This window comes from Pseudoalteromonas sp. 20-MNA-CIBAN-0454, assembly GCF_040308685.1.
Taxonomy (GTDB): Bacteria; Pseudomonadota; Gammaproteobacteria; order Enterobacterales; family Alteromonadaceae; genus Pseudoalteromonas; species Pseudoalteromonas nigrifaciens.
The window spans coordinates 1-47,915 of sequence record NZ_JBEOOB010000031.1; the positions used below are offsets into that span (position 1 = coordinate 1).

44 protein-coding genes are annotated in these 47,915 nt (G+C 39.8%); 18 read left to right on the forward strand and 26 right to left on the reverse strand.

Annotated elements, in window-relative coordinates; genetic code table 11:
- Window positions 1-149 precede the first annotated feature (149 nt).
- Window positions 150-2,096, forward strand: coding sequence for a hypothetical protein (locus tag AAEZ22_RS14150; RefSeq protein ID WP_179807755.1), 1,947 nt, complete (start codon window positions 150-152; stop codon window positions 2,094-2,096).
- A 123-nt stretch (window positions 2,097-2,219) separates the two neighbouring features.
- Entirely contained in the window at window positions 2,220-2,681 is a 462-nt protein-coding gene (locus AAEZ22_RS14155; protein WP_179807756.1) for a TlpA family protein disulfide reductase, read from the forward strand.
- 55 nt (window positions 2,682-2,736) lie between these two features.
- Here AAEZ22_RS14155 and AAEZ22_RS14160 read toward each other — a convergent pair whose 3' ends face one another.
- Window positions 2,737-4,464 carry a DUF885 domain-containing protein gene (locus tag AAEZ22_RS14160; RefSeq protein ID WP_352297722.1) on the reverse strand — a complete coding sequence of 576 codons (1,728 nt, stop codon included), beginning with the start codon at window positions 4,462-4,464 and terminating at the stop codon, window positions 2,737-2,739.
- A 184-nt stretch (window positions 4,465-4,648) separates the two neighbouring features.
- Between AAEZ22_RS14160 and AAEZ22_RS14165 the strand changes: the two genes are divergently transcribed.
- Window positions 4,649-5,236 carry a DUF4202 domain-containing protein gene (locus tag AAEZ22_RS14165; protein WP_339686144.1) on the forward strand — a complete coding sequence of 196 codons (588 nt, stop codon included), beginning with the start codon at window positions 4,649-4,651 and terminating at the stop codon, window positions 5,234-5,236.
- Between the two features lie 124 nt (window positions 5,237-5,360).
- On the opposite strand, the gene der is transcribed toward AAEZ22_RS14165, so the two are convergent.
- The 10 genes from der to AAEZ22_RS14215 all read right to left on the reverse strand — a co-directional run bounded on the left by der (window position 5,361) and on the right by AAEZ22_RS14215 (window position 17,590).
- Window positions 5,361-6,824, reverse strand: a complete 1,464-nt coding sequence (gene der, locus AAEZ22_RS14170) for a ribosome biogenesis GTPase Der (RefSeq protein WP_011329772.1) — start codon at window positions 6,822-6,824, stop codon at window positions 5,361-5,363.
- Window positions 6,825-6,917: 93 nt separating this feature from the next.
- Window positions 6,918-8,096 carry an outer membrane protein assembly factor BamB gene (gene bamB, locus AAEZ22_RS14175; protein WP_011329773.1) on the reverse strand — a complete coding sequence of 393 codons (1,179 nt, stop codon included), beginning with the start codon at window positions 8,094-8,096 and terminating at the stop codon, window positions 6,918-6,920.
- Window positions 8,097-8,106: 10 nt separating this feature from the next.
- Window positions 8,107-8,727 (reverse strand): YfgM family protein, encoded by a 621-nt coding sequence (locus tag AAEZ22_RS14180; protein ID WP_011329774.1) that lies wholly within the window; start codon window positions 8,725-8,727, stop codon window positions 8,107-8,109.
- Between the two features lie 47 nt (window positions 8,728-8,774).
- Window positions 8,775-10,055 carry a histidine--tRNA ligase gene (gene hisS / locus AAEZ22_RS14185; protein ID WP_011329775.1) on the reverse strand — a complete coding sequence of 427 codons (1,281 nt, stop codon included), beginning with the start codon at window positions 10,053-10,055 and terminating at the stop codon, window positions 8,775-8,777.
- A gap of 179 nt (window positions 10,056-10,234) precedes the next feature.
- Window positions 10,235-11,353: a flavodoxin-dependent (E)-4-hydroxy-3-methylbut-2-enyl-diphosphate synthase gene (ispG, locus tag AAEZ22_RS14190; protein ID WP_086998188.1), complete on the reverse strand. Its 1,119-nt coding sequence runs from the start codon at window positions 11,351-11,353 to the stop codon at window positions 10,235-10,237.
- 5 nt (window positions 11,354-11,358) lie between these two features.
- Window positions 11,359-12,222 (reverse strand): RodZ domain-containing protein, encoded by an 864-nt coding sequence (locus tag AAEZ22_RS14195; RefSeq protein ID WP_011329777.1) that lies wholly within the window; start codon window positions 12,220-12,222, stop codon window positions 11,359-11,361.
- Complete coding sequence (gene pilW / locus AAEZ22_RS14200) at window positions 12,219-13,952, reverse strand: type IV pilus biogenesis/stability protein PilW (protein ID WP_182678487.1); 1,734 nt, start codon at window positions 13,950-13,952, stop codon at window positions 12,219-12,221. The genes AAEZ22_RS14195 and pilW overlap by 4 nt, the downstream gene beginning before the upstream one ends.
- A 146-nt stretch (window positions 13,953-14,098) precedes the next feature.
- Complete coding sequence (gene rlmN / locus AAEZ22_RS14205) at window positions 14,099-15,229, reverse strand: dual-specificity RNA methyltransferase RlmN (RefSeq protein ID WP_011329779.1); 1,131 nt, start codon at window positions 15,227-15,229, stop codon at window positions 14,099-14,101.
- 169 nt (window positions 15,230-15,398) lie between these two features.
- Window positions 15,399-15,830 (reverse strand): nucleoside-diphosphate kinase, encoded by a 432-nt coding sequence (gene ndk / locus AAEZ22_RS14210; protein ID WP_011329780.1) that lies wholly within the window; start codon window positions 15,828-15,830, stop codon window positions 15,399-15,401.
- 143 nt (window positions 15,831-15,973) lie between these two features.
- Window positions 15,974-17,590, reverse strand: a complete 1,617-nt coding sequence (locus AAEZ22_RS14215) for an esterase/lipase family protein (RefSeq protein ID WP_231613386.1) — start codon at window positions 17,588-17,590, stop codon at window positions 15,974-15,976.
- Between the two features lie 309 nt (window positions 17,591-17,899).
- Here AAEZ22_RS14215 and AAEZ22_RS14220 point away from each other — a divergent pair, with 309 nt between their 5' ends.
- Together AAEZ22_RS14220 and trhP are read left to right on the forward strand one after the other, a co-directional pair.
- A complete protein-coding gene (locus AAEZ22_RS14220) occupies window positions 17,900-18,400 on the forward strand; it encodes an acyloxyacyl hydrolase (RefSeq protein ID WP_307724741.1) in 501 nt (166 codons plus the stop codon).
- Between the two features lie 258 nt (window positions 18,401-18,658).
- On the forward strand, window positions 18,659-20,065 hold the full coding sequence (gene trhP, locus AAEZ22_RS14225) for a prephenate-dependent tRNA uridine(34) hydroxylase TrhP (protein WP_011329783.1): 1,407 nt from the start codon (window positions 18,659-18,661) through the stop codon (window positions 20,063-20,065).
- A gap of 79 nt (window positions 20,066-20,144) precedes the next feature.
- On the opposite strand, the gene AAEZ22_RS14230 is transcribed toward trhP, so the two are convergent.
- Window positions 20,145-21,029, reverse strand: a complete 885-nt coding sequence (locus tag AAEZ22_RS14230; RefSeq protein ID WP_011329784.1) for a LysR family transcriptional regulator — start codon at window positions 21,027-21,029, stop codon at window positions 20,145-20,147.
- Window positions 21,030-21,306: 277 nt separating this feature from the next.
- Here AAEZ22_RS14230 and AAEZ22_RS14235 point away from each other — a divergent pair, with 277 nt between their 5' ends.
- The 3 genes from AAEZ22_RS14235 (at window position 21,307) to AAEZ22_RS14245 (ending at window position 23,363) form a co-directional block, all read left to right on the forward strand.
- Window positions 21,307-21,573, forward strand: a complete 267-nt coding sequence (locus AAEZ22_RS14235; protein WP_197182339.1) for a hypothetical protein — start codon at window positions 21,307-21,309, stop codon at window positions 21,571-21,573.
- 24 nt (window positions 21,574-21,597) lie between these two features.
- Window positions 21,598-21,900 carry a hypothetical protein gene (locus tag AAEZ22_RS14240; protein ID WP_089369098.1) on the forward strand — a complete coding sequence of 101 codons (303 nt, stop codon included), beginning with the start codon at window positions 21,598-21,600 and terminating at the stop codon, window positions 21,898-21,900.
- Between the two features lie 341 nt (window positions 21,901-22,241).
- Window positions 22,242-23,363, forward strand: a complete 1,122-nt coding sequence (locus AAEZ22_RS14245) for a PD-(D/E)XK nuclease family protein (RefSeq protein WP_179807905.1) — start codon at window positions 22,242-22,244, stop codon at window positions 23,361-23,363.
- 247 nt (window positions 23,364-23,610) lie between these two features.
- Here the strand turns inward: AAEZ22_RS14245 and AAEZ22_RS14250 are convergent, their stop codons facing one another.
- From AAEZ22_RS14250 to AAEZ22_RS14300, 11 genes are all read right to left on the reverse strand, one after another.
- Entirely contained in the window at window positions 23,611-24,327 is a 717-nt protein-coding gene (locus AAEZ22_RS14250; protein WP_089369100.1) for a hypothetical protein, read from the reverse strand.
- Window positions 24,324-25,064: an iron transporter gene (locus AAEZ22_RS14255; protein ID WP_089369101.1), complete on the reverse strand. Its 741-nt coding sequence runs from the start codon at window positions 25,062-25,064 to the stop codon at window positions 24,324-24,326. Before AAEZ22_RS14255 ends, AAEZ22_RS14250 begins: the two co-directional genes overlap by 4 nt.
- Window positions 25,051-25,404: a cupredoxin domain-containing protein gene (locus AAEZ22_RS14260; protein ID WP_089369102.1), complete on the reverse strand. Its 354-nt coding sequence runs from the start codon at window positions 25,402-25,404 to the stop codon at window positions 25,051-25,053. The genes AAEZ22_RS14255 and AAEZ22_RS14260 overlap by 14 nt, the downstream gene beginning before the upstream one ends.
- Complete coding sequence (locus tag AAEZ22_RS14265) at window positions 25,397-26,710, reverse strand: ATP-binding protein (protein WP_179807906.1); 1,314 nt, start codon at window positions 26,708-26,710, stop codon at window positions 25,397-25,399. Before AAEZ22_RS14265 ends, AAEZ22_RS14260 begins: the two co-directional genes overlap by 8 nt.
- 26 nt (window positions 26,711-26,736) lie before the next feature.
- On the reverse strand, window positions 26,737-27,396 hold the full coding sequence (locus AAEZ22_RS14270) for a response regulator (protein ID WP_089369104.1): 660 nt from the start codon (window positions 27,394-27,396) through the stop codon (window positions 26,737-26,739).
- 7 nt (window positions 27,397-27,403) lie between these two features.
- A complete protein-coding gene (locus tag AAEZ22_RS14275; RefSeq protein ID WP_089369105.1) occupies window positions 27,404-28,051 on the reverse strand; it encodes a tetratricopeptide repeat protein in 648 nt (215 codons plus the stop codon).
- Between the two features lie 23 nt (window positions 28,052-28,074).
- Entirely contained in the window at window positions 28,075-28,845 is a 771-nt protein-coding gene (locus AAEZ22_RS14280; protein ID WP_089369106.1) for an SDR family oxidoreductase, read from the reverse strand.
- Entirely contained in the window at window positions 28,842-29,531 is a 690-nt protein-coding gene (locus AAEZ22_RS14285; protein ID WP_089369107.1) for an iron-containing redox enzyme family protein, read from the reverse strand. Before AAEZ22_RS14285 ends, AAEZ22_RS14280 begins: the two co-directional genes overlap by 4 nt.
- A complete protein-coding gene (locus AAEZ22_RS14290) occupies window positions 29,524-30,993 on the reverse strand; it encodes an AMP-binding protein (RefSeq protein WP_089369108.1) in 1,470 nt (489 codons plus the stop codon). Before AAEZ22_RS14290 ends, AAEZ22_RS14285 begins: the two co-directional genes overlap by 8 nt.
- On the reverse strand, window positions 30,990-31,643 hold the full coding sequence (locus AAEZ22_RS14295; protein WP_089369324.1) for a thermostable hemolysin: 654 nt from the start codon (window positions 31,641-31,643) through the stop codon (window positions 30,990-30,992). Before AAEZ22_RS14295 ends, AAEZ22_RS14290 begins: the two co-directional genes overlap by 4 nt.
- Window positions 31,644-31,864: 221 nt before the next feature.
- Complete coding sequence (locus tag AAEZ22_RS14300; RefSeq protein WP_089369109.1) at window positions 31,865-32,392, reverse strand: helix-turn-helix transcriptional regulator; 528 nt, start codon at window positions 32,390-32,392, stop codon at window positions 31,865-31,867.
- 158 nt (window positions 32,393-32,550) lie between these two features.
- Between AAEZ22_RS14300 and AAEZ22_RS14305 the strand changes: the two genes are divergently transcribed.
- Genes AAEZ22_RS14305 through AAEZ22_RS14315 form a run of 3 tightly spaced genes read left to right on the forward strand, consistent with a single transcriptional unit; the run spans window position 32,551 to window position 37,000 of the window.
- On the forward strand, window positions 32,551-33,627 hold the full coding sequence (locus AAEZ22_RS14305) for an efflux RND transporter periplasmic adaptor subunit (protein WP_089369110.1): 1,077 nt from the start codon (window positions 32,551-32,553) through the stop codon (window positions 33,625-33,627).
- Entirely contained in the window at window positions 33,628-36,702 is a 3,075-nt protein-coding gene (locus AAEZ22_RS14310) for an efflux RND transporter permease subunit (protein WP_182678489.1), read from the forward strand.
- On the forward strand, window positions 36,695-37,000 hold the full coding sequence (locus AAEZ22_RS14315) for a DUF3240 family protein (protein ID WP_089369112.1): 306 nt from the start codon (window positions 36,695-36,697) through the stop codon (window positions 36,998-37,000). The genes AAEZ22_RS14310 and AAEZ22_RS14315 overlap by 8 nt, the downstream gene beginning before the upstream one ends.
- A gap of 169 nt (window positions 37,001-37,169) precedes the next feature.
- Here the strand turns inward: AAEZ22_RS14315 and AAEZ22_RS14320 are convergent, their stop codons facing one another.
- On the reverse strand, window positions 37,170-37,622 hold the full coding sequence (locus AAEZ22_RS14320) for a hypothetical protein (protein ID WP_225741023.1): 453 nt from the start codon (window positions 37,620-37,622) through the stop codon (window positions 37,170-37,172).
- Between the two features lie 259 nt (window positions 37,623-37,881).
- Between AAEZ22_RS14320 and AAEZ22_RS14325 the strand changes: the two genes are divergently transcribed.
- A complete protein-coding gene (locus AAEZ22_RS14325) occupies window positions 37,882-38,133 on the forward strand; it encodes a YfhL family 4Fe-4S dicluster ferredoxin (protein ID WP_089369113.1) in 252 nt (83 codons plus the stop codon).
- 16 nt (window positions 38,134-38,149) lie between these two features.
- Here AAEZ22_RS14325 and AAEZ22_RS14330 read toward each other — a convergent pair whose 3' ends face one another.
- Complete coding sequence (locus AAEZ22_RS14330) at window positions 38,150-39,472, reverse strand: histidine kinase dimerization/phospho-acceptor domain-containing protein (protein ID WP_352297730.1); 1,323 nt, start codon at window positions 39,470-39,472, stop codon at window positions 38,150-38,152.
- Entirely contained in the window at window positions 39,472-40,143 is a 672-nt protein-coding gene (locus tag AAEZ22_RS14335) for a response regulator transcription factor (protein WP_089369115.1), read from the reverse strand. The genes AAEZ22_RS14330 and AAEZ22_RS14335 overlap by 1 nt, the downstream gene beginning before the upstream one ends.
- 160 nt (window positions 40,144-40,303) lie before the next feature.
- On the opposite strand from AAEZ22_RS14335, the gene AAEZ22_RS14340 reads away from it, so the two are divergent.
- The 6 genes from AAEZ22_RS14340 (at window position 40,304) to AAEZ22_RS14365 (ending at window position 47,749) form a co-directional block, all read left to right on the forward strand.
- A complete protein-coding gene (locus AAEZ22_RS14340) occupies window positions 40,304-41,125 on the forward strand; it encodes a TlpA disulfide reductase family protein (protein ID WP_089369116.1) in 822 nt (273 codons plus the stop codon).
- 9 nt (window positions 41,126-41,134) lie between these two features.
- A complete protein-coding gene (dsbG, locus tag AAEZ22_RS14345; RefSeq protein ID WP_089369117.1) occupies window positions 41,135-41,908 on the forward strand; it encodes a thiol:disulfide interchange protein DsbG in 774 nt (257 codons plus the stop codon).
- A 260-nt stretch (window positions 41,909-42,168) separates the two neighbouring features.
- A complete protein-coding gene (locus AAEZ22_RS14350) occupies window positions 42,169-45,096 on the forward strand; it encodes a TonB-dependent receptor (RefSeq protein ID WP_089369118.1) in 2,928 nt (975 codons plus the stop codon).
- 143 nt (window positions 45,097-45,239) lie between these two features.
- Window positions 45,240-45,875: a methyltransferase family protein gene (locus AAEZ22_RS14355; RefSeq protein ID WP_089369325.1), complete on the forward strand. Its 636-nt coding sequence runs from the start codon at window positions 45,240-45,242 to the stop codon at window positions 45,873-45,875.
- Between the two features lie 182 nt (window positions 45,876-46,057).
- The gene (locus AAEZ22_RS14360; RefSeq protein ID WP_089369119.1) at window positions 46,058-46,933 is read left to right on the forward strand and encodes a sensor domain-containing diguanylate cyclase; all 876 of its coding nucleotides are present in this window, start codon (window positions 46,058-46,060) and stop codon (window positions 46,931-46,933) included.
- Window positions 46,934-47,032: 99 nt separating this feature from the next.
- Entirely contained in the window at window positions 47,033-47,749 is a 717-nt protein-coding gene (locus AAEZ22_RS14365) for an SIR2 family NAD-dependent protein deacylase (RefSeq protein ID WP_089369326.1), read from the forward strand.
- Window positions 47,750-47,915 lie beyond the last annotated feature (166 nt).

The following is a 47,915-nucleotide window of genomic DNA, read 5'->3' on the forward strand; positions in this document are numbered from 1 at the left end:
CGTGATCAACAGAAGCATATTCCATGTATTAATGAGATAGGTAAATACATTAATTAATGGAACGGAGTAACTATAAGGTTATAAATCGCTCAAGTTTTTAGTTGGCCGACCGATATATACTTAATAGCAGTTTGCGATTAAGGATGATCATGATTAACAATGGGTTAAATAACCACTCTAGTTTAGCGACAAAGCAAGTACTGCCAGTTGATAATGCAAACCATACCCTTAGCAGCAAACTGCAACATAGCCCACTCGAAATAGCGCCAAAATTAATACCAGAGTTAGCAACAGAGCTATCACCCAAAATAACGTCCGATTTTCTCAGTCAGTTTAGCGACGAAAAAGTTGCCCAATTACTGCAACAGCAACTTTCGGTGCTGATCACTCCTGCAAAAAAAGCAAATATATCGAGCTACCACTACAGCGCTGAAGAGTTAGCTATACGTACTGTAATAACGAGTCAGCAAGAAGGGCTACTTAAAAATGAGCATAGCGATAAGCTCATACAACGCTTAAATAAATCGGTAACAGATATTCAGGGTGCTTACGCCAACACCAGTGATATTTTATTTAATCTGGGGCAATTAGGGCATCAACAAACATCATTTTTAGCCTCTAGTCAGCAGCGTGTTGAGCGTGCGCTTAACCCTTATATGGAGAGTATTAATCGCAGCAAGCAGGAGGATGACGATAACTACCGCTTTCAATTATCAGTAAAAACCAAAGAAGGCGATATTATTAATATTACCTTTAACTCATCGCAAGGTTATGATGAAAGTGCTGGTAAAACGGCTGATAATTTTAGCCTTAGCTATGAAGTAGAAGGGGATTTGTCAGAGGCTGAGCATCAGGCGCTAACTGAAGTACTTGCAGGTGTAGGTGAAATGGCTGATGAGTTTTTTAAAGTCAGTCAATATGCTAACAGCCGTTATGTGCCGGTAAACCAAGGCGATATGAACTTAGACTTTTTAGCAGATTTTAATCATCAGCAGTTATCTGGTTTTGATGTGTCTTTTTCAACGACCGAAGGTGAGAGCGTTTTATCTACTGAAAACAATCTTGATTTTAGCTACAGCATAGATGAAAGTATGCAGCAGCAAGCGCTGGTATTTAAATCGGATCGCGGCGCTAATAAAATCGACTTTACTTTAGATATGGCAACGGTAGGCGCTAAAGATAACCAGCAAATGCAGCAGTATCTTGCCTCATTAGATAAAAACCTTGAAGATAGCCGCCACAATAGTAGCGACGAGAAAGCGTCTGCATTTGGTAAAAAAGGCGATGCAAATATGCAGCAAGGCTTTGCTTTATTTAAAGGCGCATTTACGAGCATGTCCTCAGCAGCGCAGCGTTATAGCAAGTTAGAGTCACTAGCAACGCAGCAATTTAATGACGGGCGCGCTATGGTTGCCGATTTAGTCGATAACATGATCACGAACGATCCTCGCTATCAAGGGCTTGGCAACAGTACGCAAAATTCTTTAGGGGCGGGTATTTCTAAGTTAGCTGATTTTGATGCAAAATTTGAGTTTGCCATGGACAGAGGCGACTATCAGCCTAAAAGTAACGTTGCGCTAAGCCAAGCCACCGAGCAACAAAAGTCAGGTGAGCTAAAAGGGGTTACGCAAAGTAAAAACGTAAGTAGCCATTTTGACTACCAGAATACCCGGCCCGATTATTACGACAGCGAAGAAAGTTACAATATTAATACCGCCGTTAAAAATAACGAGTTAGTTGGGCTTGACCAATACCAGCAAATAGATATTGATAAAAAAACCTATCAATACAACCAAGATAAATCGCAGTATGAGCTAAAAATGGCACTTACTGAAAAAACCACTAACGAAAGTAACATTCGCCTTATTAACGATATTTGGCTTGAAAACAACGAAAACAGCCACAAAATGGATAAAAAAGAACGTATAAACGAGATTGGTGAGCCAGATGATTTTAAAAATACCAACCATTATTCACATAATAAGTTAGTTACATTAATTGGTGATTTAGACAAATTAGCGCAAGATAAAGATGCAAGACGAGAGTATTTAACGCAGTTATCGCAAGTAAACTTTTTTATGGATAACAATAAATAATGGCTTGATTATAGTAATGCTATTGACTTTCTTTGGTTGTAAAATAGCCATATATCAACTTAACTTATACTCTTAAATCGAGTAAATAAAACACTCACAGTATTAATACAAAAAGGCGCCTTAATGTTTAAAAAATTAGTTTTATTCTTTTTTCTGTGTTTGCCACTGTCCACTTTTGGGGCTACAGCGCCTTATACTGGGGGTATTAGCGCGGCAGATTTACTTGCAGAATATGATAACTTTGCTCAGCAATATAAAAACTTTACCCCTAGCAAACAAGATATTACGCTAATACAAAAATTAAAGGGGAAGGAGTTAACCGTATTATTTGGTACTTGGTGCCATGATAGCGCGCGCGAAGTTCCGCGTTTAATTAAACTGCTTGAACAGTCGAAAGTACAATTAGAGAGTATTAAATTTGTAGCCGTAGGGTACAACAAGCAAGATGCTAGCGGCGTAGCACAGGCTCATAATTTACAATACACACCTACTATTATAGTTAGCCAAAATGGCAAAGAACTAACACGTATGGTTGAAAAACCAGCGGGCACACTTGCGCAAGATCTTACAAAAAACCTACCTTAATAATCGAGTGGGCTTGCAGGTTAAAGGCGCTGAGTAATGTTCAGCGCCACAGACATCAAATAACGGACTTTTGCTGTGCAATCCATTCATTTATTACCGCTTCTAACACCGCCATTGGCAGTGAACCTTGGCCGATAACAGTGTCGTGAAACTGGCGTATATCAAACTTAGCACCTAGCTCTTTTTCGGCTTTTGCGCGCAGTTCACGTATTTTTAGCTCGCCCATTTTGTAAGACAGTGCTTGGCCTGGCCAAGAAATATAACGATCTATTTGATCCTCAACCGCACTTTGCGGCAAGGCTGTGTGATCTGCCAAGTAGTCAATAGCCTTTTGGCGGCTCCAGCCAAAGGCATGAATACCGGTATCAACCACTAAACGCACTGCGCGCCACATTTCGTAGCCCAAACGGCCAAAGTCGCTGTAAGGGTTTTGATAAAATCCGGCTTCTTTGCCTAAACGTTCGCTGTACAAGCCCCAACCTTCGCCAAATGCAGAGTGGCTAAGTGTTCGTCTAAACTGGGGTACATTTAACTCCATGGCAACGGCATTTTGTAAATGATGCCCAGGAATTGCTTCGTGTAAACTCAGTGCCTCTAGGTTATATAAAGGCTGTATTTTAGGTGTTGAAGCTAAAAAATAAGTACCTGGTGAGCGGTTATCAGGTGGTGGCATATAAAACGCGCCGCGACTTGCTGAGCCTTTAATGGTAAAGGTGTTGCGCGGTAAATGGCCAAAATAGGTGGGTAACTTGCCATACATTTTTTGGGTAATAAAAGCGATTTTTTCGAGCAAGTCTTGCGCGTCTGTTGCGTAAAATTGCTTGTCGTTCGCTAAAAACTCTAAAAACTCAGCGTAAGTGCCATCAAAGCCCACTTTATCAATGATGTTTTGCATTTGCGTTTTTATACGTGCGACTTCCTTTAAGCCAAGTTCGTGTATTTGTTTTGGCGTGGCATTGGTGGTGGTGTAATAATTTACCGTATATTTGTAGTAATCAAGGCCATCTTTAACACTTGAAATACCAGGCTCGGCTCTGCAATTAGGCATGTAATCGTTTTCAAAAAAGTCGTAAAAATGCTGATAAGCGGGTACTACTTTTGAGCTAATTAAAGCTTTTGCTTTGTTTTGATATGTGGCTTTTTGCTCTGCACTAAACGTACTCGGAATACGGGTAAAGGGCTCGTATAAGGCGCTGTTCTCAGGTTTTTTAACGATATGAGCGCTAATGCTACTGCTGTAATTTTCAAAGGTTTTACAGTAGTGCGTATAACCATTTTTAATCCCAGCTTTCATCAAGTTAATGTTTTCTTGATTAAAACGAGGGTAGTCGGCAAGGCTGACTAAAAAGTGTTCATAATCATTAGCAGTTAAAAATGCCATATTAGCCGGTGCTTCAGCAAAGTAGGTATGCCAGCCGCTTAAAAAGTTTACTGGAAAATACTTATCCTGAAATAGATAGCTTTGTTGCTCGGTTTCTCGTTCATATTTAAATAATCGGTAATTCATTAACTGCGCGTCGCTGAGCTTGCTAGGATCAATGTTTTTTAAATTGTCGAGCACGGCATCATTGTACTGTTGACGCTGAGCAATAGCGTGCTCGGTCCAATTAGCTAACTTGCCATTGGGTTTCCAGCCGTCGCGATCGGTACGAAAAAATATTTTTTCGTCTTGGGCGTGTTGCCAATGTTTATCAATTATATTTTTTAAATCGGCATTGTTATCAGCCATACTTGGCAGCGAAACTAGGGTTAAGCAAATAGCTAAAATACTTTTTTTGAACATGTTTATCTCGTTTTAGCGAGTTAATTTTTATCGTTCAAGGTTAACACGTGCTGTTTATAGATAACACTTTGTTAGTGCGGTTAACGTTCAGTACTCGCTTATTCGTTTTGAGCGGCTTAGAATGGTGTAAAGTAAACTCAAGTTAAATATAAGTACCATGCTAAATAGCGCACCTAATAAAACAATGCTTAACCAAGTAATAACCTTAATTGATCAAGCAAATAGCCAAGACCCTAATACTGAAATATATAATGCTCAGAGCCTGCCAAAAGAAAGTTTATACGCAACTCGTATGAGCGAAATGTTAGCGCGTTTTAACCCTAATGCTGATGAGCTTATGCAAATAGCAGTACGCGGCCAGCATATTGAACGCTGGCAGTCGCCGCGCAGTAACTTTGCTATGAATAAGCAGGGGTATCATCAGTGGCGTAGTGCACTTTATATATTTCATGCCTCAAGGGTAATTAAGTTGATGCAACAAGTTGGCTTTAATGAAGCGCAGCAACAGCGGGTTTATGCCGCGGTAGCTAAGCAAGATATTAAACGCAACCCAGACAGTCAGTTAGTGGAGGATATTGCAAGTTTGGTGTTTATTGAACATTATATGTTGGCCTTTACCAGTACCAAACCAGATTATGATGAACAAAAATGGCTTGGCATTATTCGTCGCACGTGGCAAAAAATGTCAGTAGAGGCACGCGATTTTGTGCTCGCTGGTAATGTAACATTACCCGAACCGTTAGTTGGGCTTATTCATAAAGCGGTTGCGTAATACTTTATTTTAAACAAAAAAATGGCGTACATTTAATGTACGCCATTTAATATTTTAGTACCTAGTACCTAGTACCTAGTACCTAGTACCTAGTACCTAGTACCTAGTACCTAGTACCTAGTACCTATTTGTTACGGTTTTCTTTACTAAACGCACGAATTTTACGTTTTTGCGATAGTGTTATTTTATTAACACGTCCGGCAAATGGGTTATCACCTTCTCTAAATTCGATTTTGATAGGTGTGCCCATAATTTTCAGTGCTTTACGGTAGTAGTTCATTAGGTAGCGTTTATAGCTATCAGGTAAATCATGAACTTGGTTACCATGAATAACGATACGTGGTGGGTTATAACCACCGGCATGCGCATATTTAAGCTTAACACGGCGACCACGAACAAGTGGCGGCTGATGATCTGCTTGTGCCATGTCCATAATACGACGTAACATTGCGGTGCTTATACGCTTAGTAGCTGATTCGTACGCTTCATCTACCGACTCAAATAAATGACCTACGCCAGTACCGTGTAATGCCGATATAAAGTGTAAACGGGCAAAGTCGATAAAGCCTAAGCGACGATCTAGTTCTGATTTAATACGATCTTTAACATAATCGTCTAAGCCATCCCATTTGTTCACCGCAATAACCAGTGAACGGCCAGAGTTAAGTGCAAAACCTAATAAGCTTAAATCTTGATCAGAAATACCCGCACGAGCATCAACGACTAATAACACTACGTTACAGTCTTCAATTGCTTGTAGGGTTTTAATCACTGAGAACTTTTCAACCACGTCGCTTACTTTTTTACGCTTACGCACACCAGCTGTGTCGATTAAAATATATTCTTTGTCGTTACGGGTCATCGGAATATAAATAGAATCGCGGGTTGTGCCTGGCATATCGTAAACAATTACACGTTCTTCACCGAGTATACGGTTGGTAAGTGTTGACTTGCCTACGTTAGGACGACCAATAATGGCTAGCTTTACAGGTTTGTCTGCAAATGCTTGATGAGAGTCATCTTCACTGTCTTCTTGGTATAAATCGATAAGCTCTTCATCATCGTTACTTACATCTTCATCAAGCGCCGCTAATTCAGCAATTAAAGGCTGTAGCGTTTGCTCAAGTAATAACGTAATACCGCGGCCATGTGATGCAGCAATATGATGAATTTCGCCCAGCGATAATTGATAGAACTCAGCGCAGTTTGAATCGGCGTCAATACCGTCGGTTTTGTTAGCAACCACAAAGCATTTTTTCTCTTGCTTGCGCAAGTGATTAGCAATGGCTTGGTCAGCTACTGTCATACCTACACGGGCATCAACTAAAAACAGTACTATATCGGCTTCTTCAATGGCGAGCAGAGACTGATCAGCCATTTCGATTTCAATGCCTTCTTCAGAACCATCAATACCGCCCGTGTCTACCACGATAAATTCATAGCCATCGTAATTTGCTTGGCCATATTTTCTATCACGAGTTAAACCTGGAAAATCGGCTACGAGCGCGTCACGAGTACGTGTTAAACGGTTAAATAATGTGGATTTGCCCACATTGGGTCGCCCAACTAGAGCGATCACGGGAAGCATAAACTACCTCTTTAAAAAACAACAAAAGGCTTCGCGTTGCGAAGCCTTACAAAAAATAATTAACTATTAGTGGGTTATACTAATAATCATAAGTTAGTTTGGTATTTGTACCGCACTAACTTCCCCATCTCGGGTATATAAAATCAGTTTATCGTTGGCAACAACAGGCTCAACAAAAAAGCCTGAACTGTCAAAGTCTTCACGAGATACTAGCTCGCCAGTGACTTTATTTAGCCAATGTAGGTTACCTTCTTGATCACCTAACGCTAAATATTCACCTGCAACTGCAGGGCCTGTTAAATACCAACCACGTAGAGCGGGTTGGCTCCAACGTTCAATACCTGAATCTTTATCCAATGCGTAAATAACACCGTTGCTATCTACTACATAAATACTTTGTGCATCCATGGCAATATCGCGGTAACTGCTGTATTCACGTTTCCATACAATATTACCAGAACGAATATCAACTGCCGCTAGGTTACCATTATAAGCAATAGCATAAGCGTATGGGCCGCTAATAAGTGGTTGTGTGTCTACATCAACTAGACGCTCAAACTCTGAAGCACCTTTAGCAACTGCAATTTCGGCACTCCATGCAGAGTAACCACTGTCTGAAATTAATACGCTTAATTTGCCGGTTTCTAGGCCAACTAATACACCACCATTTGCAACAGTAGGCGCGCTTTGTCCACGTAAGGTTAGCGCAGGTACTTCTTGCTCAAAGCGCCAGCGTTCTTCACCCGTATCAGGATGAAGGGCTAATAACTTACCCGAAGCTAAATTTACAAATACCAAACCGTCACCGGCAGCTGGTTTTGAAAGTGCTTCACCGGGTACGTTTTTACGCCAAACTTCTTCACCAGTTTCACGATCTAGAGCAATAACATAGCCATGCTCCGAACCTAAATATATTTTACCATAAGCTTGTAATATTCCGCCCGATAATTTTGCACTATCGTTATCGGCCCATGGCCAAAACGATACATCTTGGCGCACATCGCTTTTCCATAGCGTATCGCCATTTTCTAGCTTAAGTGCTTTTACTTGGCCTTCGCGGTTAGCAACGTATACGGTATCTTTATATACAGCAGGTGATAAGCGTGAAAAATAATGCTCTACACCATTACCAATTGATTCTTGCCATACAATATTAGTTTCGAACTGGTTGGCTATTTCAGGCAGAACCAGTTCTTCTTCGTCATCACTTGACGAGCAACCCATTAAAGTTGCCATGCAAAGTGCAAGCGTTGCGATTGTTATTTTTTTCATAGCTAAAACCTTATGCCGCTGGGCTTGTTACTGCTAGGTCATCTAACTTAATTTGTAATAGTGGATTACTGGTTAGTCCACCGGCATCAACCGCTGCTTGATATGCTGCGCGAGCTTGTTTTTTGTCGCCTTGCTTAGTGTAAATATCACCCTTAAGCTCTGCAACATTGGCAGAAAATGCGTCAGGTAATGATGCATTTAACGACGTTAGCGCTTCATCATACTGCTGCTGGGCAATTTGAACGCGAGCTAGGCGTGTAATAGCAATGGCTTTTAATTCATCGTTTTTTACGTTAGACACTATCCAGCTTAGCTTTTCGCTTGCGGCGTCTAGGTCATTTGCTTCTACAGCATCTTTAGCCGCTACAAATGCAGCTAACGTTGCGTAGTTGGTATCTTTATTTTCGCTAATAAAAGTATCAGCTGACGATAATACACTTTCGCCTGAAACCAATGTTGTGTAAGCGTCTGATGCTTGCTCAGCTGTGGTAATTTGGTTTTGGTTATACGCTTTCCAGCCATATAAACCACCTAAACCTACAATTACACCTAGTGCAAGAGAAAGGCCGTTTTCACGGAAAAAGCGCTTTATGGCTTCGGCTTGTTGTTCTTCTGTTGAATAAATATCCATTTTTACCTCTGTGATAGCTTTGGCATTAATATGCTTTTATTAAAATATTAGCTATTAATAAGCTCTGCTAATAGCGCTTTAGCTTGTTCTAATTCTAATGTGACTTGTTCTTTACGCTCGCGTAAATACTTAATGGTCACAACGCCTTGTTCTAATTCATCTTCACCGATAATAACGGCAACGAGTGCATCGCTTTTATCAGCACGTTTTAATTGTTTTTTAAAGTTGCCGCCGCCAGCATGCACCATAACGCGTAAGTTTGGCACATCGCGTCGAAGCGTCGCTGCAATAATAGGTGCTTGAATACTGGCTTTGTCGCCCATTGATGCTAAATATACATCAGCATTACGACGAATATCACCTACACACTCAAGTGCTTGTAGCAGTAGCACTAAGCGCTCAAGGCCCATTGCAAAACCTACTGCAGGGGTCGCTTTTCCACCAAGTTGCTCAACTAAGCCATCGTAACGGCCACCGGCACACACAGTACCTTGCGCGCCTAAGCTGTCGGTGATCCATTCAAACACAGTGCGGTTGTAATAATCTAAACCACGTACCAGTTTTTCGTTAATCGTGTATTTGACGCCGGCTGCGTCTAAACGTTCACATAAATTTGCAAAATGTTCTTTTGATTCAGTGTCTAAATGCTCAGATAGCTTAGGTGCATTAATTAAAATTGCTTGCACGTCAGGGTTTTTGCTATCAAGTACACGTAGCGGGTTTGAATACATGCGACGTTTTGAATCTTCGTCTAGTACATCAAGGTGTTGCTCAAGATAGGCAACCAGTGCATCACGGTAATTGGCACGTGCTTCGTTTGAACCTAACGAGTTAAGCTCTAAACGTACATGTTCGCTAATCCCAAACGATTCCCATAATTGCGCTGTAAGTAAAATAACTTCTGCATCTATGTCGGCACTCGCAATACCAAAGGTTTCTAAACCAAATTGGTGAAACTGGCGATAGCGGCCTTTTTGCGGACGTTCATGGCGAAACATTGGGCCCATATACCAAAGGCGTTGCTCTTGGTTATACAGTAAGCCATTTTCGTTTCCTGCGCGTACACACACAGCGGTGCCTTCTGGGCGAAGCGTAAGTAAGTCGCCATTACGATCGGCAAAGGTGTACATTTCTTTTTCTACTATATCGGTTACTTCACCAATAGAGCGTTTAAATAGGTCGGTTGATTCTACAATTGGAAAACGAATTTCTTGATAACCGAACGACGCAACGGTTTCGCGTAAAATATTTTCTACTTTTTGCCAAACTTGAGTATCGCCTGGTAGGCAATCGTTCATACCGCGAACTGCTTGAATTTGTTTTGCCACTGCTAAATCCTAAAAACTGTTGTTGTACAATGCTTGACTGCGACAACATAAAACTAAAAAAATTGACCCGATATTATAACCCTAATTTACACGTAAATGCGAGCTTAGAGGCGCGCTATTGCTAAGTTACCCAGCGATAGCACAATTTAAATAAAGGCCAAACTAACTAATTAAAGGTGTTACTCAACGATTTTAATATCGATAGGTGTTTGGTTTTGTTTTTTTGCAATAAAATCGCGCACGTAGCCTTCAAGTTGTTCAACAATATTATTGTTATCTATGCGGGCTTTTTGGCGTTCGCCATTAATATATAATCCTGAGCGACGACTAGCGCCGGCTAAACCAATATCACTTACCAATGCTTCGCCAGGGCCGTTTACTACACAGCCAATCACTGAGACCGAAACCGGTTCAATAATATCCTCTAAGCGCTCTTCTAATTGGTTCATGGTGCTAACTACATCAAACTCTTGGCGAGAGCAGCTAGGGCAAGCAATAAAGTTAATACCGCGAGAACGAATACGCAGTGATTTTAAAATATCAAAACCAACTTTAATTTCTTGCACCGGATCGGCTGCCAACGAAACACGTAGCGTATCGCCAATTCCTTCGGCAAGTAACATGCCTAAACCGACTGCAGATTTAACTGAGCCTGAGCGCATGCCACCGGCTTCGGTGATACCTAAATGCAGAGGTTGGTCTATTTCTTTTGCTAGCAAGCGATAAGCACCTACAGCTAAAAACACGTCAGACGCTTTTACTGATATTTTAAATTGATCAAAGTCTAAACGGCGCAATATATTTACATGGCGCATTGCCGACTCTAATAATGCCTCGGGCGAAGGCTCGCCGTATTTTTCTTGTAAATCGCGCTCTAATGAGCCGCCATTTACACCAATACGAATAGGAATGTTGTGCTCGCGAGCCGCATCTACCACAGCCCTAATTCGCTCTTCGCTGCCAATATTACCTGGGTTAATACGCAGACAATCTACGCCATATTTTGCCACTTTTAAGGCAATTCGGTAATCAAAGTGAATATCGGCTACTAACGGTATAGTTACCTGCTCTTTAATGCTTTTGAATGCTTCGGCGGCGTCCATAGTTGGTACAGATACGCGCACAATATCGGCGCCGGCATCTTGTATTGCCTGAATCTGTGCTACGGTTGCATCCACATCCATAGTGTCGGTGTTAGTCATTGACTGCACGGCAATGGGTGCGCCATCACCTATAGGTACATTACCAACATTAATACGGGTTGATTTTCTGCGTTTAATTGGGGATTCTGAAAACATAGCGGCTACTCTGCTAGTGGTAATTTAAATTTAGCTAAACGATTTTTTGGAAAAGCTGATAGATCAACAGTTTCACCGTTTAGAGTAATATTAACTGCATCATGCTTACCCAGCACAACCGAAAAAGGAGCTATGCCTGTTAAGGTCATTTCATAGCCTGCTTTTTTTACTCCAAACGCAATTTTTTCACCTTCGGCATCATAAATTTCTACCCAGCTCTCATCATTAAAAAGCATAACGATAGTACTACTATTGTTTGCTTCATTAGGGGCTGTAGTAGTGGTGTTAATTGTACTATTACCGCTAGGTAGCGCACTTAATTGCTCACTTTGCGGTAATGCTACATTATTTATTTCCTGAACTTGCTGCTGTGATGCGCCAATATTACTTTGCGCAGCCTGTTCTTGTTGCTCACTCATTATCGAGTTTTCAACATTAATATTACTTGTTTGTTCTTCAATTGGCATAGAATTTTGCCACCACCATAAGGCAGAGGAGCCAATTACAATGGCTAAAATAATATAGCTGGCAATCATTAAACGACTGTCGTTAGCTTCTTTTTCAGTACGACGCGAAAAACTCTGCATATCAACGGGTTTTTCAGGCGTTGTAGGTGCAGGTAGCATAGCCAAAATAGGTGTATGATCAATTTTTAGCTCTCGGCAATAATTTTTTATATACCCTTTTACAAAGGTTGTAGGGCCAAGTAACTGATATTCATCATTTTCCATGCGTTGTACTTGTAACACAGTCAGTTTTAAATGTGTTGCCATAGTAGCAAGGCTAATGTCAGCGTTTTCTCTGTGTGTTTTTAATATTTGCCCAAGAGAAGGTTGTTCGCTTTGGGGCTGAGTAATTTCTTCATTCATAATAGGTATGAGTCTGGATCCACTAGTAAAAGATTGTGCCCTGGTGTTAGTGCTATATCAGGACTTAATTTATTCCATCGCATTAATTCATCAATTAATACCTGCCGCTGGGTAGCTATTTCAAAAAGGGTATCACCAGCTTTAATTTCATAATAAATATTAGGATCGTTAAGGTAAATTTTACTGCCATTCATTACCCGATCTGACTCTTTTAATCCATTCCAGAGTAGGAGCTTTTGTAGTTTAACATTGTATCGTACCGAAATGCTAAATAGGTTTTCACCAAACTCTATAATATGAAACGGTACTGTAAGTGGCGCAACCTTAGGATTGAGCATAGGTAGCTTATTGTCGTTACTTGTTGGCGCATTTCTCAGCTCTATGGTGTCAAGTTCGTTGCTGTTATTGCTAGTAAATACATCTGCATTTTTAGTGGCCTTATAAAAAACCACCTGACCATTATTACTAGGTTGAGCACTCGTTTGGCTGAAAGTAGTGTTAGTTGTATTTGCTTTATTAGCGCTGTTATTAGCAGATTGAGGAGCGCCAAAAGAAATTATTTTAACGTTATTATTAGCTGCTACCTGTGCTGCAGGCAAGGTGCTTGGTGGTGTCTCAGGCTGCGTACTTAAAGGGCTAACAATAGCTTGCTTGCTGCTTTGGTTTGTTATTAGTTTTGCGTTTATCGCAGCGTTCACCTGGCTTGTTGGCGCGACAGTTTTGCTTGACGGCTGAGCTGGTTTAACTTCGGCTATTACTGCAGCTGGGGCTGTTACTGTTGCAACGGGCGTTTTATTAGCACTAATTAAGCTTGTTGAGTCATTTTGTGATGGACGCTTTTTACGAATTATTTTTATTTTAGGCTGTGAACTTAATTGCGCTTCGCTACCATCTTGTTTTAATTCATTGAGCTGCGCTTGACGATATTTTTCGCGCAAGACTTCAAATTCGGTTTGTTTTATTTGGCTATCTCTAATCGCAAAAGCCTGATCACTACTTGGGTAAGTTTGTAGGATAGTTGCAGCAATTTTCTCTGCTTCTTCAATTTTACCCATGCGCTGTTTAATTAAATAACTAAGTAATAAAGCACGCGCTGATATTTGCGCGGTATCGTCGTAACGCTTTAACAGTGCACTTGCTTTGTATAAATCGCTTTTAGCGTAATATAAAGCCGCTAAACTAATTAGCGTTGAAGCGCGCTGAGAACTGTGATTTATTGCTTGCTGAAAATAAGTTTCGGCGTTATCAAAGTCGTCAAATTCTATAGCGCACAACGCTAAGTTTTCGTAGCTTTGGGCAACACGGATATAGCTGGGTATTGCGATTGCTTTTAAAAACTGATCAGTAGCACGGTCGTATTCATCTATACCACATAAAAATACCCCATAGTTATTTAAGGTATTAGGATCGTCAGGTTTAATAGCAAGTGCTTTTTGATAGGCTAAATCGGCAAGTTTATTTTCACCAACTTGTTGATAGTAATACGCTAAAGAGTAGTGGACTTCGGGTAGGTTTGGCGCATATTCGCTGGCACGTTCAAGGTTATATTTTGCTTGAGAGTTATTACCCGTATTTAAATATTGTAAAGCAAGGGCAATGCGAGTTCGAGCTGCGCCTGCGCTATTAATTTTATTTTCGACAACGGGTTTATCACTGCCGTTATAACTATTTTCTGTAACGCAACCGCCTAAGGCGAGCGTAGATATAGTTAAAACTAGTAAAGGTCGCATTACCTTGTCTCTTTATTTTTTGTCCATAGCGCCTATCTTACCTAAAAGCATCTATGTTGCATCAATTATTTAAAAATAAACGACTTAAAAGCAATCAGTCTTGATATGGGGTATTAATTAAGACTGATTGCTATTTAGAGATGAGACTATGCTTGGTGAATATTAACGGCAATCGCGTTATCGTCACGCATTTTCTTTTTAGCCAAGCGTTTTGTTCTATCAACAACATCGCCAGCTAATTGACCACAGGCTGCATCAATATCATCACCGCGAGGGCGGCGCACAATACAGGTAATGCCGGCTGCTTGTAAAACCTTAGAAAAACGGTCAATACGACTATTACTCGAACGCGTATATTCGTTACCCGGAAATGGGTTAAACGGAATAAGGTTTACCTTACAAGGAGTACCTTTAAGCGTTTGTACCAATGCGTGCGCTTGGTCGGTGCTGTCGTTAATACCATTGAGCATAACGTATTCAACGGTTACGTCTTTATTTGCTTTAGAGCCATCGATATAACGACGACACGCCGCTAAAAACTCTTCAATAGGGTATTTTTTATTAACGGGCACTAAAATATCGCGCAGTGCGTTATCAGGAGCATGCAATGAAATAGCCAGTGCTACGTCAATTTTTTCTTTTAGTAAATCCAGAGCCGGTACCACGCCTGAAGTACTTAATGTAACGCGGCGCTTAGATAAACCAAAACCCCAATCGTCCAACATCAGTTCCATCGCGGGGACTACGTTTTTAACGTTAAGGAGTGGCTCACCCATGCCCATCATTACCACGTTTGTTACCGGGCGTTTTTCGCTGTGACCATCAAGGCCAATATCTTTAGCTACACGCCAAACCTGGCCAATAATTTCAGATACTTTTAAGTTACGGTTAAAGCCTTGTTGCGCTGTAGAGCAAAAAGTACATTCAAGCGCACAACCAACTTGCGATGATACACATAACGTAGCGCGTTCTTTTTCAGGGATCCAAACAGCTTCTACTTCTTGGCCGCCTTCAAGCACTAATGCGTATTTGATCGTGCCATCTTTAGCTTGTTGACGCACTGATATTTCTGGGGCAACAATTTCGCATTCAGCTTTAAGTTTTTCTTTAAGCTTTTTGTTTACGTTGCTCATATCGTCGAAGTTATCTACGCCAAAATGATAAATCCATTTCATCACCTGGTCACTACGAAACGGCTTTTCACCGAACGATGCAAATAGCTCGCGCATCCCTTCTCGGTTTAAATCTAATAAGTTAATCTTTTTTTGTTCGGTCATGAAACAACCTCAATCGGTGACGGTGGAGATAAAAATTTACGAGGACGAATTGTACACAATTCACTCAGCTTAATCATTAAGTAAAACATTATAAGTTTACTGATTAATACCTTACATAATGACTAAAAAAGGGCCCGAAAGCCCTTTTCAATATGTTAACGAGTTCGAATTAACGAGTACGTGAACAAAGTTCTTCGTCAGCGAAGAAGTACGCGATTTCGCGAGCAGCAGATTCAACAGCGTCAGAGCCGTGAACAGCGTTTTCGTCGATGCTGTCAGCGTAGTCTGCACGTAAAGTGCCTGCTAGTGCGTCTGCAGGGTTAGTAGCACCCATGATTTCACGATTTTTAAGAACAGCGTTTTCGCCTTCAAGAACGGTAACCATTACTGGACCAGATGTCATGAAAGATACTAAAGCACCGAAGAAAGGACGTTCGCTGTGTTCAGCGTAGAAGCCTTCAGCTTTCTCTTGTGAAAGGTGAACCATTTTAGCTGCAACGATTTTAAGGCCAGCAGTTTCGAAACGGTTGTAGATAGCGCCGATGTGGTTTTTAGCAACTGCATCAGGTTTTACGATTGAGAAAGTACGTTCTAAAGCCATCTTAATGCTCCAATAATTTTAAGTGAAAGTGTGAATATTAACGGGCGCGAATTATACGCGTTTTAACGTAAAAATACTAATTATTATTAATAACCATCTTTGAATATATTTAGCAGGCTTTATTTATATTTTGTTTTGTGCGCTTACTGCGATTTTAACTTTGTTAAAATATACTCAATTGCACTAGGGTTTTGAAAGGAGTTATGGCTTGATTTAACTATAATAGTCTCTTTAGCTTTGTCGTAATAAGCGCTAGGGTAGTCAACTACGCTGTCGCTGATATTACTGCAATCATCGCTTGAATCGCAGATTAGACGATTAGTAGAACCAATAATATTATACGCTTCTCCTTGCACGGGTAATGTGCCCAACGCATCCATTAAAGGGTGCCCTGGTCTGAGTACTTGTACGCTATTTGGACCATAATCTTTTAAAAAAGGCAGCATACCTTTAGTTAGTTTAGCTATGCCAACCTTATCGATAAGTGCTTTAAAAAGGCCAGTAAACTCCAGCGGCAAAGTAACTAAGGACGCGCCTATGTAGCCTAATGCTGAGCTGGCAATACTGGAGCCGCGATGTGGGGTATCTAAAAAGAATACACGGTTGTAGTTAAACACCGGCTCAAACACAAAAATATCTTTAATATCGCGTTGTTTTTCGTTGAGTAGCAGTTCGGGTCTGTCGGTAAAAGTGGCATCCCACAATGCGTAGTTGCTATTTGTTGTTAATGTTTTACTGATCACTCCGCCCATACTGTGGCCAATTATTGTTGCGCGCTCAAAGCCTTGCTCCCCGCTAGCAACTTGGCTCAGTTCACTGAGTAAATGACGCACTCTCATGGCATTAAAAAACGGTGGCGGACCTGAGGGATAATACACATGCCAAATTTGATAACGTTGGCTTAATACTGCATCATTTAATATGGCCATGGTTAAGTAACGCCAAATCAGTGGATCAGAATTTAAACCGTGGATCATTACTAATGGTTCTTTGTCAGCAGTTAATTGGGCAAGTGAAAATATGCCACGACGCTTTTCGGCTTCGCTGGCAGAGACAAAGCCTAGCCAACTAAATTGGTCTATGGTGGCATCTTCTAGCAGCATTAAAAAACTTGCTGCGGGTGAATAACTTAATGCGTAGCGATTATTTCCTAGGCTAATTTCTTTGGTGTTGTTTTGTTGTTCAATATCTATGGTAACTAGGTAGGTTAAACCCTGTGTTTCAATTGTTTTTAACTTAGCATTGTAGGCGCGGTAAATACCTTCTTCAGGGTAAAATTTGGCTTTTGGGTTGTCGGGCTGCTGTTTCTTTACCACTAAGGCAACCCCCAACTCACCCAGTGTTTTAGCCGCAAGGCGTGGCTCTAAAGGTAATAGGTTACTTACAAAGGTAAATTGTTTTTCACCGTTTATTGCAACCGAAACAAGGTTTAATTGTGTGGGATCGCTTTTTAGTAGTTTATAAAGAGAGCTGTTGTAGAGGCTCAGTGCATACGTTTTTAAATTAGAGGGTAATTGCGGTCTGGCCAACAGAGTTTGCGCACATTGTAGGCTCAATACTAGGCCAATATCTGTATCATCACTCACGCTCAGACAATGGCTGTGTAACGCGCCTAGCGATAAGGGCGCTAAATTAGGTAAAACAGCATAGCCCAACGCATTGCTAATTTGTGGCTGTTGGTCATTTAATTGCAAAAAACGCCCAGAAGAGCAGCCATTGAGCATAATAAAAATTGCAATAATAAAGAATAATCGAACCATAGTCACAGTGCTAAAAAATTATAAAAACAATATTAAAATCTACACCTTAGTCGTTATTTTCTCAAGTATTAAACGGCTATTAACAAATTAACTTGCCTGTTTGTGCAAAAACTTGCTCATATAATGGCTATTGTTCGTGTAGTTGTGTGCTGCAGCAATAATATTGGCGGTTAATTAAATTCTATTAAGTCGATTGTTTTATACTAATTAATTAAATTTTAACCGTGATAAATGTCATTAAAATAGCCGCCAAATTCAACTTAACACGCTTATATTGCTATGAAAAATATTATTCTAAGTTTGACACTAATGTTTGGTTTTGTATTTTCGGCAGGCGCAACTCAAAACAAGAGTTATTCGATTGATTACGTTCAAGGTGAAGGAGATGTCAAAGGGATTAAGCTAGCGCTGCAATACCACGTTGACTGGTTAAAACAGTATTCAGAGAATTTAAATATGTATTTTGAATCAAGCTTAAACCTGTGGGAGTATGGTGCTGAAAATGACTACGACAGTAACCTAGTGCTTGCTATTTCGCCAGTGATCCAATACCCGATAACCCAGATGGCAGATAAACCTATTTTAATAGAGTTTGGGATTGGTGTTTCGTTACTCGACGATACTGTGTTTGCGGGCAAAAATGTCAGCACCCATTATCAATTTGAAGACCGCTTAGGTTTAGTGATGAAGTTTGGCAAAAATAATCGACAAAGCGTGGCTATACGCTACTTTCATTATTCTAACGCCGGCTTCAAAAAGCCAAATCCAGGGCTAGATTTTATTGCCCTAAATTATACCCGCTTTTATTAACCCCTGTGACTAAGTAGCCGCAAGTATCGCAATATAAATAACTGCGGCTACTACAAAAAATTAGCGCAAAACGTTACTCAGTTTTTCGTTAGTGAGAGGTGTTTTAAATAAGGGCTAAATTATTGTGCTTTTAACGCTAAATACTCAGTACATGATGCTGATCAATTATCCTTAAATTAATACTCTATATACTGCCGCGCTTTGTTATTTAATTATTCATGCAACTGGCTTGTAACCAGTTTTATGTATGGAGCGCTCATGCCATCAACTACTGTTAACTCTTCAAAAAATACACCGCCGTTTGCGTTTACCCCTGAACTATTATCGCCCGCGGGCAGCTTAAAAAACATGCGCTATGCCTTTGCCTATGGTGCTGATGCAGTATATGCAGGGCAGCCACGCTATAGCTTACGAGTACGTAATAATGAGTTTGATCTTGAAACATTAAAAATAGGCATAGATGAAGCGCATGCACTAAATAAAAAGTTTTATGTGGTATCGAATATTGCGCCGCATAACGCTAAAGTTAACTCGTATTTACGCGACATTGAGCCGGTTATTGCTATGCAGCCCGATGCGCTGATCATGTCTGATCCGGGTTTAATTATGTTAGTGCGTGAAAAATGGCCGACTATGCCTATTCATCTATCGGTACAAGCGAATGCGGTAAATTACGCGAGTGTACAGTTTTGGGCAAAACAGGGGATTGAGCGAGTTATTTTATCGCGCGAACTGTCGCTAGAAGAAATTGCCGAAATACGCCGGCTTTGCCCAAATACCGAGCTGGAAATATTTGTCCATGGTGCCTTGTGTATGGCGTACTCTGGACGCTGTTTATTGTCGGGTTACATAAACAAACGCGATCCAAATCAAGGTACATGCACTAATGCTTGTCGTTGGGATTACGATGTAAAACCGGGTGTTGAAAACGAAACGGGTGAAATGGTACATAAGTTCGATCCTAAAAGCATAATACCTACGCTTGGTGAAGGCGCGCCTAGCAGCGAAATAGTCATGTTAGAGGAGCAAGGTCGCCCCGGTGAATATATGCCTGCTTATGAAGATGAGCATGGTACTTATATTATGAACTCAAAAGATTTACGTGCAGTACAATATGTAGAGCAACTTACCCAAATGGGTATACATAGCTTAAAAATAGAAGGGCGCACCAAGTCTTTTTATTATGTAGCACGCACCGCGCAGGTTTATCGCAAAGCAATTGATGACGCAGTAGCTGGTCGCCCGTTTGATACCAACTTATTTAAAACCTTAGAAAATTTAGCCCACAGAGGCTACACCGAAGGCTTTTTAAAGCGCCATGCGCACCAAGACTATCAAAATTATGAATACGGCCATTCGGTATCAACTAAACAACAGTTTGTTGGCGAAGTGCTGGGTAGAGATGCTAACGGCTTAGTTGATATTGATGTAAAAAATAAGTTTTGTGTTGGCCATTCATTAGAGTTAATGACCCCACAAGGTAATATTAGCTTTGTACTTGAGCAGATGGAAAATAAAAAGGGTGAAAGTATTAGCGATGCTAAAGGTTCCGGCCATATTGTTAAAATAGCGCTGCCTCAAGCACTAGATTTAGCGTACGCTATTTTAATGCGTAATCTTGATGAGCATCAAGATACTCGTAATCCGTTTAAGCAAGCCGTTTAGTAATTACAGCAATACTTTAAGCGACTTTTATAGCGTTATGGTACTGAGGCTCAGTTATTAAAAAATACCTTGCAGCGCTTTAGCTAAAGTGTTGCAAGGTATAGTCTATTAGTAACCTCACACGATGAGGGATTTGTTTTCTGTCGCGATAAAGCATAGAAAAAGGCTGCCCTTCACTTTGCCAATCAGGAAGAATACGCTCAAGCGTTCCTGACTCTATTAATGGCAATGCAATATAATCAGGTATATAACTAATGCCAACACCCGATTCTACGGCATGTTTCATCATTTGAATTTCATCAACTTCAAGCCTAATGTGTTTTTTTGGCTCAACGTTATACACTTCATTAGTCAGTTTATTTTTTAATTGCCACGGGGCTAATCCAAAGCAAATAACTTTGGGTTGTTCTTCTAATTGCTCAGGGTGGGTAATTAAATGAGTGGTTTGGTTAGGGCGGCCACATATTATATTATGGGTGAGTTTCAACTCTCTAATAACCCAATTATCAATAGCAGGGTTTCTTACTCTAAAAGCAATATCAATGCCTTTTTTTTCGATATCAATTAAGTCATTTGAAAAACGTAAATCTAACTGTATTTCTGGATACAGCAGTAAAAAATCACAAAAAATAGCGCTTAAAAAATGCTTGCCCATGTAAATTGGCGCAGAAATTCTAATTTTACCTTTTGGTTGCTGCTTCTCATCAGATAACGCTTGCTCTATGGCGTCTACTTCCTCAAACAGTTTACAGTAGCGAGCGTAATATAGCTCCCCTGTATGAGTTAATGTAACGCGATGAGCGTCTCGATTAAGTAAGGTTAACTGTAGAGTTTGCTCCAATAAACGTATTCTGCGGCTTAAGGTTGATAATGATAGATTTAGACTTTCGGATGCTTTTTTAAAGCTACCTAATTTCACTATAGTGCAAAAATAACGTAAATCATCAAGGGAGTAATTAGGCATTATTAAAACCGCTTATCATTTCAAAACTTAATTATTGTTGAAGTTATGTTTAATCATAACAGCGGCGCTGTTAAATATCATTAGATGTTAAAAGTAGTGATTTAAAATTGGCCGCCCCCCCGTGATTAGGGCGAAGCGATATCGCTGGCTAGTTCGCATTATGATATCTTGAGACAAAATGGCTTTGTTAAACAAGTATGCCTAGCTTTTATTTTCTCACTAGCAATTGTTTGCTTATGTTTGTAGCGATAAATTGAGACTTAAACTTAAGGGTATTATGAATTTTTGTGATGATATTTTTGAAGCTGTATTAGCTTTAGATGAGTCTACTAGCAACGTAGCTGATAGTGATTATAACCTCAACTTAAAAGAGGTTAATTTGGCTCACTACCTCAGTATTTCAAACAACGAAAAGCTAGTTTTATTAGAAAAGCTTGGCCTTTTTGATTTAGTAAAATTAGACAATAAAATTGCATTATTAAAACATGATACTCAAAGAGTCCACTTAAACGTTGTAACAAATACAAAAGTAACTAAAAGTTAGGGCATAAAAGTTACAAATTGCATTATGACGCGCTTTGATTCGGTATATACCCCAAGGGATATTGCTGATCATGTAATGTTCAAACACATACTCGCGAGCACAGAGGTGTTAATTACAGATTTCCATAAAGGAGGTAGTGATGGACGCTTTTCGAGTTCAAGAATTAACACCGCATTCGAATTAGGGCACTTTGTTTATTTTTTAGATTTTGAAAAGCCTGAAGTTTTGCATGCTACTGACGCAGAACATTTCAATGCCCTTGCCCGTTCTATGGAAATTAAAGGATCAGATATCAAAAAACTTAGAGTGATAAGAGCTAATAAATAGTGTTTAAATGGGAGCACAGCTTCAACTTCTAATTTAATAACAAGTACGCATTGGATTATAATCTCCAAAATGCATTAAACATTGCGCATAGGAATAAAACTATGCACTTGTTTTACATCAGTTTTAGGTGCTACTTCGAAGTTAAAGAACACCTAAAAATGAATTATTGAAAATTATAGATAAAGAAGTAAAACTAAATTATTTTAAGCATGTAATTTATTTTTTATCCCATCGTTCTAGATCGAAAGGCAAATTCGTAAAATATAATTTAATTCATTTTTTAACGAAATTTAAGTTAGTTTATATTGTTAACTAACAAAATACTTTTACAGGTAATAATTATGGAAAGCCTTTTAGTCAACTTAAGAAAGTATCGTCCTCGGGAAAATACGGATCCCCTTGAAAACTTTATAACAGAAGCATTTGCTTGGCTGTTGCGAAGTAACCGCGAGGTTTTACAGAGCGTATTCGAATGTATAAATAATAAATTGCAATCGTCAATTAGTGCACCCGATGGTGAAGTTTTTATATCAACGCAGGAAAATTTTAATAATAAGTTCCCTGATTTAGTTATAAGTTGGGAGACCTGCACCTTAGTGTTCGAACATAAAGTAAAATCAGACTTACATCAAAACCAGCTGAAAAACTATCGTGAGTATGCATCTGAAACTTATGACGATTACAGAATTATATTAATAACAGCTACTCCTTTTCAACATGCTCAAAATCCAGATGCAGCATTGTGCTGGGAGGATATTTATAAATGCTTAATAAGTTTAGTTGATAAAGTAAATTATGAGCACGCAAGTTGGGCAATAGAAGATTTTTTATCATTACTTAAATCTGAAGGATTAGGACCAAAGTCCCCAATGAATCGTTTCTCTATTGCTCATTATTTAGAAGCAGTAAAATTTATTGAGCAAGTTGACTCGATCTTTAAAACGGCTCAAAAACGAGAATGGCCGTTACAAACTATCGGGATGGAACCCGTATTTAAACGCCAAGGAACTGAGTCAAGAGTTGGGTTAGAATTTTGCCCTATCATTAAAAATAAAGGCAGGCAGTGGCTTCCCGGTATATTTTGCGGTGTGTTGCTCGATGGAAGAGATCACGGAGTTAAAGAATTTATAAATAATGAATTAAAATTATGCTTAGTTTTTGATTTCAATCGAACAGGCCAAGAGATGATAAAAAATTCAGACAATTATAATAATTTAAAAGCGTGTTTTAAATTATTATTTAATGATTGGGAGTATATAGATACTGCTGTAGATCCGAGAGCCAAGCATAATAAATGGCATCCAATTGTTATTTTAAGGTCAATGCTTTCTTTGTTTGAACATGCCAATACTCATCAAGAGCAAGTAGATATAGTGCTAGAAGTTTTTACAGAATTACAAAATACACTCATGATACAGCCTGAATTTATAAAGCTAGTTGAAGAGCTCACAGTGACAAAATAAAACGTTAGTGATTATATAAATGGGTTTAATAATAATCTTAGACCATATCATTATAGCGCTAGCGTAGTGCTAAACGAGTTTAGGTTAGATACAAAAACTCTAAAACTGTGGCCAAATTTTATTGACCACTTGTATCTTGAGGCTTCTGGTACACAGTCAATGGGAGTGATTTTTTAATGAATGGAAAATCTGTTGTGGAGCCTGTACGGATTCTGTGTAACTGCCCGTTTTTAGATTTTATTCATTATTAAAATTCAAATTCTAATGCGAGCCTAAAACTATGATTTTTTTCTGATTGGCTTATCTCAGTGATAAAACCCGCTTCCCATTTTAATTGTTTTTGTCCATCAAAACGTTGCAAACCTATAAAACCAGGGCCAATTCCTACAAAGTCTTCACCTACGTAAACCTCAATAGATGGTTGAAAAGCAGAACGATACCGGTAGCGATATTGTGCTCTAAACTCACTTTCCCATTCGTTTTGAATATCCTGCCCCCATTCATAAACCAAAAAAGCGTTTAATGTTAGGCTTGTTTTTCCAAACTCTTTTTCGATCACAAAACCCGAGGTTGCTTCGTATACATCTTCGTTATGTTTTTTTTCAAGCTCAAATAATGCGCCCCAATCAGCCCATAACTTACCTTGCTCAATTAACTGCCAGCGCAATTCAAGCTCGTAAGCTTCTAAGCTAAAATCGCCGTTATCGTCTCGCTCACCAACTAAATACCCTTCTAGTGCCATTGTATCGCTAATAGCACCACCACCACCTAAGCGCTGCGCTAATATATTGCCACTATCAGTTTGATGCGATACCAGTCGCCACTCAAACTCACGTTCAAAAGGTAAAACATAGGGGTGATATACCTTATCAACAACAATACCATCAGCACTTGCCTGGGTTGGAAGTAACAACACACAAAAAGCGGTAAAACTAAGCGCTAAATATAGGTTGAGTGCTTTCATACACGTTCCTTAGTCATTGAAGCTGGAATAACGTAACAAATTAATAAAAATAACACGCTGCTTGTACTATATATAAGTACACTCATTAAATCAGGAGTGGCCTCGTAACCAACAAGAGCACGCAGTACGCGGCCTAGCTCAGAGTTTTCGCTTAACAAATCACGTAAATCCCACACGGTTGAGGTGTTGGTAATTAAGTCTATTTGGCTTGCCAAATCCAGTGCGACTAATAACTTAGCCGCGCTGTTAAAAGCAAGCAAAGTAAAAAGCGGGTACATACCAAAACGGTGCTTAATTGCATTCATTAAAAAGTACAGCAATACGCTAAAACTTAAACAAATTCCAACACCTAATAAAGTGCCAATAAATAAGCTTTGCCCTGCATCATTATTTTGCCAAAAACTGGTGAGGTAAATAATATAGTGGCTTAAATACAGCGTTATTGTGCTTATAACTGCGATATAAAATGCCGCTGACTTTTGCTTTAGTGCAAATACCAACACAGCAATAAATATAGTAATACATAGCCCTATTTGTGAGTACTCTAACCCTTGGTATTCAAACCACTGGCTCACCCACGATGCGCTTTGCATGTACAAAAACGACATTACCGCGCCAATTAATACAGCAGAGCATATTCGCAAAGAACTCTGTTTTTTTACTACTTGTAGTAGCACTAATAAAATAGCCACAGGTAGTAATTGATTAAGGCTCATGACTAAACTATTTATTAACATGCTGTGCCCCTTCATCGCTAACTATTACAACGCCCCTAGCTGTATTTGGCGAAAACTCACCAAAAAACTTGTAATACCCTTTACTAAGCGGTCCTATATAAATAATGCTTTTACGATTTGGGTAGAGCACTTTTTCTCTGTTTAGATCAAAACTATCAAACTCTTCTGGTGTACTATCTTGGTTTTCTATCAATAGCTTTACTTTTTTATTCGCGGGAATAGTAATTTGTGAGGGATAGAACAAGTGATCTTTTAAAATAATAAGGTACTCTTTACTCGCCGCGTTAAACGACAAAAATAGCAAACAACAAAGGCATTGATTAAATAAACGTCTAGTCACTTTTTACTCCTGTAAAAGTAATCTTCACGGTTAGCCCGCCTAAATGACTATTCGCTAAATGAATATTTGCGTCATAAATAGCAATTATGTGTTGAACAATCGCCATGCCTAAACCCGCGCCTTGCTCGCCTGATGGATGCTGATCGCCACCTACGCGATAAAAGCGATTAAATATTCGGTCTTTTTGCTCTTCAGTCATGCCTGAACCTGAATCATCTATTTGCCAACTATAGTCATTATTACTAGATGCTAATTTAATTATTATTTGACCATCATTAGGTGTGTATTTAATAGCATTACTGAGTAAATTAGAGATAAGCGTCGTTAATGTAAACTCATCACCATTAATTACAAAATCATTACCTTCGAGGCTAATAGTTTGGTTTTTTTCGTCTATTTTATCGTATTGCTCCGACACGGCTTGTTGAGTAATAGTTAGCAATGACTGTTCACTAAACTGCTTTTGCCACTGTTCTGGCTGAGTGCGTCCTAAAATTAGCATTTGTTCAACAATATTACTTAAGCGATTAATACCTTGTGACATTGCTTTTAATTCTTGATTATTTTGCGAGTTACTTTGTTTATTAGCTAAATTATGTACATTAATTTTTAGACTACTAAGCGGAGTACGTAACTCATGAGCTGCATCTGAGGCAAAAAAGCGCTCTCGTAAGTAGGCAGTTTCTACTCGTTTAAATAAATCGTTTAAACGATTAATAACAGGTTTAATTTCTTCGTCGGTTACTTGCCAGTTAATTGGGGTAAAGTCGTTTGCTTGGCGAGAAGCCAACTGCCTAGACAGTCGGGTAAGAGGGGCTAATGCGTATTTAACAAAAAAGCTTATAAAAATAGCAAGCAGAGGAACTGCCCATAACATAGGTAACATTGCCGATAAAATAACGGCTTCAGCTAATTCAAACCGCTTTGCCATAGGTTCAGCAACGATAACCTTACGAGTATTTTTTCTCATTACAAACACTCGCATACGTTGCCCTGCTAAATTTGCAGTTTGAAGTCCTTCACTAAAATTAACACAGTTATTTGATAAACTCGATGAGCCACTAAGTAAACGATTATTATGCCAAATTTGGTACAACAACTGAGCACTATTACTACTTACTTGTGCTGCATTTGTGGTTAGTGCTAATGGTTGTTCAATTAAAACGCCAGCCACTATTTTAAGCTCATTATCAAGTAAGTTTTCACCGTGGTGCATGCTTTTTTGATAGCCTTTTACTAATGCTAAAAAACAGGTTAGCACCATCATTGAAAGTAAAATTAAGGTCAGGCGTTTACGAATAGACATTTTCAACCTCGAAATATAAACATACTCTAACGCTTACCAACCACGTAGCCGATACCACGTAAGGTTTTAATAAAATCGCTAGGGAATTTTTTACGAAGATGATGAATATGTACCTCTATGGCATTAGAGCCAACTTCTTCACCCCATTGGTAAAGTTTATTTTCGAGCTGTTGTTTTGATTGCACCCTTCCCAGATTTTCCATCAGCGCTTTTAAAAGCATGTATTCTTTTCGTGGTAGGGTAAGTGATTGCCCACTTAGCAATACTGTATGGGCAGAAGTATCCATTACTACATCACCACAGCGCAATAAGCTTGATTGTGTTTGATTAATGCGCCGACTTGCTACTCGCAATCGAGCAAATAACTCAGCGGGGTCAAACGGCTTTGCAAGGTAGTCATCAGCCCCCATATCAAGCCCTTTAACTTTGTCGTCAATACCGCCGCGAGCAGTTAAAATAACCACCGGAATAACTTTTTTTTGCGATTTAATATGTTTTAAAACTTGCGAGCCGTCGCCATCAGGTAATCCTAAATCGAGAATAACAAGCTCAATTTCACCACTAGAAAGGCACTCTAAGGCGTGTTTTACTGTGCCACTGTGCTCTACGCTGTAGCCCTCTTGGCGCAAAGAGCGAATAAGCCCTTGTGCCACTAAGGCATCGTCTTCAACAAGTAATAAATGCATTGTGTGTTTATCTTTTTAGTTTTTTATCTACTTTTACTAATAGCTGGCTAATTGCTTGTTGACGATATTCATCTGCTTTTGCACGAGTATCACGAATGCCCGCTGCTTGTGCTACAAGTAGTCGTGCTTTAGCTTGTTTATAATCGCCTTCGCCATACAAGTATTCACCGTATAAGTAATTAGTATCAATGCCTTTGAGATTAAAAGCGAGTGCTTGTTTAAATAATTTTTCAGCTTTGTCGTCATCACCAAAACCAATTGGCCAACCAGGTACTTTGCTGTAAAGCGTTGCAAGGCTTGCGTAAGCCGATCCATTTAATGCAGCACCATCTATTGAAAGTGCATTTTCAAGTGACGCTTTTGCCTCTTTTGCTAAACCAAGTGCACCCAAGCCACCTTTTGCGCCGGCAAAACTAGCTAACACAATACCATTCCAAATATGCGGTTGTGCCGAGTTAGGGTAGTTTTCAACAAATAACGCGCTTTGCTCACTTAATTGCGTAAACGCATCTATTTGCGCATCGTCTTCAAGCTCGTAGTTGGCAATAGCCCACTTTTGTTGAATAGAAATTAGGTCTTGCGCTTCATCTGCCTGTACTACGGTGGTAAATATAGCCGTTAATATTAAATAAAATGCGAGTGTAAATTTATACATAATTTTGCCCTTGTGTGTGTTTGTTAACTTAAAAAGCGTTTAATTTTAGGAAGTTGCTTTGCAATAGCGTTATCAACAACGCTTGGGAATACGCCATTTATGCGTGCAAATAATTTTTCAGGAAAACCAATAAAGCGCCTTGTTTGGTTTGAACTTATTAGTGCTAATAACTCTTGAGCAACTAATTCTGGCGAGTCCATTTTATTACCGAGCTCTTTATTTATTGCCCGCGCTTTACTGCTATTAATAGATGTATCTGTTGCTCTTGGTGCTAAATAGGTCACTTTAACGCCTGAACCATTCAACTCACGTGATAATGCCTCTGTAAAGCCACGTAAACCAAATTTACTGGCGCAATAAAGCGTTTGAAACGGGTAGCCAATACTGCCAAACGATGATCCCACATTAACAATAGTGCCTTTGGTATACTCTAACTGTCCTAAAAATAGCTGGCATAGTTTAATAGGCACCGACAAATTAGTCATGAGCATATTATCTATTTGCTCATTACTTGTGTGCTCAAGGCTTTGCATTGTATTTATACCTGCGTTATTAATAAGTAATTTAACGTCACCGAGTTGCTTGGCTTTTATTGCTAGGTCAATACGTGTTGTATCGTCGGTTAAATCGCCTGTAAATATTTCACTGTCTGGGCATTCACGGCTCAGTTTTTCAAGGGCTTGGGTATTTCGCCCTACAAGTAGTAACTTCCACCCTTTTGCATATAGGGCTTTAGCAATTGCTTGCCCTATTCCGCCTGTTGCACCAGTGAGCACACATAAAGAACTACTCATGCCAATTTGCCTTGTGCACTTGCTTTAAAAAGTGGTTCGTCATCGAGTCCACGAAATATATCGCCGTATAAACGATAAAAGCGCTTTGCACCATGAAGTATGGCTTGTTGATCCGCCTCGTCTGTTATTTGGTTCATAAGGTTTTCAAAAAACTTTACATGCTCTATATCAAGTGCACCGTGAGAGGTTAAATAACTAAATGCTTTTTTAGGTAAGCCCACAGCATTTGCAATGTTTGAAGCCGCGCCATCAGCAAGCGCTATAGAAGTGCCTTCAAGTACATGCACCATGCCAAAAAAACTCAGCGGGTTTTTACGTGCAATGGAGTCGTACGCATACGACACCATCATTTCGGTAGCAAATTGCGGCTGACTACACCGTACTGTTTCTTTGTCAAAACCACAGGCTGCAATATCATTAAGTACCCATTCTTGATGACCTATCTCTTCTTCAATGTATTCTGCGACGGCTTCGCGCAGCCACTCTTGTTCGTCGGTTAATCGTGCACCAACCGACATCATTAAAGGCACAGTGTGCTTAACATGGTGATACGCTTGCACTAAAAACGAGGCATATTCTTCAAGTGATGCTTCGCCTTTAAAAACACGCTGGATAATCGGCGCTGCAAGCAGGTAATTTTGCTCTTGTTTAGTTTGCTCTTTAAGGGTGTTAAAAAAATCACTCATTAATTACTTCTCCAAGTCGGTAAAATTGCTCAAACACATCATGGTACTGCTTACTTATGGCATCTCGTTTTGGGCGATTATTTGTTGTTAATAATCCTTGTTGCACACTTAATGGGGCAGCTAAACGATGCCACTTTTGAATTCGAGCATAGTCGGGTAGTTGTTTATTAATTGCGTTAATGTATTGAGCTAACACTGGGTTACTTAGCTTTGTATCGGCGTAAATAATGGCACTCAGAAAAGGTCGCCCCTCACCAAACACAACCGCTTGTAAAATACCGCTTTGACTGAGTAATAGTGATTCAGGCCACTCGGCACTGATGTTGCGCCCCATGCTGGTAATAATTAGGTTTTTTAATCGGCCTTTAATAAATAAGGTATTTTGATGCTGCTCGACTAGATCACCGGTTCCATACCACTGTTTTTTGTTGTGAGGTTGATGGTTTAAGTAGCCTAAAAACAAATCGCCTTTTATAAAAAGCTGGCCATTTTCAATTTTGGTTTGAATATGAGGTAACACAGAGCCTGCACTTTGGCGGTTATCGTTTGTGGGGGTATTTAAACTCACTACAGATGCCGCCTCAGACAGCCCATAACCTTGATACACCGGTAAGTTTAAGCTACGCGCTTTAACTATTAGCATTTCGCTGACAAGCGCTCCACCCACTGCAATAAACTGCAACGAACTAGGCGGTTGCCAACCTTGCTCAGCAAAAGTAACTAAGCATGCTAATAGTTCAGGTACTAAAATAAGCGTATTTGGCTTAACTTTATCAATAGCAGCAATAAGCTGTGCGGGCTGTTTTAATGCAGTTCCAACAAAGCCTAATTCATTTAATGGTATTAAGTGTACTGTACCGCCACTTTTTAAAGGGGCATACACACCAGCTATATTTTCAAGCAATACAGCTAGTGGCAATAAACATAAATGAACAGGCTTTTTAATATTAATTTTATCGCAAAGAGATTGAGCTACCTGCATTTGGCTCTTTGCAGATAAACACACGCCCTTTGGCTGCCCAGTTGAGCCTGATGTAAATGTTACTTTTTGAGTTTCAGGAAAGTAACTGTTCGGTTTAGCCACAACTATTTCGTAAATATATAACGTGTAAAGTTCAAACACAGTAATAGAGGCAACAGGCTCCTCAAGTAAATGGTTTAGCGTGTCGCTAATAAATAAATTAGCGCCGCATTGCACTAATACATATTGAGTTTGTTGTTCACTGAAAAAGTGAGCAATTGGCACAGCCACTTTATTAGAAACCGCTGTAGCAGCATCAATAACAAGCCAAGCGGGTGTATTATCAAGCTTATAAGCGATACCTTTGCCGCTAAAGCCTTGTAGTATTTTTACTACTTTTTGTATTTGCTGGTTAAACTCATCGCCGTTAATTTCACGTGTTTGATCTTTATTATGGGCAATAATTAATGGCGATACTGAATGAGTATTATAGTAATTCATACATTCACCAATGCATTTACCAAAGAATTGATATTGCAGTGGTTTTGCTGCATCAAACTATAAAGCATTGGGGTATTTAATACTTGTTGGTGAGCTTGCTCTAGGCTCACAATGCATACTGTTGGTTGGTTGGCGTAATAGCTGCCCCACTTTAATGGGTTCTCAACTACAAAACTGCTCGCAAGTGCAATTTCAGTACACGTAACACCAAGTAAGCGCAATAAAGCACGCACTTTGTTGGTTGCACAAAACACTAAATGTTTTGCCCCCACACTTTGCAGAGCTTCGTTAACAATAATAAAATGTGCAAGAGTTGCTCTTCGATTTGTAGAGCAGAGATTACCAAGTTCAAAAATTTTATTGCGAGAAATGCTCTCATCTAAAAAATCTTCAACGGGTGATGCTAAATATTGCTCAATAAACAATGGCGAAGTTGCTTGCCTTAGCCCTAACGTGCACTTTCCTTGCTTGGTAACATATTGGCAAAGTAGTGGCATAAAAGAAGTAAGCTTAGCGTTATACGCAACTAAAAAACCTTCTTTCACTGTGTTTTCGAGATTTTTTCGATGCACATCATCAATACGAGCACTAATAAACTGACTGTTATTTTGTGTTAAACCTAATGATGTAGAAGTGTGGGCTAATTGCATAAGCTCGCTCATTTAAACCTGTTTATATTTCAGGGTTTAAACTTAACGAGTGAAACTTAAAGAAAACTTAAGAAATTTAATTTAAATGAAAAAAGCGCCTAACCACTACAATACAGATTAAGAGTAGAGCCTGCTTCTATTTATAAGTGATTCTATTACTTTTGGTTGGATGACCGAGTGGACTCGAAATACCGACTCTAGCATGTCAAGGCTTTTTTAGATTAATTTATAGCTGTACTTTTTGGTTGATAATGGTTTTGTTGCATAAAATCTTCTAAAAACCATGCAGCAAACTCGTGTCGGCCTTCTACATCGGCTTTGCTGTAAATATCGGAAGCTTGTTGACGGACGGTTTTTTCTTTTGTGCTTCTTAGCGCGCTTATTTCTTTAAAGCTTAGGCCTTTAAGTAACAACATGGCGACTTCTTGCTCACTGCGTGTCAATGCCCACTGTGAAAACTGGGTTTGAATAACGCCACTGTATTCATGGCGCGCATCCATCATTGTTTGTGATATGTTTTTAAGTTCTTTTTTTGAATGAGCTAATTTTTGTTTCAGCACATTGATATTGGCGGTACTCGAACGAATATCTCTAAATAAGTAAATAGCACCGGCTGCGGAAATGGCAACGATTAAGCTCTCAGAAAAAATATGCCACAGTGGTACTCCTAGTTTCAAATCTATTATCACATCAAAAAAGTTTAGCACCATTATTATTAACAAGGTGGCTGCGATTAACTTGTCTTTCATTAAATCCTCTATTATCAATTATTTATAAATACAATGGACATATGTCCCATACCGTGAGTCACGCTTTTTTTGGGTACGTACGGCGTTTGCCTGATGATTTAACAGTCTAAAAAAGTCATGGTTCATTCTATGAAATTAATCAAATGTGAACAAACGCAATGCTGTTAAATTTTACAACAAAAATTCTTCACTTTTTACGTATTCAATATACGTTATTTTTATTCTTTATGGTGGCTTTATTAACACTTATCCCTGTGCATGCTTCACAAAATTTAGCACCTGTAGAGCTTTCTTCACTCAGTGGTTTTGATGTCGAATTTGCGCCAATTCAAAAAACAGAGTTTATTAACGGGCAAAGTTTAATTGGTGAAGTCAATTTCAAACCCGGGGTCAATTACACGGTGCTGTTTGCGTTTGATGTACAGCAGGTTCGTTACTTATACCCTAACGGCAGCATGGTAGAAAAGGGCGCCACTATCGCAAGCGTTGAGGGCAGCGATGTACACCATTTTTTAGATGCCTATCAATCAGCAAAAGACATGCTCGCTATTACTAAAAGCCATTACGACATAAACCAACAGCACTTAAAAAACAAAATAATAAGAAGCTCTGAATGGGTTGAAATTACTAAAAGCTATTTTGAAGCCAAGCTAAATTTTGAACATATGCAACATCAAATGGCATTTTTAAACATTGATGATAATGAAAACGTGACCTTAGTGAGTCCAAAAACGGGCATTTTAAAACTCACTAATGAGTCGGGAAACCGTGTGATGGGTGACACCGCGTTTGATATTATCGATGCAAGTAGTATTCGCGTTAAGATTAATGTCCCCCTTAGTTTTACCAACACGTTAGCGCATTTTAAGCTGTCACAAAATTGCAGCTTAAATATTGAGAGCTATGACAGTATTGTAGATAAATACCATCAAATAGTATGGGCGTCGCTAAGCTCGAATGAGTGCCAGCTGACACTGGGGCAAACCATCAAAGTCACACCGGTAAATAAATTAACAGGCTTTAAAATAGCAAAGTCAGCGGTGTTTGAATTTGAAGATGTTAATTACATTGCTTTAAAATCTGGCGATAACCTTGAGTTACTGCCGATTGAGCTCAAAGGTACACAAGGCAAAGACTACGTGTTTACTGCCAATAAAAACCTAGATGATCAGAAGATACTAATAAGCTCGGTAAGTGCGCTACAAGGTATGTTGCTTCACTTAGGGGGAGAGTAAATGTTAAACCAGCTTATTAAGTTTTCACTTACTCAGCGTTTGTTTGTTAGTATTTTTGTTATTGTTGCTATGGCCATTGGCGCTAAATCTTGGTTAAGTATTCCGGTGGATGCTTTTCCAGAAATATCGCCCACCCAAGTTAAAATAGTTTACAAATTACCCGGCATGAACGCCCTTGAAATAGAATCGCAAGTAACACGGGTGATTGAAACCGAATTACTGGGTATTCCGTCACAGCAAATGCTGCGCTCTACTACTAAATATTCTATTACGGATATTACCATTGACTTTAAAGAGGGCACCGACATTTATTGGGCCCGTCAGCAAGTTAATGAGCGTTTATTAAATATTTTGCCCACCTTGCCCAGTAATATTAGTGGCGGCATGGCGCCAATGAGCACGCCTTTGAGCGAGGTGTTCATGTTTACTATAGAAAGTACTCACTTATCGCTGATTGAAAAAAGAGAGCTTTTAGATTGGCAAATTCGTCCATTGCTGCGCACTGTAACCGGCGTTGCAGATGTGAATAGTCTTGGCGGCTTTTCAAAAACCTATGAAATACTTCCCAACACCTTATTGATGCAACAGCATCAAGTTAGCTTTGATGAAATGAAGTTAGCAATCACGCAAACGAATCAAAACGGTGGCATAGGGCGCTTAGAAAAAGGCAACGACACTTTTATTTTGCGCACTGAGGGCAAATACACCGATATAACCGCCATTGAAAATACTGTGATTAAGTCCACTCAAAATAAGGTTATTCGGTTAAGTGATATTGCCACGGTACACGTTGGCAGTTTAACCCGTTATGGCGCAGTCACTAAAAACAGTGAAGAGGCGGTACAAGGGCTTATAATTGCGCTTAAAAATAGTAATACAGCGCAAGTTGTTGAAGATGTAAAAGATAAACTTCGCACCATTGAAGCTTCATTACCGCAAGGCACAAAAATTAATGTGTTTTACGACCGCTCTAACTTAATAAATACCGCAATTAGCACCATTACCAGCGCATTAGGCCAAGCTATCATTTTAGTGATAGTGCTACTAGCCTTGTTTTTAGGCGATATTCGCTCTTCATTGGTGGTATCTTTGTCTTTACCTATGTCGGCATTGCTGACGTTTATAATGATGAATCAGTTTGATTTATCGGCTAATTTAATGAGTTTAGGTGGCTTAGTGATTGCCATTGGTATGCTGGTGGACTCATCGGTAGTTATTGTTGAAAACATAGTAAATCGGCTGGCTAATAATCAGCACCTCCCTCGGCTGCATGTTATTTATCGCGCATGTAAAGAAGTCGCGACGCCAGTGTTTTCAGGCACAATCATTATAATTATCGTGTTTTCACCGCTATTAATGTTAACAGGGCTAGAAGGCAAGTTATTTACCCCAGTGGCGTTAACTATCGTGTTTGCCATGCTAAGTGCGCTGTTGTTGTCGTTAACGGTTATTCCAATTTTAGCCTCGTTGTTATTAAAAAATGAACCCGTAACCCAACCTAAAATGGTGACGCTATTACAAGGCTTTTATACTAAAACACTTGCCCAAGCAATTAAAAAGCCGGTGGCTATTAGTGTTATATCAGTCGCTGTTTTAGTGCTCAGTGGGGTGTTATTTCAGGGGCTTGGCAAAAGCTTTATGCCCGTTTTAGATGAAGGCGACATTATTGTGCAACTGGAAAAATCGCCGAGTATTTCCTTGCAAGCCTCGCTGGATATCGATAAACAAATTGAAGCCACACTGCTAAAAAACACCCCAGAAATCGTACAAATTGTTGCCCGTACCGGCTCCGATGAACTCGGGCTTGATCCTATGGGGTTAAACGAAACCGATGTGTTTATGGAATTAGCACCAAAAGATACGTGGCGTTTTGACTCCAAAGCGCTGCTAATCGAGGATATTCGACAAACACTTACGCAATTTCCAGGGGTAAATATTGGCTTTACTCAGCCAATACAAATGCGGGTATCAGAAATGCTCACCGGTGGTACCGGTGATATTTCGATTAAAGTATTTGGTAATGATATTGCGACACTTGCCTCATTAGCTGAAAAAATCACTGCACTTGCCACTAATATTGACGGCGCAAGTGATGTGCAAATGGCGCTTATTGAAGGGGGTAAATACGTAAATATTAAACTTATTCCTGGGGTTGCTAGTCAGTTTGGTTTAACCACCGAAGGATTAAGCGATTATTTAAAGTCGCAATTAGAAGGCTTGCAGGTATCGGCACTTCAAGAAGGAAACCGCGTGATCCCAATTGTGTTTAATGCACAAAAAAGCGAAAGCGCAGCACACTTTGAGTTATCGTCAATGAGCGCATTAAAGCAAAAGCTAATTTTAATGCCCGACAACAGCCTACTACCACTTGAAGAGGTGGCTAATATTAGCTTTAAAACGGGGCCATTGTTAATAGAGCGAGAAAAAGCAAAACGCTTTGCTTCTGTAAGCGTTAATGTGGATAACCGCGATGTGGTTAGTTATGTGAATGAACTGGAAGCTAAAATTAATAGCAGCATAAAATTACCCAGTGGTTTTACCTTGTCGTTTGGTGGCGAATTTGAAAGCCAGCAACGTGCAACACAAAACTTGCTGGTGCTTATTCCGGTGGCATTAATACTGATTTTCATTATTTTATTTACCACGTTTAAATCGTTATCTAAATCAACGCTGATAATTGCTAATATTCCGTTTGCGTTAATGGGGGGAGTGATTGCCCTGTTTATTAGTAACGAATACCTCTCGGTGCCTGCATCGGTTGGTTTTGTTGCTTTACTTGGCGTAGCGGTACTCAATGGTATTGTGATGATCAGCCACTTAGAGCAAATGAAAATGTTTTCTGCCAATGTAATGCAGCGCATTTTAGATGGCGCAAGCAGACGCCTTCGCCCAGTGTTAATGACAGCCACAACCGCAATGTTTGGTTTACTGCCACTGGTATTCGCTACCGGCCCTGGCGCTGAGATTCAAAAGCCATTGGCGATTGTGGTTGTTGGCGGGTTAATTACCTCAACAATTACAACACTTTATTTACTGCCTATCTTTTATGGTTGGTTGGAGAAAAAACATGGCTGAACAGTTACTTTTTACCCTAAATGTACCCACAAACATAAAAGATGAAGTGGTTGATATATTAATTGGCATAGACTGCATTACCGGCTTTAACTTAAAAAACATTGAAGGCTACAGCAAGGAGCACAGTGAATTTGATATTGCTGAGCAAGTAGAAGGGCATCGCAGCTTTTATCAGTTTGAGGTGCATATATTATTAGCGCAGCTACAAATTATCAAAACAGCATTAAGCCCTGTATGCCAACACACATCATTAAAATACTGGGTTACGCCTATATATGAAAGCGGGCGTCTTAGATAATTAATACCCTTATAGTTAGATCATGATATGTATATTTAGTTAGGGGCTCTCTACACGGTCAGATACATAAAAGTCGTCAATATCAGCTGCTGGGTTATTGGATTCTGCCTTATTGATGTTATCAATAACTTTTTCTAACTCTCCAGCTGAAAGAGATTGGAACGCTCGCTTAAGCCGGGAGATGATGCCTGAGCTTTTTTATTCTGCATTGATATGTTCTGAGCGATGAAGCTGCAAATTTGGTAGGTGCGGTGTTATGGCGCTCTATTAAGCTTTGTTCAGTAAGCTTACGCGCTTTTGCTATCGTTAATTCAGGTACTTCACCTAATTTGGTATTGGCTATGCCAGATGGTTTAGGGAAATTAGAATAGAAAATGGCTGTACCAGACTTGGTGAAAATTAGTCGAATATGGTGTTGTGCTTCGTATTTCGATAATTTTTTAGTCCGACTAGATTTAAGACCTTGTTTTCCAATGCTTTTTTCTTCAAAAAATATGATATTTTGAGCCAGCGTAGCACACCGATTTATGTGCTGCATAGAAAACGGCGGTTTGAGCTGATTCCATTCTATTTTTGCCTTAGTGTACTGAGCCTTGGTAAGTGTTGATAAAGAGTTTTTCACTTTGTTGTAACCTATATAAATAAAGGCCTTACGGCTATTTTTATTGATTAAGATCAACAAAGAAATAGAGAGAAATAGGCATAATTCGCGGCTGTAATTTACACCCAAAAGTAAAACGGTGTGTTAGGAATGTGTGCTACGATTTAATGAAAAATAAAGGTTTATTATTGAACTGGACTTGTATTAAAAGTAGTCAAAAAACATTTAATTTAACTCTATATTTATGTTTTATAATGATTTTAATTAGAAAGGCTAAATAGTGGCTCTACTCATAAATAGTAAATGCATTAACTGCGATATGTGCGATCCAGAGTGCCCAAATGAGGCTATTTATATGGGGGCTAAAATATATCAAATAGATCCCAGTAAATGCACTGAATGCGTAGGTCATTATGATAAGCCTACTTGCGTAAGTGTCTGCCCAATTGATTGTATTAAGCCAGACCCAACCCATAGTGAAACTATTGATGAGCTTGCCGATAAGTACGTAAGGTTAACTAGTAGTTGTTAGGTAATTTGAAGCTAACTTATTGAGGATTGACATTTTTAATTGGCAGATTAAAACTCACTATAAATCTGTATTCGTCATTTGTAAAAGCAACTGAACCTTGGTACTTTTCGGCGATGCTGGCCACAATTGATAGGCCAAGCCCAGCGCCGTTTGCTGCGCCTTTACGCCAAAAACGAGTTGCCATATTAGCTAAATCAGCTTGGTTAATATGGGCGTGGTTACTAATGGTTATTTTTAGTGCTGTGGCTGTTAAATTAGCGGCTAAAATGACTGGTGTATTCGCTTTGCTGTACTTAAATGCGTTATCAAGTAAATTACGACACACTATAGTGAGCATGGCACTGGGAATACAGTACACTGGCTGGCTTGCTGTTATATTATAGGTTAAGCGGGCGCTATTGTTGTTTGATTCTGTTACCACAGTAGTAATTAACGACTCAAGTTCCCAAGGCTCTGTAATGTTTAGCGGCGTGTCGGCATCTACATGGGACAATACCAGTAGATTGTCTAAAATAGTATTTAATCTATGCGCACTTTTTTTAGCTTGCCCTAGTGCTTTTTGCTGGGTGGCATCTTGCGTAAGCTCAGCTAATTGTATTTGCGCTAAAATGCCGGCTAGTGGGGTTCTTAGCTCATGCGCGGCATTACTGGTAAAGTGTTTTTCGCGGCTGATCCCTTTTGCTAAGCGGGCCATTAAGGCATTTTGGCTAGTTATAAGCGGTTGCAGTTCTTTTAAAGGCTGGTTTAACTGTATCGGTTCTAAGTCGTGACTGCCGCGTTTTTCAAGCGCGTGTATTAATAACTTTATTGGCCGTATTCCTGTGCCAATTGCAAACCAAAGTAATATTAGGGCAACAAAAATAGCTAACGCCGGTGGAATGAGTATGCTAATGAGCAAGTCGTGATAGAGCACATCGCGCTCGGCCACTTTATCGGCAATGGTAATTTTATATTGCGCAGTAATTAAGGTGAATGTACGCCACTGCGCTTGCTCAGAGCTTAAATAACTAAAACCTTGGTTTAAGCTAGGCTGATTGGGAAACGATTGACTGTTACTGCTGGCAATTATACTGCCTTGCAGGGAGCTAATTTGACAGGTTAGGCCTTTTTCAGTGTTTACCCCACTGGCATTTATAATATCAGGGAGGCTTTTACTGAGCGCATCTTTGGGTACGTGGGCTAAAATGTTACCTAACATAAAAGCGGTTGAGCGCAGGCGCTGATCAAAGTTAACCTCTAACTTATTGTTTAACCCCGATATCATCCACACACTGGCGATAAGCCAAAAGCCTAAAAATACCGCTGCAACCAATACCGTTAACCGTAACCGCAAGCTCATTAGTGGCTCACCTCTATTGTGCCTAATCTAAAGCCTAGGCCACGTATGGTTTCTATTGCCGGTGCGCCTAGTTTTTTACGTAAATTAAAAATATGTACGTTAAGTGCGTTACTCGCTACATCATCGCACACGCCATAAAGTACATTTTTTAACTGGCTTTGGGTTAAAATTTGTTGCGGACTATTTAAAAAGGTTTGCAGTAATAAGTCCTCGTTACGTGACAAGCAAACAAGCGTGCCATTGAGTAATGCTTTATGTTGCTCTAAATCGTATTGCAGTGCGCCGTGAGTAATTGTATTGCTGAGCCTATCGCTTGCGCGGCGCTTTAAGCTTAATAGCCGCGCTAATAACTCTCTTAAATCAAAAGGTTTTACCAGGTAGTCGTCGGCGCCTTTTTTTAATCCAATAACTTTGTCATCTATGGTATTGCTGGCGGTAAGAATAAGCACGGGTAGCGAAAAACGATTGTCACGCAGCCAGCTTAACCAGTTAATGCCATTACCATCGGGTAGGTTTAAATCAAGAATGCATAAATCAAAATTGCTCGATTGCATATAAGTAGTGGCTGCGCTTAGTGTACTAACGTGCTCAACGGCTAGCCCTTGGTGGGTTAAGTAAGTACAAATAGCGTCGGCTATTACGTCGTCATCTTCCACTAACAATACAAACATACTCGCTACCCTGTTTAAAACACCCTAGCTAGAATACCTGTTTCCATTGGTGAAGTAACTGCTATGTGCTTATTTACTATTAATTTTTGCTCTTAATATTGGCTTAATTAACGCTTTGTATACTATAGCGGCTAACCGTATTTAAAGAAGATTTATAGCCATGTTAAGTATTTCACTCGGGCCGTTTGTTATTGCCATTTCGCAGCTTATTATTTTATTAGGCTTAGGCGTATTTTGGTTGCTTACCTATTTACAAACCCGTAAGCAACCACAGCAAAAAGCAATTTTAGACACTGTATTTAAAGCGTTTGTAGTGGGCTTTATTGTTGCGCGATTAATGTTTGTTTTGATTATGTGGGATGCGTATCAAGAAAACTGGTGGCAACTTATTAATATAAGTGATGGCGGCTTTATGCCTTCTTATGGCTGGGTGGCGGGTGCGCTTGTGTTGGCGCTGTATGCGCGAGGCAAAAAAGCAGTGCTGAAAACCTATTTCATAGCGGCTATTGTCGCGTTGTTTACCATTATGGTGCCTACCTTTGCTGCCTCTATTTATAAAGCTGGGGTTGAGCTGCCACAATCTGCGGTATATAACCTGCGTGGTAAAGAGGTTGATTTACAGTCATTTAAAGGCAAACCTGTCGTTATTAACTTTTGGGCGTCGTGGTGCCCACCGTGTCGTAAAGAAATGCCGGTATTACAGGCTGCGCAAAAAAACAATCCTAATATAGCCTTTGTTTTTGTTAACCAAGGAGAGGATTTATTTACGGTACAAAAATTTATTAATGCTGAGCAGCTCGACTTACGCAATGTGTTTTTTGATCAAAACAGTAATGTAAGTCGTGAATCCGGAGCTGCTGGGCTACCAACCACGCTTTTTTATAGCAGTGATGGCAAATTAGTAACCAGTCACATGGGAGAGCTCTCACACGCGAGTTTGCGTTATTACATGCAAGCTATAAATCAACAGTCTGCACAATAAGGATGCCTCATGAAGTTAATTTATTTATTGCCATTACTTGCGTTTACCTCGCCCATATTGGCTCAACAAAAAGCACTGCCAGCACCCCTTAAGTTAGTTACTGAGCAAGGCGGCGAAATAGTCAGCGAGTTTGCAGCGCCTGCCAACATGAAAGGCTATGTTGCCGACTTTAAAGGCCAAGTTATTACTTTATATATCACCGCCGACGAGCAATATTTATTTACCGGCCCTATGCTTGACGCCAATGGTAATAATGTAGGAGAGCAAGCAGCAAACGACTACGCTACAGGCCCTAAAGCGCAAAAAGACTGGCAAACATTAGAGAGTAGCCATTGGATAGTTGATGGTTCAGCCTCGGCAAAGCGAGTAGTTTATACCTTCACTGATCCAAACTGCCCTTACTGCAGACAGTTTTGGCAAAATGCGCGTCCTTGGGTGGATGCGGGTGAGGTACAAATACGCCATATTTTAGTGGGTATTTTAAAAGCCGACAGCTTAGACAAAGCGGCGGCTATTATGAGTGCAAGCAACCCTGAAGAAGTGTTAAAAAAGTTTGAAAACGATAATTTAGTGGGTACATTACAGCCGCTAAAAAATCCACCTGAGCACATAAATGCGCAATTAATGAAAAACCATCAAATAATGATGAGTGTTGGTGCCAGAGCCACCCCCGCTACTTTTTATCACGATGCTAATGGTGCGGTAAAAATGCAAATGGGTTTACCGCCTGCGTCATTAATGACTGAGATCCTCGGCCCACTGCCAAGTAAGCCAACCAAGTAAGCCAACCAAGTAAAAACCCAACTTAGTACATAGTGTGCAACGTCAAGCCGGTAAAAGTTTTACCGGCTTTTTTATAAATAACGTTAAACATTGTTACACTTTGTTATTTACATAAGCTATTCAGTAAGTTATCGACTTTATTAATCGGCCATTAAGTTTGGCGCTGTAGACTTAGCAGCAATTTTTGACCCGCTATTGACCTTTATTGATAGCGCTGCCGCTAAGTATCAAAAGCGCATAAAACGGAACCGCACACTGTCATGAGTACTTGCAATAATCGCCCCTTTTCACTACCAGCATTAACATTTATAAAATCAGCGCTGTGTTTATCTGTTTTATCTGCCATAGGTAGCGCGTATGCGGCGCAACCAGCCCTCACCGCTAAAAATAATGCCGATATAGAAGTAATAGAAGTACGAGGGATTCGCTCCAGTATGGCCGAAAACCTCGACATTAAACGCATGTCTAGCTCAGTTGTTGATGCTATAACCGCAGAAGATATTGGTAAGTTTCCAGACAAAAACGTAGCCGACTCATTGCAACGTATACCAGGGGTAATGATTGAACGTGATGGCGGCGAAGGCGCATCGGTAAGTATTCGAGGTTTGTCGTCTGAGCTTACTTTTACTCAGCTTAACGGTAATTTTATTGCCTCGTCACCAGGTGAGCCTTCGCGTTCGTTTGATTACACGCTACTCCCTTCAGCCATGATAGCCAGTGTTGAGGTATATAAATCGCCCGAAGCGCGTTTAGATGAAGGCGGTGTAGGTGGCACAGTATTAATGCATAGCCGTAAGCCGCTCAGCATGGAGGCAAATTCTGGAGTGCTCAATGTTGAAGGGACTTACAGTGACGTAACGCAAAACAGTGAGCCACAACTAACCGGTTTATATTCTTGGAAAAACGATGCCGAAACACTTGGCTTTTTAGTGGGTTATACTCGCCAAGAACGCACTAATCGTACCCTCTCGGGTGGCACCGATGCCAATGTATGGCGCTACACAGGTGATGGTCAACCGGTAGATGTAAATGGTAACGCGGTCAATAACAATAATAGTTGGGATACAATTACCGATACCAATGGTAATAATTATGATGGCGTGTGGTTTCCACAAGTCGTGCGCGGCTCGGTACTTAATGAAAAACGTGAACGTGAAGGCATACAGTTTAGTACCCAGTGGCGTCCAACCAATCGTGTAGAAATAGGATTAAACTATTTTGGCTTTACGCTGGGGCAAAACAGAACTGAGTCGGTTATTGATATGCCAGAGTGGTCGTTAAATCCCGATTACCTAACCGATGTGAACTTGGATGAATCGGGCACGATTGTTAATGGTATGCAGTTTGATGCTACAGCGAGTGGCGCACAAGGTGACATGCAGTTTCCGTGGATGCGTGGCAGTTATGTTCGTGAGGAGTCGAGTTCAGATACCTTCGATTTTAATTTAACTTACGAAGGTGATGATTTTAAAGCGCGCTTTGTTGCGGGCAATACTCGCTCAAAAGGCGGCCCAGAAGAAAGTTGGGAGGCCGCCTATAAAAGCTCAAATACCAGCGAAAACCCAACAACCATTGAAAACGCAGCGCAAAATGCTGGTTGGCAACTTGGTAAAAACGATGTAACCCTCAATATAGACCCAAATACACTGGCTAATTTACTCAGTGGCGTAGGCGGTGGGCGCGATCCGGGTTCATCAAACTCAAGCTTTGTACGCAGCGAGCTTGAAGAAAGTTACTACCAAGGCGATCTAGATTTTTACACCGATTGGGGCTTTTTAACAACCATTAAAACCGGCGTAAAATACCGCGAAGCCACATTACACCGCGAAACCGGTAATACCTTCTTTTTAGATCCTCGTTTTGATATTGTCGCTGGGGAAGCCAAAGAGGGCGGCATAACTCGCTTTGACAGTTACCAGTGGAATAACGGTATGCCGGCAGCGCAAGATGTTTTTATTAACCAAGGCAATATTGCAGGGGGCTTTAATATAAACCAAATGCCCAGTATTGATTGGGATAAATACCGCGATATGATTACCAGTAACTACGTGCCTTACACCCGTATGGAAGACAACTTTGTATACGATATAGAAGAAAAAATAGCGGCTTTTTATCTGCAAGGTGACTTTGAATTTAATCAAGTTAGAGGTAATTTAGGAGTACGGGTTGTACGCAGCAAAACCATGAGTGCTTCTACCGATTTATATACCTACTTTTTAGATCATACCAATGATGAAACAGGGGAGCCTGTTACCGGTGATGATCGCTCAGTCGAGGATTACCAACTTGTAGTGCAACAAAACACCGACACCCAAGTACTGCCTAGCTTTAACATTGCCTGGGATGCCACAGATGACTTAGTTATTCGTGGCGCGGTTGCTAAAGTAATGTCGCGCCCCGATTATGCTGATTTAGGCGCGCAGCAACGCATTAGTTATATTTCAGACGAGTGGGCACAAGACAGAGCCGATTTTAACGAGCAACCTGGCTTTAGTGGCAGTGGCGGTAATAAAAACTTAAAATCGTTTATATCGGTACAAGCCGATTTATCTATCGAATATTATTACGCTGAAGGCTCAGCAATTGGCTTAGCGCTATTTCATAAAAAAGTTGATAACTTTGTAGTGCCAGTGGTAATTAACGCCCAACAAAATTTTGCTGGTAAAAACGGTATTGTAGAGGCGGGTAATATAAATATTACTCCTTACAGCACAGTAGGTAATGGCACTAACGCGGTATCTAAAGGAGCCGAGGTGTTTTTGCAACATGCCTTTGATAGCGGCTTTGGTTTTTACGCTAACTACACCTATAACAAAACCAATAAAGCAGAAGTAACCGTAGATGGCGAAGCATTTGGACAATCGCCACTGATCGGCAGTGCTAAGTATCAATATAATACTTCGGTTTATTTTGAGGGTGATGATTTTAACATACGTGCCTCATACAATAAGCGCGGCGAAACGGTACTGGGCTTAAATAGTGGCTTAAACGTGTACCAAGACCCATACGATCAAGTTGATGTTAATGCCTCAATTAACTTATACGAAGGCCTTAGTTTTACCGCAGCAATTATAAACTTAACCAAGTCAGAGTCGGTTACCCGTTTAGGTAACGATAGTGACGCACGGTTACTAAACTCAAGCTACTCGGGCAGGCGTTATTACGCTGGGTTTAACTACAGCTTTTAAACTGCTCCCTAAAGCAACTTTTAATAAGCCGGCTTAAACATAAAGTTGGCTTATTATTTGTGTTTACCTTGTTTCTTAACGGTATGAATACTATGATGAATTTATAATTAAAATTGAGTAATCACCGCGAGTAACTAATATTGATAACCTATCAGCCTTTAATTAATGACTCTGCGTCCTTAATCGAATTTACCCGCATTTATTTAGCCGTTTTTTATACCTTTGTAGCGGGGTTCTACACCGTTAGAATACTCTATAAAAACAGCAATACACCATCGGGAGTGATTTTTACAGGGACAAAATATTGCGCTAATTGGTGGAATCACTTCGTTTTTCGTTTTTTTAGAGCTGCTATTTGGTTGGTGTGTGTTGTAAGAGTATTTATACCTGCAACCGATAACTACCTCGGAATTTTTGTGCCGTTAAATACATGGCCAGGCGTAATGCTAGGTAATGCTTTATTAACTGTTGGTTTTATATTAACTATGGTGGTGCATTTTAATATGGCATCACTTTGGCGTTCAGGAATAGACCCACAAGGGCCCGATGAGCTAAAAGTAAACGGCTTTTATGCGTATTCTCGTAATCCTATGTATTTAGGCGTTGCTGCGGCGCAGTTAGGCTTTTTTTTAGCATTGCCGAGTGTGTTTAGCTTAGTGTGTTTACTGGTTGGGCTTACTGCGTTATATCGTCAGGTGTTGATTGAAGAGCAGCATTTAGTGAGCATATTTAACACCCAATATAAAAAATATAAAGAATTAGTACCACGTTGGTTATAATAATTACTCCGTTATTTTGCAGCAATGAGGGTTTTAGTTTAACTACCAATGAGTAATACTTTACTTTTGCTACAAAAAATCATGATTACAAAAGCAATTTATTGCTATTTTTACAAGTATATTTTAACGTTAATATATTGAATACTTAACTAGCTTCACCTTGCTTTAGAGGCAAACATAGTATGACAAAAAATGAGTTAATAGAACTAGAAGATGTGCTTGATTTAATGCTTGATGCTGTGTGCGTGGTAAATAAAGTAGGTAAGTTTGTATTTGTAAGTGCCGCGTTTGAACAAATATTTGGTTATAAAGCTGCCGAAGTAGTAGGCAAGCCTATGATTGATTACGTTTATAAAGGCGATCATAATAAAACTTATAATGCCGTTGCTTCACTTTTGTCGGGCGAAACAACTCATTCACGGTTCGAAAACCGCTGGGTTCGTAAAGACGGTCAAATAATTCATATTTTGTGGTCAGTGTGCTGGTCATCAGATCACCAAGTAAGAATTGCAGTTGCTCACGATATTACCGAGCGAAAAAAAATGGAAGAGCAGCTTCATTATATGGCTGGCCATGATGGGCTTACAGGTTTACCAAATCGCTCATTACTAATGGACAGGTTACAGGCTGCAATAGTAAAAGCAGAAAGAGAAAATACACTATTTTCGATATTATTTATTGATATTAATGGCTTTAAAGCTATTAATGATACGTATGGCCACCTTATGGGTGATAAGTTACTGCAACACATAGCACAGCGGCTTTTAAGCGTAGTAAGAGAATACGATACAGTAGGGCGCTTAGGCGGAGATGAGTTTTTGATTGTGCTAGAGGGCTTAAGTAGCGCTGGCGATACCACGGCTATTAAAAGAAAAATAATTGGGCAGTTCCAACAGCCATTTAAACTAGATGAGCTATCATTAAATGTATCTCCGAGTATTGGAATTGCAAATTACCCCACCCACGGAGAAACAGACCATCAATTAATAAAACACGCAGATCAAGCCATGTATAAAATCAAAAGAATGAGTGCCAATAGCATAGATTACCCAACTTAAAATTAAACGCTCAAATAATAAAAAAAGCAGGCCAGTTAGGTAAGTTAAGTATTTTATGTTACATAACTTGGATTCAAATAGTAAGTGCAGAGGTTAGCAATTAATACGTTATATATTACAGGCGCGGGCGTTAGCGCAGCCAGCGGTATTCCTACCTTTAGAGGTGAAGATGGTTACTGGACTATTGGTAGTAAAAATTATACACCAATGCAAATGGCCACACGCGCTATGTATCAAAACGCCCCTAAAGAGTTTTTAGCTTGGTATTACCACAGGTTTGCAACGTATAGAAACCACGGCCCTAACGACGTACATTATTGGCTAAAAGATAAAAACCTAATAACGCAAAATATAGATGGGCTTGATGGTAAAGCAGGAAATAAAAACTATATTGCAGTCCATGGCAGGTTAGATCAAATGACCCTGTTTCATCAGCAAGGCGAAAACGTAGAAACGGTGATTACCCCTTGGAATGAGGTAGATGAGGCTCATTTACACAACTCATTATTTGAGGTGTTTAATATTCAAAACCAAGCGCCAGTGATTAATCACTCTTTTAAACCGTTTGTATTATTATTTGATGAATACTACACCGAGTTATATAAAATTAGCGAAGCACAACAACGCATGGTCAATGCCGATAAAATTGTATTTATGGGTACATCGTTTAGCGTTAACATTACCCAAATGGCGCTGGAAATAGCCCGCGAATACAATATTGCGTTAGAAGTTGTAGATCCACACCCAGCACATATTTTACATCCAAATGTAAGTTATAAAAAAATGACCGCGCTTGAATATATTCAGAGTAATTAAAGTTTTAAACCGAGTGTTAGCTCCTTGTGAACTACCCATCGACGCCACTCCGTGTCGATCAATGGGCTTCTACAGCCTTGACTTAGAGACTAGGCTGCTTCTTTTTTCTCAGTTCCAACAGCAAACTTCGATAGCTCGAAGACTTTCGTTTTAATGGCTGATTTCT

Excerpts from the sequence above, each read along its gene's own strand:
- AAEZ22_RS14150 (WP_179807755.1), top strand. The coding sequence starts at position 150 with ATGATTAACAATGGGTTAAATAACCACTCTAGTTTAGCGACAAAGCAA.
- AAEZ22_RS14155 (WP_179807756.1), top strand. The coding sequence starts at position 2,220 with ATGTTTAAAAAATTAGTTTTATTCTTTTTTCTGTGTTTGCCACTGTCC.
- AAEZ22_RS14160 (WP_352297722.1), bottom strand. The coding sequence starts at position 4,464 with ATGTTCAAAAAAAGTATTTTAGCTATTTGCTTAACCCTAGTTTCGCTG.
- AAEZ22_RS14165 (WP_339686144.1), top strand. The coding sequence starts at position 4,649 with ATGCTTAACCAAGTAATAACCTTAATTGATCAAGCAAATAGCCAAGAC.
- der (WP_011329772.1), bottom strand. The coding sequence starts at position 6,824 with ATGCTTCCCGTGATCGCTCTAGTTGGGCGACCCAATGTGGGCAAATCC.
- bamB (WP_011329773.1), bottom strand. The coding sequence starts at position 8,096 with ATGAAAAAAATAACAATCGCAACGCTTGCACTTTGCATGGCAACTTTA.
- AAEZ22_RS14180 (WP_011329774.1), bottom strand. The coding sequence starts at position 8,727 with ATGGATATTTATTCAACAGAAGAACAACAAGCCGAAGCCATAAAGCGC.
- ispG (WP_086998188.1), bottom strand. The coding sequence starts at position 11,353 with ATGTTTTCAGAATCCCCAATTAAACGCAGAAAATCAACCCGTATTAAT.
- AAEZ22_RS14195 (WP_011329777.1), bottom strand. The coding sequence starts at position 12,222 with ATGAATGAAGAAATTACTCAGCCCCAAAGCGAACAACCTTCTCTTGGG.
- pilW (WP_182678487.1), bottom strand. The coding sequence starts at position 13,952 with ATGCGACCTTTACTAGTTTTAACTATATCTACGCTCGCCTTAGGCGGT.
- rlmN (WP_011329779.1), bottom strand. The coding sequence starts at position 15,229 with ATGACCGAACAAAAAAAGATTAACTTATTAGATTTAAACCGAGAAGGG.
- ndk (WP_011329780.1), bottom strand. The coding sequence starts at position 15,830 with ATGGCTTTAGAACGTACTTTCTCAATCGTAAAACCTGATGCAGTTGCT.
- AAEZ22_RS14215 (WP_231613386.1), bottom strand. The coding sequence starts at position 17,590 with ATGGTTCGATTATTCTTTATTATTGCAATTTTTATTATGCTCAATGGC.
- AAEZ22_RS14220 (WP_307724741.1), top strand. The coding sequence starts at position 17,900 with ATGTTTGGTTTTGTATTTTCGGCAGGCGCAACTCAAAACAAGAGTTAT.
- trhP (WP_011329783.1), top strand. The coding sequence starts at position 18,659 with ATGCCATCAACTACTGTTAACTCTTCAAAAAATACACCGCCGTTTGCG.
- AAEZ22_RS14230 (WP_011329784.1), bottom strand. The coding sequence starts at position 21,029 with ATGCCTAATTACTCCCTTGATGATTTACGTTATTTTTGCACTATAGTG.
- AAEZ22_RS14235 (WP_197182339.1), top strand. The coding sequence starts at position 21,307 with ATGAATTTTTGTGATGATATTTTTGAAGCTGTATTAGCTTTAGATGAG.
- AAEZ22_RS14240 (WP_089369098.1), top strand. The coding sequence starts at position 21,598 with ATGACGCGCTTTGATTCGGTATATACCCCAAGGGATATTGCTGATCAT.
- AAEZ22_RS14245 (WP_179807905.1), top strand. The coding sequence starts at position 22,242 with ATGGAAAGCCTTTTAGTCAACTTAAGAAAGTATCGTCCTCGGGAAAAT.
- AAEZ22_RS14250 (WP_089369100.1), bottom strand. The coding sequence starts at position 24,327 with ATGAAAGCACTCAACCTATATTTAGCGCTTAGTTTTACCGCTTTTTGT.
- AAEZ22_RS14255 (WP_089369101.1), bottom strand. The coding sequence starts at position 25,064 with ATGTTAATAAATAGTTTAGTCATGAGCCTTAATCAATTACTACCTGTG.
- AAEZ22_RS14265 (WP_179807906.1), bottom strand. The coding sequence starts at position 26,710 with ATGTCTATTCGTAAACGCCTGACCTTAATTTTACTTTCAATGATGGTG.
- AAEZ22_RS14270 (WP_089369104.1), bottom strand. The coding sequence starts at position 27,396 with ATGCATTTATTACTTGTTGAAGACGATGCCTTAGTGGCACAAGGGCTT.
- AAEZ22_RS14275 (WP_089369105.1), bottom strand. The coding sequence starts at position 28,051 with ATGTATAAATTTACACTCGCATTTTATTTAATATTAACGGCTATATTT.
- AAEZ22_RS14280 (WP_089369106.1), bottom strand. The coding sequence starts at position 28,845 with ATGAGTAGTTCTTTATGTGTGCTCACTGGTGCAACAGGCGGAATAGGG.
- AAEZ22_RS14285 (WP_089369107.1), bottom strand. The coding sequence starts at position 29,531 with ATGAGTGATTTTTTTAACACCCTTAAAGAGCAAACTAAACAAGAGCAA.
- AAEZ22_RS14290 (WP_089369108.1), bottom strand. The coding sequence starts at position 30,993 with ATGAATTACTATAATACTCATTCAGTATCGCCATTAATTATTGCCCAT.
- AAEZ22_RS14295 (WP_089369324.1), bottom strand. The coding sequence starts at position 31,643 with ATGCAATTAGCCCACACTTCTACATCATTAGGTTTAACACAAAATAAC.
- AAEZ22_RS14300 (WP_089369109.1), bottom strand. The coding sequence starts at position 32,392 with ATGAAAGACAAGTTAATCGCAGCCACCTTGTTAATAATAATGGTGCTA.
- AAEZ22_RS14305 (WP_089369110.1), top strand. The coding sequence starts at position 32,551 with ATGCTGTTAAATTTTACAACAAAAATTCTTCACTTTTTACGTATTCAA.
- AAEZ22_RS14310 (WP_182678489.1), top strand. The coding sequence starts at position 33,628 with ATGTTAAACCAGCTTATTAAGTTTTCACTTACTCAGCGTTTGTTTGTT.
- AAEZ22_RS14315 (WP_089369112.1), top strand. The coding sequence starts at position 36,695 with ATGGCTGAACAGTTACTTTTTACCCTAAATGTACCCACAAACATAAAA.
- AAEZ22_RS14330 (WP_352297730.1), bottom strand. The coding sequence starts at position 39,472 with ATGAGCTTGCGGTTACGGTTAACGGTATTGGTTGCAGCGGTATTTTTA.
- AAEZ22_RS14335 (WP_089369115.1), bottom strand. The coding sequence starts at position 40,143 with ATGTTTGTATTGTTAGTGGAAGATGACGACGTAATAGCCGACGCTATT.
- AAEZ22_RS14340 (WP_089369116.1), top strand. The coding sequence starts at position 40,304 with ATGTTAAGTATTTCACTCGGGCCGTTTGTTATTGCCATTTCGCAGCTT.
- dsbG (WP_089369117.1), top strand. The coding sequence starts at position 41,135 with ATGAAGTTAATTTATTTATTGCCATTACTTGCGTTTACCTCGCCCATA.
- AAEZ22_RS14350 (WP_089369118.1), top strand. The coding sequence starts at position 42,169 with ATGAGTACTTGCAATAATCGCCCCTTTTCACTACCAGCATTAACATTT.
- AAEZ22_RS14360 (WP_089369119.1), top strand. The coding sequence starts at position 46,058 with ATGACAAAAAATGAGTTAATAGAACTAGAAGATGTGCTTGATTTAATG.